Annotated in this window: 49 protein-coding genes and 4 tRNA genes (1 of these 53 running past the window's edge); 31 read left to right on the top strand and 22 right to left on the bottom strand. The window is 44.0% G+C overall.

From position 1 onward, the window contains the following. On the top strand, nucleotides 1-1,310 hold the end of the coding sequence (locus tag OA79_RS11350) for a retention module-containing protein (protein ID WP_063333357.1). The gene continues 8,968 nt to the left of window position 1, outside the view; only the last 1,310 of its 10,278 coding nucleotides appear in the window; its start codon lies off the left edge, out of view; the stop codon is at nucleotides 1,308-1,310. 110 nt (nucleotides 1,311-1,420) lie between these two features. Here the strand turns inward: OA79_RS11350 and msrA are convergent, their stop codons facing one another. Further along, a complete protein-coding gene (msrA, locus tag OA79_RS11345; protein WP_063333356.1) occupies nucleotides 1,421-2,080 on the bottom strand; it encodes a peptide-methionine (S)-S-oxide reductase MsrA in 660 nt (219 codons plus the stop codon). 188 nt (nucleotides 2,081-2,268) lie between these two features. Between msrA and OA79_RS11340 the strand changes: the two genes are divergently transcribed. The 4 genes from OA79_RS11340 to OA79_RS11325 all read left to right on the top strand — a co-directional run bounded on the left by OA79_RS11340 (nucleotide 2,269) and on the right by OA79_RS11325 (nucleotide 2,850). Next, nucleotides 2,269-2,345, top strand: a tRNA-Met gene (locus OA79_RS11340). 44 nt (nucleotides 2,346-2,389) lie between these two features. Beyond that, a tRNA-Met gene (locus tag OA79_RS11335) sits at nucleotides 2,390-2,466 on the top strand. A 148-nt stretch (nucleotides 2,467-2,614) separates the two neighbouring features. Then, nucleotides 2,615-2,691 (top strand) — tRNA-Met (locus OA79_RS11330). An 82-nt stretch (nucleotides 2,692-2,773) separates the two neighbouring features. Beyond that, nucleotides 2,774-2,850, top strand: a tRNA-Met gene (locus tag OA79_RS11325). A 296-nt stretch (nucleotides 2,851-3,146) separates the two neighbouring features. Here the strand turns inward: OA79_RS11325 and OA79_RS11320 are convergent. The 4 genes from OA79_RS11320 to pdxR form a co-directional block, all read right to left on the bottom strand. Beyond that, on the bottom strand, nucleotides 3,147-4,529 hold the full coding sequence (locus OA79_RS11320; protein WP_063333355.1) for an aminotransferase family protein: 1,383 nt from the start codon (nucleotides 4,527-4,529) through the stop codon (nucleotides 3,147-3,149). 28 nt (nucleotides 4,530-4,557) lie between these two features. After that, nucleotides 4,558-5,316, bottom strand: a complete 759-nt coding sequence (locus tag OA79_RS11315; RefSeq protein ID WP_063333354.1) for an SDR family NAD(P)-dependent oxidoreductase — start codon at nucleotides 5,314-5,316, stop codon at nucleotides 4,558-4,560. 10 nt (nucleotides 5,317-5,326) lie between these two features. After that, complete coding sequence (locus OA79_RS11310) at nucleotides 5,327-6,061, bottom strand: sulfite exporter TauE/SafE family protein (RefSeq protein WP_063333353.1); 735 nt, start codon at nucleotides 6,059-6,061, stop codon at nucleotides 5,327-5,329. Nucleotides 6,062-6,234: 173 nt separating this feature from the next. Continuing rightward, nucleotides 6,235-7,707: a MocR-like pyridoxine biosynthesis transcription factor PdxR gene (gene pdxR / locus OA79_RS11305; protein ID WP_063333352.1), complete on the bottom strand. Its 1,473-nt coding sequence runs from the start codon at nucleotides 7,705-7,707 to the stop codon at nucleotides 6,235-6,237. Between the two features lie 164 nt (nucleotides 7,708-7,871). On the opposite strand from pdxR, the gene tauA reads away from it, so the two are divergent. The 9 genes from tauA to OA79_RS11260 all read left to right on the top strand — a co-directional run bounded on the left by tauA (nucleotide 7,872) and on the right by OA79_RS11260 (nucleotide 18,878). Further along, nucleotides 7,872-8,900: a taurine ABC transporter substrate-binding protein gene (gene tauA, locus OA79_RS11300; protein WP_063333351.1), complete on the top strand. Its 1,029-nt coding sequence runs from the start codon at nucleotides 7,872-7,874 to the stop codon at nucleotides 8,898-8,900. 76 nt (nucleotides 8,901-8,976) lie between these two features. After that, nucleotides 8,977-9,825: a taurine ABC transporter ATP-binding protein gene (locus OA79_RS11295; protein WP_063333350.1), complete on the top strand. Its 849-nt coding sequence runs from the start codon at nucleotides 8,977-8,979 to the stop codon at nucleotides 9,823-9,825. Continuing rightward, on the top strand, nucleotides 9,825-10,739 hold the full coding sequence (locus OA79_RS11290; RefSeq protein WP_156486259.1) for an ABC transporter permease subunit: 915 nt from the start codon (nucleotides 9,825-9,827) through the stop codon (nucleotides 10,737-10,739). Before OA79_RS11295 ends, OA79_RS11290 begins: the two co-directional genes overlap by 1 nt. 326 nt (nucleotides 10,740-11,065) lie before the next feature. Further along, nucleotides 11,066-12,163, top strand: coding sequence for a GGDEF domain-containing protein (locus OA79_RS11285; protein ID WP_063333349.1), 1,098 nt, complete (start codon nucleotides 11,066-11,068; stop codon nucleotides 12,161-12,163). A gap of 219 nt (nucleotides 12,164-12,382) precedes the next feature. Further along, on the top strand, nucleotides 12,383-13,384 hold the full coding sequence (xylF, locus tag OA79_RS11280; RefSeq protein WP_063333348.1) for a D-xylose ABC transporter substrate-binding protein: 1,002 nt from the start codon (nucleotides 12,383-12,385) through the stop codon (nucleotides 13,382-13,384). A gap of 55 nt (nucleotides 13,385-13,439) precedes the next feature. After that, entirely contained in the window at nucleotides 13,440-14,969 is a 1,530-nt protein-coding gene (locus OA79_RS11275; protein WP_063333347.1) for a xylose ABC transporter ATP-binding protein, read from the top strand. Next, on the top strand, nucleotides 14,962-16,089 hold the full coding sequence (locus OA79_RS11270; RefSeq protein WP_063333346.1) for a sugar ABC transporter permease: 1,128 nt from the start codon (nucleotides 14,962-14,964) through the stop codon (nucleotides 16,087-16,089). Before OA79_RS11275 ends, OA79_RS11270 begins: the two co-directional genes overlap by 8 nt. Before the next feature lie 42 nt (nucleotides 16,090-16,131). Beyond that, complete coding sequence (gene xylB, locus OA79_RS11265; RefSeq protein ID WP_063333345.1) at nucleotides 16,132-17,583, top strand: xylulokinase; 1,452 nt, start codon at nucleotides 16,132-16,134, stop codon at nucleotides 17,581-17,583. A 110-nt stretch (nucleotides 17,584-17,693) separates the two neighbouring features. Further along, complete coding sequence (locus OA79_RS11260; protein WP_063333344.1) at nucleotides 17,694-18,878, top strand: XylR family transcriptional regulator; 1,185 nt, start codon at nucleotides 17,694-17,696, stop codon at nucleotides 18,876-18,878. 94 nt (nucleotides 18,879-18,972) lie between these two features. Here the strand turns inward: OA79_RS11260 and xylA are convergent, their stop codons facing one another. Next, nucleotides 18,973-20,292: a xylose isomerase gene (xylA, locus tag OA79_RS11255; protein WP_063333343.1), complete on the bottom strand. Its 1,320-nt coding sequence runs from the start codon at nucleotides 20,290-20,292 to the stop codon at nucleotides 18,973-18,975. Nucleotides 20,293-20,491: 199 nt separating this feature from the next. Between xylA and OA79_RS11250 the strand changes: the two genes are divergently transcribed. Next, nucleotides 20,492-21,868: an MATE family efflux transporter gene (locus OA79_RS11250; protein ID WP_063333342.1), complete on the top strand. Its 1,377-nt coding sequence runs from the start codon at nucleotides 20,492-20,494 to the stop codon at nucleotides 21,866-21,868. A 17-nt stretch (nucleotides 21,869-21,885) separates the two neighbouring features. Here the strand turns inward: OA79_RS11250 and OA79_RS11245 are convergent, their stop codons facing one another. Then, the gene (locus tag OA79_RS11245) at nucleotides 21,886-22,257 is read right to left on the bottom strand and encodes a glutathione S-transferase N-terminal domain-containing protein (protein ID WP_063333341.1); all 372 of its coding nucleotides are present in this window, start codon (nucleotides 22,255-22,257) and stop codon (nucleotides 21,886-21,888) included. 171 nt (nucleotides 22,258-22,428) lie between these two features. On the opposite strand from OA79_RS11245, the gene OA79_RS11240 reads away from it, so the two are divergent. The 4 genes from OA79_RS11240 to OA79_RS18230 all read left to right on the top strand — a co-directional run bounded on the left by OA79_RS11240 (nucleotide 22,429) and on the right by OA79_RS18230 (nucleotide 26,448). Continuing rightward, nucleotides 22,429-23,385, top strand: a complete 957-nt coding sequence (locus OA79_RS11240; protein ID WP_063333340.1) for a GGDEF domain-containing protein — start codon at nucleotides 22,429-22,431, stop codon at nucleotides 23,383-23,385. Nucleotides 23,386-23,464: 79 nt separating this feature from the next. Continuing rightward, entirely contained in the window at nucleotides 23,465-24,541 is a 1,077-nt protein-coding gene (locus tag OA79_RS11235) for a GGDEF domain-containing protein (RefSeq protein WP_063333339.1), read from the top strand. Between the two features lie 144 nt (nucleotides 24,542-24,685). After that, nucleotides 24,686-26,272 (top strand): L-lactate permease, encoded by a 1,587-nt coding sequence (locus OA79_RS11230; RefSeq protein ID WP_063333338.1) that lies wholly within the window; start codon nucleotides 24,686-24,688, stop codon nucleotides 26,270-26,272. Nucleotides 26,273-26,283: 11 nt separating this feature from the next. Beyond that, complete coding sequence (locus OA79_RS18230; RefSeq protein ID WP_156486258.1) at nucleotides 26,284-26,448, top strand: hypothetical protein; 165 nt, start codon at nucleotides 26,284-26,286, stop codon at nucleotides 26,446-26,448. A gap of 144 nt (nucleotides 26,449-26,592) precedes the next feature. On the opposite strand, the gene OA79_RS11225 is transcribed toward OA79_RS18230, so the two are convergent. Beyond that, nucleotides 26,593-28,107, bottom strand: a complete 1,515-nt coding sequence (locus OA79_RS11225) for an alanine/glycine:cation symporter family protein (protein WP_063333337.1) — start codon at nucleotides 28,105-28,107, stop codon at nucleotides 26,593-26,595. Nucleotides 28,108-28,341: 234 nt separating this feature from the next. Between OA79_RS11225 and OA79_RS11220 the strand changes: the two genes are divergently transcribed. Continuing rightward, nucleotides 28,342-28,728 (top strand): LysR substrate-binding domain-containing protein, encoded by a 387-nt coding sequence (locus tag OA79_RS11220; RefSeq protein ID WP_331709326.1) that lies wholly within the window; start codon nucleotides 28,342-28,344, stop codon nucleotides 28,726-28,728. A 2-nt stretch (nucleotides 28,729-28,730) separates the two neighbouring features. On the opposite strand, the gene OA79_RS11215 is transcribed toward OA79_RS11220, so the two are convergent. The 9 genes from OA79_RS11215 to OA79_RS11175 form a co-directional block, all read right to left on the bottom strand. Continuing rightward, nucleotides 28,731-29,672, bottom strand: coding sequence for a class I SAM-dependent methyltransferase (locus OA79_RS11215; protein WP_063333336.1), 942 nt, complete (start codon nucleotides 29,670-29,672; stop codon nucleotides 28,731-28,733). 111 nt (nucleotides 29,673-29,783) lie between these two features. Continuing rightward, the gene (locus tag OA79_RS11210) at nucleotides 29,784-31,157 is read right to left on the bottom strand and encodes a PepSY-associated TM helix domain-containing protein (RefSeq protein ID WP_063333335.1); all 1,374 of its coding nucleotides are present in this window, start codon (nucleotides 31,155-31,157) and stop codon (nucleotides 29,784-29,786) included. Nucleotides 31,158-31,218: 61 nt separating this feature from the next. Beyond that, the gene (locus OA79_RS11205) at nucleotides 31,219-31,716 is read right to left on the bottom strand and encodes a DUF2946 domain-containing protein (protein WP_063333334.1); all 498 of its coding nucleotides are present in this window, start codon (nucleotides 31,714-31,716) and stop codon (nucleotides 31,219-31,221) included. Between the two features lie 28 nt (nucleotides 31,717-31,744). Continuing rightward, complete coding sequence (locus tag OA79_RS11200) at nucleotides 31,745-32,113, bottom strand: DUF2750 domain-containing protein (RefSeq protein ID WP_063333333.1); 369 nt, start codon at nucleotides 32,111-32,113, stop codon at nucleotides 31,745-31,747. 100 nt (nucleotides 32,114-32,213) lie between these two features. Then, the gene (locus OA79_RS11195) at nucleotides 32,214-33,233 is read right to left on the bottom strand and encodes an adenosine deaminase (RefSeq protein WP_063333332.1); all 1,020 of its coding nucleotides are present in this window, start codon (nucleotides 33,231-33,233) and stop codon (nucleotides 32,214-32,216) included. A 149-nt stretch (nucleotides 33,234-33,382) separates the two neighbouring features. Beyond that, nucleotides 33,383-34,450, bottom strand: coding sequence for a BMP family ABC transporter substrate-binding protein (locus OA79_RS11190; RefSeq protein WP_063333331.1), 1,068 nt, complete (start codon nucleotides 34,448-34,450; stop codon nucleotides 33,383-33,385). Nucleotides 34,451-34,516: 66 nt separating this feature from the next. Then, nucleotides 34,517-35,449: an ABC transporter permease gene (locus OA79_RS11185; protein WP_063333330.1), complete on the bottom strand. Its 933-nt coding sequence runs from the start codon at nucleotides 35,447-35,449 to the stop codon at nucleotides 34,517-34,519. A gap of 9 nt (nucleotides 35,450-35,458) precedes the next feature. Continuing rightward, nucleotides 35,459-36,526, bottom strand: coding sequence for an ABC transporter permease (locus OA79_RS11180; RefSeq protein ID WP_063333329.1), 1,068 nt, complete (start codon nucleotides 36,524-36,526; stop codon nucleotides 35,459-35,461). Beyond that, complete coding sequence (locus tag OA79_RS11175) at nucleotides 36,523-38,076, bottom strand: ABC transporter ATP-binding protein (RefSeq protein WP_063333442.1); 1,554 nt, start codon at nucleotides 38,074-38,076, stop codon at nucleotides 36,523-36,525. The genes OA79_RS11180 and OA79_RS11175 overlap by 4 nt, the downstream gene beginning before the upstream one ends. Before the next feature lie 403 nt (nucleotides 38,077-38,479). Between OA79_RS11175 and OA79_RS11170 the strand changes: the two genes are divergently transcribed. The 3 genes from OA79_RS11170 to rlmM all read left to right on the top strand — a co-directional run bounded on the left by OA79_RS11170 (nucleotide 38,480) and on the right by rlmM (nucleotide 41,447). Beyond that, nucleotides 38,480-39,577: a GGDEF domain-containing protein gene (locus OA79_RS11170; protein WP_063333328.1), complete on the top strand. Its 1,098-nt coding sequence runs from the start codon at nucleotides 38,480-38,482 to the stop codon at nucleotides 39,575-39,577. A gap of 101 nt (nucleotides 39,578-39,678) precedes the next feature. Further along, nucleotides 39,679-40,353, top strand: a complete 675-nt coding sequence (locus OA79_RS11165; RefSeq protein ID WP_063333327.1) for a pseudouridine synthase — start codon at nucleotides 39,679-39,681, stop codon at nucleotides 40,351-40,353. A gap of 41 nt (nucleotides 40,354-40,394) precedes the next feature. Continuing rightward, nucleotides 40,395-41,447 carry a 23S rRNA (cytidine(2498)-2'-O)-methyltransferase RlmM gene (rlmM, locus tag OA79_RS11160; protein ID WP_063333326.1) on the top strand — a complete coding sequence of 351 codons (1,053 nt, stop codon included), beginning with the start codon at nucleotides 40,395-40,397 and terminating at the stop codon, nucleotides 41,445-41,447. Nucleotides 41,448-41,506: 59 nt separating this feature from the next. Here the strand turns inward: rlmM and OA79_RS11155 are convergent, their stop codons facing one another. Continuing rightward, complete coding sequence (locus OA79_RS11155; protein ID WP_063333325.1) at nucleotides 41,507-43,177, bottom strand: L,D-transpeptidase family protein; 1,671 nt, start codon at nucleotides 43,175-43,177, stop codon at nucleotides 41,507-41,509. Further along, on the bottom strand, nucleotides 43,174-43,458 hold the full coding sequence (locus OA79_RS18365) for a YkgJ family cysteine cluster protein (RefSeq protein ID WP_082825456.1): 285 nt from the start codon (nucleotides 43,456-43,458) through the stop codon (nucleotides 43,174-43,176). The genes OA79_RS11155 and OA79_RS18365 overlap by 4 nt, the downstream gene beginning before the upstream one ends. A 158-nt stretch (nucleotides 43,459-43,616) precedes the next feature. Here OA79_RS18365 and OA79_RS11145 point away from each other — a divergent pair, with 158 nt between their 5' ends. Continuing rightward, nucleotides 43,617-44,855 carry a GGDEF domain-containing response regulator gene (locus OA79_RS11145; protein WP_063333323.1) on the top strand — a complete coding sequence of 413 codons (1,239 nt, stop codon included), beginning with the start codon at nucleotides 43,617-43,619 and terminating at the stop codon, nucleotides 44,853-44,855. A 68-nt stretch (nucleotides 44,856-44,923) separates the two neighbouring features. Here OA79_RS11145 and gatB read toward each other — a convergent pair whose 3' ends face one another. From gatB to gatC, 3 genes are read right to left on the bottom strand one after another with little or no spacing between them, the layout of a single operon-like run. Continuing rightward, nucleotides 44,924-46,369: an Asp-tRNA(Asn)/Glu-tRNA(Gln) amidotransferase subunit GatB gene (gene gatB, locus OA79_RS11140; RefSeq protein ID WP_063333322.1), complete on the bottom strand. Its 1,446-nt coding sequence runs from the start codon at nucleotides 46,367-46,369 to the stop codon at nucleotides 44,924-44,926. A 2-nt stretch (nucleotides 46,370-46,371) separates the two neighbouring features. After that, complete coding sequence (gene gatA, locus OA79_RS11135) at nucleotides 46,372-47,832, bottom strand: Asp-tRNA(Asn)/Glu-tRNA(Gln) amidotransferase subunit GatA (protein WP_063333321.1); 1,461 nt, start codon at nucleotides 47,830-47,832, stop codon at nucleotides 46,372-46,374. A gap of 11 nt (nucleotides 47,833-47,843) precedes the next feature. Then, nucleotides 47,844-48,131 (bottom strand): Asp-tRNA(Asn)/Glu-tRNA(Gln) amidotransferase subunit GatC, encoded by a 288-nt coding sequence (gene gatC, locus OA79_RS11130; protein ID WP_063333320.1) that lies wholly within the window; start codon nucleotides 48,129-48,131, stop codon nucleotides 47,844-47,846. A 236-nt stretch (nucleotides 48,132-48,367) separates the two neighbouring features. On the opposite strand from gatC, the gene OA79_RS11125 reads away from it, so the two are divergent. From OA79_RS11125 to OA79_RS11095, 7 genes are all read left to right on the top strand, one after another. After that, the gene (locus OA79_RS11125) at nucleotides 48,368-49,411 is read left to right on the top strand and encodes a rod shape-determining protein (RefSeq protein WP_063333319.1); all 1,044 of its coding nucleotides are present in this window, start codon (nucleotides 48,368-48,370) and stop codon (nucleotides 49,409-49,411) included. A 67-nt stretch (nucleotides 49,412-49,478) separates the two neighbouring features. Further along, nucleotides 49,479-50,261 carry a rod shape-determining protein MreC gene (gene mreC, locus OA79_RS11120; RefSeq protein WP_269447834.1) on the top strand — a complete coding sequence of 261 codons (783 nt, stop codon included), beginning with the start codon at nucleotides 49,479-49,481 and terminating at the stop codon, nucleotides 50,259-50,261. After that, a complete protein-coding gene (mreD, locus tag OA79_RS11115; protein WP_063333318.1) occupies nucleotides 50,261-50,734 on the top strand; it encodes a rod shape-determining protein MreD in 474 nt (157 codons plus the stop codon). Before mreC ends, mreD begins: the two co-directional genes overlap by 1 nt. 18 nt (nucleotides 50,735-50,752) lie before the next feature. Beyond that, nucleotides 50,753-51,367 (top strand): Maf family protein, encoded by a 615-nt coding sequence (locus tag OA79_RS11110; protein WP_063333317.1) that lies wholly within the window; start codon nucleotides 50,753-50,755, stop codon nucleotides 51,365-51,367. After that, nucleotides 51,360-52,814, top strand: coding sequence for a ribonuclease G (rng, locus tag OA79_RS11105; RefSeq protein WP_063333316.1), 1,455 nt, complete (start codon nucleotides 51,360-51,362; stop codon nucleotides 52,812-52,814). The genes OA79_RS11110 and rng overlap by 8 nt, the downstream gene beginning before the upstream one ends. Before the next feature lie 17 nt (nucleotides 52,815-52,831). Further along, entirely contained in the window at nucleotides 52,832-56,680 is a 3,849-nt protein-coding gene (locus tag OA79_RS11100; RefSeq protein WP_063333315.1) for a YhdP family protein, read from the top strand. Then, nucleotides 56,680-57,510 (top strand): carbon-nitrogen hydrolase family protein, encoded by an 831-nt coding sequence (locus OA79_RS11095; protein WP_063333314.1) that lies wholly within the window; start codon nucleotides 56,680-56,682, stop codon nucleotides 57,508-57,510. Before OA79_RS11100 ends, OA79_RS11095 begins: the two co-directional genes overlap by 1 nt. Nucleotides 57,511-57,671 lie beyond the last annotated feature (161 nt).

Genomic DNA, 57,671 nt, shown 5'->3' with positions numbered 1-57,671 from the left:
AAGATACTTACTCAATAGATGTGAACGGTGATAGGGTCGACTCGTTTGACTATAACTATTCGAATCGAGGAGAGGGTTATCAATCTTCACAAAGTAATACTTACACCGTTACGTTAGATGAGTTTGGTAAAGCATCCGTTGATTTTAATGTCACGAGTACAGCGGTAGAAGAGTATGTAGATATCTCTAATATTAAAGCTGAGCTAAGCTATGACAGTGAGGTTGTCAAATACCCTCTAACGATTTCAGCCACTGAGAATGATCAAGATGGCAGCGAGACTATCTCGTATGAAATCTCATCATTGCCGGGAGGCGTATCACTATTAGATTCTAACGGTAATATTATTTCCCCAGAGGTTAGTGGAAATTATTTATTATCTGAAAATCAAATAGCGGGTTTAACCTTGTCCTTGAATGGAGAGATGGCAGGGTTTGACGTGACTGTTTATGCAAGTAGTAAAGAGAGCAATGGTTCTACCAGTGATCTTGTTTCTAGCAGTATCTCAATTGCGGGGACCCTTGAAAATGAGAACCAAACCTATTTTGAAAATGTAGCCTCAAATATAGACTCCAATATAGCTGCTTTTGAAAGCACAGGAAGTGATAAAGAAGTAAGGAGCAGTTCGTACGAAGATAATGGTGACGATACTAATATCAAGGGAACTTCTAATGATGATTCTTTGTTTGGTTATGCTGGAAATGACCATATAGAAGGCTTTAATGCCCAAGATGTTTTAGTAGGTGGGGATGGATCAGACTGGCTAGAGGGAGGAGAAGGTGTTGACACTCTATATGGCGATGATAATAACGACGTTTCTTTAGGTACGTCTTCAGACCTCTTAGATGGAGGTATGGGTGATGATACTTTATACGGAGGCGGGGGCGATGATTTTCTACTTGGTGATGGTGGTAAAGACACCTTATATGGTGGAGATGGCGACGATGTGCTAATAGGAGGACAAGGTCAAGATATTATGATCGGCGGTGATGGTCGTGATTTATTTGTATTGACAGATTCTTCTCAAGGAGTGGATACAATCGTCGACTTTAGTTCTCACGAAGATGCGTTGGATATTTCTGAATTATTAGACGTACCGAGTAGCTCTGCTGAAGCCGATATTCAGAACTATTTAAATGAGAAAGTCACTTTAACTAAAGACGAGCTTGGTTCGGGTAAACTAGAAGTAGCTGATGACTCTGGTGCGAATCATACTGTGGCTGAGTTCCAAGTAGGGTCTGATTTGGGGAGTACGGATTCTATAACGGTCATCTACAACGACCAAGAGTACAACATCAATATTGATGGTTAACCTAAAGGTCTAAACAGACGTTACTAAAAAAGGCCAAATCGTTTTGCGATTTGGCCTTTTTGTTTTTAACTTTTTCAGTTTTAAAACTAATTATTCCAATTACTTAAAACTTATACGCCCAAGCCAATGGGGCAACTTACGCCTGTGCCGTTAAGGCCACAATAACCGTTTGGATTTTTGTGAAGATACTGTTGGTGATATTCTTCTGCCAAGTAGTAGGTATCGAGTGGTTCGATTTCTGTGGTGATCATGCCGTGATTGTGTTGGATAAGCGCTTTCTGAAAAGCGGCTTTACTTTGCTCTGCAGTGGCTAAATCTGAGTCTTGAGTGGTGTATATAACAGAGCGATATTGGCTGCCAATATCATTACCTTGTCGCATGCCTTGTGTCGGGTCATGGTTTTCCCAAAAGGTTTTTAGAATGGTGTCTAAGTTGGTTTGTCTGGTGTCGAAGATCACTTGAACGACTTCGCTGTGACCTGTTTGCCCAGTACAAACTTCTTCATAGGTTGGGTTTTTCGTGTACCCGCCTGCATAACCAACGGAAGTGACAATAACGCCAGGAACATTCCATAACTTTCTTTCCGCACCCCAGAAACATCCCATGCCGAGAATGACTTCCGCTTCATGTACATTTTTTTCGCGAAGAAAATTTTCACCGTTAACCGCATGAATGCCAGTCACTTGAATAGGGGTGTCTCGACCCGGAAGCGCTTCAGCTTCACTTGGTATTGAAGACTTTTTTAATATTTGTTCAATGGGATTGGGCATGGTGAATTCCTTAAAAGCAAAATAATATGAGCGACACTTTTACAGACAGTGCATCAGTCTTCAAGTTTTTTCTTGCAACGTAAAACAGGCTAACTGTGTCAAAAAAGTGCAAAAGCCGTTTAATTTAATTTAATGGTAATATAGTGTTGACTCTGTATTTAATCTACCTATAATACGCACCTCGTTGTCGCGGGATGGAGCAGTCTGGTAGCTCGTCGGGCTCATAACCCGAAGGTCGTTGGTTCGAATCCGGCTCCCGCAACCAGCAACGAAACTGAAATTGTTAGTGATAGTAGAAAATTAATTTGTCGCGGGATGGAGCAGTCTGGTAGCTCGTCGGGCTCATAACCCGAAGGTCGTTGGTTCGAATCCGGCTCCCGCAACCATTTCGATTTTGATCGGTTTGAAATAAACCAATCGTTGGTTCGCTTTTGTTCAAGAAATTGGCTCCTGCAACCTTTAGAATTAATTTAGTCGCACAATATTGTCAGTGTTAAAAGATACAATCTAAACATGATGAAATGTTTAGCATGGCGCGGGATGGAGCAGTCTGGTAGCTCGTCGGGCTCATAACCCGAAGGTCGTAGGTTCGAATCCTGCTCCCGCAACCAATTCGTATAGTTGAGAGAATTGGTCATACAGCGCTATATTCATATCATTAAAATTCTATTCTATTTCAATAGATTAGTTTGTCGCGGGATGGAGCAGTCTGGTAGCTCGTCGGGCTCATAACCCGAAGGTCGTAGGTTCGAATCCTGCTCCCGCAACCATTTCTTATTTAATTCCTACTTATCTTTAATACTCGTTGGTTCGTTTCTTCATCCAAGAAACTGTCCCCCTCAACCAATTTGGTCACATCACGTTACCTGTTCCCTAAAGTGTTTATAACGATATTAATAGTATATTTATCCTTGGATAGAGTCGTTTGTTAGGCTCCGCTTTTTGGCACTACTACTCGAAGGTCGTCGATTCCTGTTTGCTTTGGGGAATATAAATGCTGGGAGACTAGGTACACTTACCCAGCTTATTGGCATGACATTCGCCGGGTAAGTATAGAGTGGCAGACTTAGGCTTGGGTGATATCAGTAAAAGCCTTATCTAATGTCATTAGGATTTGCTTGATTTGAGTTTCACTGACACACAGTGCAGGACTCATGTTCAAAATATTGTTGAATTCAGCAAAACTTCGATTGGTTCGGCCGATTAGCAAACCAGCTTGTTTGCATTTGGCAAAAATGCTGACAGCGACGGATTCATCAACAGGTTGTTTGCTAACTCTGTCGGTAACCAGTTCAATCCCCACCAATAACCCCTTGCCACGAACATCGCCAATTATAGCGTGTTTTGTTTTTAATATTTGTAAACCGGCCAATAATAGCTCGCCCATCTTAGCGGAGTTTTCGATTAAATTTTCCTCTTCAATGATATTCATGTTGGCTATGGCCGCTGCTGGACCAGCTAAGCAACCACCATAAGTCGAGATGTCTCTAAAATACCCTAGTTTATCTGTGTTGTCGGATTCTTGAAGCTCTTTGTAAACTGCTTCTGTTGTCACGGTGCATGAAATAGCGGCATAACCTGAAGCAACGCCTTTGGCCATGGTGACTATGTCTGGTTGGATATCATAATGCTGGTATCCGAACCATTTTCCTGTTCTGCCAAGCCCACACACAACTTCGTCTAAAATCAGAAGCACATTGTGTTTTTTACAGATCTGCTCAACGGCTTTTAGGTAGCCTTTTGGTGGGGTAATGATGCCTCCACCGGCCGTAATAGGTTCAATAATGACGGCGCCTACTGTGTCGGGACCTTCTCGTAGAATGACGTCTTCCATTAATTTTGCCGCTTTGATGCCATAGTCCGCAGTCTCTTCAAATTGACTGCGGTATTCAAAACAATGAGGGAACTCGACAAAATCTGGAACAAAAGGACCGAACTGATCTCGCCTTTGTGATTGTCCGGTCGCGCTTAAAGCCGCAATGGTGGTGCCATGATAATCTCGTTCTCTGTAGAGGATTTTGCTTTTTTTGCCCGCGTATTTTTTGTGTGAGATTTGTCTCACCATTTTGAAGGCTTTTTCGTTGGCTTCTGAACCTGAGCTTGAATAAAAAACACGATTCATGCCTGGCATTTTATCGATTAAGTGACTCGCAAATACAGCCGCAGGTTTATTGCCCATGGCGCTGGCGAAGAAATTGAGATCCAGAAGTTGTTCGCTAATGGCATCGACAATTTCTTTGCGACCATATCCCGTGTTGGTAACCCAAACGCCGCCTGCTGAGGCATCTAAGTATTGATTGCCATCTATGTCCCAAAGATCGAGACCTTGGCCTTTTATAAAAACAGGTAAGCCATTGTCGGCAGCACTCCCAGGTGTTAAATGGTGCCACACATGATTTTTATCAAAGGCTTTGATTTCATGGTTAGTGTATTCATTCATTAAAGACATATGTTGTTCCTCAGCATAAAAAAGATGATTAGTGACGGTGTACCGCAAAAGGTGACCAGCTTTGGCTTACTGGCATGATTTCTAATTGATTAATATTTAGATGAGCAGGGAGTTGAGCTATCCAAAGTAGTGTCTCAGCAATGTCATTAGGTTGTATCGCGTTGGTGCCTTTGTATAAGGCGTTATAGGCTTGTGTGTCTCCACCAGTTCTCACAAGGGTGAATTCACTTTCGGATAAGCCTGGTGCTAGGCAAGTCACTCGAACACCTGTGCCCGCAAGGTCACAGCGCAAGGCTAATGAAAATTGCTCGACGAAGGCCTTCGTTCCGCAGTAAACATTGCCACCAGGATAAGGCCATTGGCCGGCAATGGAGCCAATATTAATAATGCTGGCCGATTTACCTGTGTTGATGAGTTGCGGTAACAAGGCATGAGTAACACTGGTTAGGCCTTTGATATTGGTATCGATCATAGTGTGCCATTGCGCTAAATCGGATTCTTGAGCTGGCTCTGTGCCAAGCGCTAATCCAGCATTATTAATAAGTAAGTGAATGGCCTGAAAGTCAGGCGGCAGAGCGGTAAAGGCCGTTTTAATTTGTTCGCTATCACAGACATCGAGTGTCATCGTAAGCACTTTGGTCTGTGACGATAAAGTGGCTTCGATTTGCTTGAGTCTGTCACTTCTTCTCCCTGTTAAGATGAGATGCCATCCTGATTGAGCAAAGAGCTTGGCGGCCGCTAAGCCAAACCCAGAAGTGGCACCTGTAATAACGGCAGTTTTATTCATATCTCTCTCCTTAATACACAATGTGTAAGTTGAAATAAAGACTCAGTACAGACAGAGAAATCAGCACTGGTAGGGCGATGTGTCGAAACGATTTTGGTGGATTGCGATGGAATAACCATTGGCCGACTAGGACTCCGACAAAAGCAGGCCCCAGTAAGATGAAAGTAGGCTGCCATAGTGAAATGTTAATAAAGTGGTTTGCAGCCATAAGGGCAACAGACGCTAAATCCGTTGCGCTGAGAAATAGTACGAGCGTGGCGCGTTGCACGTGGGCAACGTAAGGGGTTAATAGTAAATAGCAAACCACAGGCAGACCACCAATAGAGGCGGCGGCGGTAAAGCCACCAGAAATAGATCCAATCATTCGTGTTAGCCATTTGTTGGGCGTTAAATGATTTGAACGGGGTTTTAATAACCAAATCGACATGGCTAACACGCTTAAACTGATACTCAATTTGAGGAGCGGATCTGGTACTTTGATTAAGATCACAAGGCCAATGGGGATGCCAATGAAGGCGCCAATACTCAATTGTTTTAGCAAATCGATATTTGCGTAACGCCAGGCTTTTCTGATTAAGCCAATTGAACAAAGTAAATCCAACATTAAGATCACTGGCACACTGACTTTGGCAGGCCAAATAAAGCTTAAGCCTGAGATGGCGATGGCGGCGAAGCCAAAACCGGTGTAACCGCGAATGACCGCGGCCATAAAGATCAATAATATAGCGAGTTCAAAATGAGGCATTCAACTTGTCTCCGTTATCACTGGCCCGAAGTGGTATGAAGTATGGGCGCAGTAATACGGTATAGGGGAATCGAGATTAGCCTATAGGTCCAGCTGAAAGGGAATATGGTGCCAGCTAGGAACGGTGCGAATCAGGCTTCTGGCCGAAGTGTCTGAATTTGTTTATGTCTTCCCTAGATAAAGTAGTCAAAGACGTTTTTCAAGGCGGCTATACCGGGCTCAATTTTATGAGATTCTATGGCTGAGAAACCTAAACGAAAGTAATTCTGTGGAGGGTTGTGTGCTGTAAAATGGACCGCACCTGGCTCCATTAGAATACTGCTTTGTGCGGCTAACCAAGCCACTTCTTCGGTATTGACATGTTCTGGTGCTTTCAACCAAACAGAAGTGGCGCCTGCACTGACATGTTTACTGGTGCGCATATCAGGAAGGTGTCGATCAATGGCATCATTGATACGTTGCAGTTTAGAAGCGTTGATGACTCTGAGTTTTCTCAGATAAGTGTCGTGATACCCCAAGGATAAAAACAGTGAAAGCTGGCGCTGAATGTTGGCAGGAGGGTGTCGATACATGAGCCGTCTCAGGGCTCGAATTTCTGTAATTAATTCCTCATCTGCCACCATGAACCCCACCCTTAAACCAGGGGAAATGGATTTTGACATGCTGCCGATGTAGATCACGCGGTTATTTTTATCGAGTGCTTTTAAAGCGGGTTGTGGGTTTTGTTTCATGTTCACTTCCGCATCGTAATCGTCTTCGATAATAATGCAATCATGTTTTGCGGACAGCGAGAGCAGTTGTTGTCTCCTGTCTTTACTGAGCTCAACGCCTGTGGGGACCTGAGTGCTTGGGGTAATATAGAGGTAGTCACACGTATTTAAGTCATCATTGACAATGAGGCCGTGTTGATCAATCGGTTGTCGGTGAATGTTGGCGTTAAAGAGAGAAAATATATTGAGTGCGTCTCTAAATCCTGGGTTCTCTAAACCGACTTTGGTGGTTTGATTACAGAGTAAATTGGCCAGCAGGTATAAAGAATTTTGAGTGCCAATGGTGATTAATATTTCACTTGATTCAACATAAATACCGCGTCTTGGTAATAAACGAGTACGAATTTGCTCGATCAGTAACGGATCATCCGAATCCACAAGGTCATTAATCCAATACTTGTTCCATTGTCCAGACATGCTCTTTCTGACGCAGTCACGCCACTGCTCTAATGGAAAGAAGTCTTTTTGTACCTGACCATAGATAAAAGGGTATTCGAATTTCTGCCAATCATAAGGTTTGACGATGTTGATTTCATTACTCGGCTGTTTTTGAAATCGAGCTGACCAGTCAGGCGAGCTGGCGTTTTCTTCTTGCACTAAATCAGTGCTCAGTGCTTCCGTGTTGTGAAAGGTGTGGTTAACAAAGAAGCCTTTTCGAGAACGCGCTTCAATGAAGCCACTGTCTACTAGGCTTTCATATATCAAGACAATGGTGTTTCTAGAGACCCCCAACATCTTGGATAGGTGACGTGAGGAGGGGAGAGGCTCATCCAGTGGTAGCCCCCCTGTTAATATCAAGTTGACGATGAATTCTCTGATTTGATCCTGCAACGTTCTTTCAGGGTCAAACTCTATGTGAAAGTACTGTTCTAACACGATGAACCTCTAAATCATCAATTTGATGCTCCAATCTAATGCAATATTTACTCCACAAACCCCATCTGGACTAATGCTTTTGGGGAACTGGATCTATCGCTTCATTATCGACAACTTTTAATGTGGGAAAGGTAGCAATCAATTCCATCCTCAGGAGAACGAAAATGAACGTGAACCAAATAACTAAATTGGCCCAAAGAAGTCTCGGTTTATCTGTATTAATGGGTAGTTTGTGTTTGTCGCAACTCGCGAATGCTGAAACGATTACGATTGGCTACCAAGGTATGATGAATCCTTGGAAGTCAGTGATTGCGGAGAAAAAACTAGAGAGCACGACCGGAATGGAAGTGGAATGGCGCCGCTTTGATTCAGGCGCTAAGGTCATTACTGCCATGGCCTCTGGTGACATTGACATTGCCACAGCCGGATCCAGCCCTATCGCCGCCGCGGTGAACCGTGGATTGGACATTGAGCTGGTGTGGATCCTTGAGAATATTAATGATGCTGAAGCACTTGTTGTTCGTGATGGTTCTGGGATTGCAGCGCCACAGGATCTAAAAGGCAAAAAAATCGGTGTGCCATTTGTCTCTACAACGCATTTTCATATGTTATTTGCTTTAGAACAATTTGGCTTAACGGATAAAGAGGTAAGCCTCATTAATATGCAGCCAAATGCTATTGCGGCAGCCTGGGAACGGGGAGACATCGATGGCGCTTTTATTTGGGACCCTGCGCTAGGACGCATTAAAGAGTCAGGTCAAGTGTTGATTAGTTCTGGAGAGCTCAGTCGTTGGGGTAAAGCAACCTTTGATGGCATGGTCATTAATAAGTCATTTGGTGAAGAAAACCCTGAGACAGTCGCTCAATTGATCAAGTTAATTGCGGATGCGGATGCAGAATATCGTGCATCTAAAGGCTCTTTGACTGCGGATTCTCTTATGGTGAAAAACATTGCCAAGATGACGGGTGGACAAGCTGAAAATGTACCTGATGTATTGGCTCTCTATGAGTTTCCGAGTTTGGCTGAGCAGACTAGCTGTGTCTGGCTTGGATGTGGTAACGAGGGTGGTGCTGCGAAGGCCTTAATGTTTACCTCCGAATTTCTTAAACAAGAAGGCAAAGTACCCGCTCTTGCAGATGACTATAGCGTTTTTGTGAACCCTTCTTTTGCTGAAGCTGCTGCAGAACTTTAATAAAAGCGCTTCCTTTTGACGATGTTAAATTCAAAAGGAAGCTGCCATCAGTGTTATATCGTTGGAGAAGAAGGCAATGAGCCGATTACAGATTCATGATGTGTCCGTTCGCTACCCTGGAATGAATGGTGGTGATACGGTCACCGCGTTATCAGGCATTAATTTTCAAATTGAGCCGGGCGAATTTGTCGTCGCACTAGGGGCGTCAGGTTGTGGTAAGACGACCTTGCTCAACTTAATGGCGGGGTTCATTCAACCGAGCGATGGTTATTTAACTCTTGGTGATAGCCAAGTGTCCGGTTTGCCTCGCGTTGCCGTCGGGGTAGAGCTAAATGATCAAATTACAGGCCCCGGCAAAGAACGTGGCGTGGTGTTTCAAAAGCATGCTTTGTTGCCCTGGCTAAATGTCTTGGAAAACACCGCTTTTGGTTTAAAACTACAAGGTGTTGGTTTAAAAGAGCGTCAGGCCAGAGCGAGTGAGTACCTTAAGTTAGTTGGATTAGAAGATTTTCATCATCATCCTGTGTATCAGTTATCTGGCGGTATGCAGCAACGTGTTGGGATTGCCAGAGCGTTAACCAATGACCCTAGAATGCTGCTATTAGACGAGCCGCTAGGGGCATTAGATGCGTTGACTCGAGAGGTGTTACAGGAATTGTTATTGGAAGTGTGGCTGCAAACTCAGAAAATGATGTTCTTCATCACTCACAGCGTAGAAGAAGCGTTATTTATGGCTTCCCGTCTCATCATTATGTCGCCTCGCCCTGGTCGAATTACTCATGATTTCTCTTTGGATTTTAATAAGGTATTTCTGGAAACAAGAGATGCTCGAAAAGTGAAGTCTATGCCTGAGTTTATTGCCATGAGAGAAAAAGTGTTAGGCATTATTCATGGTGATGAAGCCACAAATGGAGGAGCTCACTAATGACAAAATCATTTGATCCAATGGATTCTGTTGACCAGCTTAGTCGCCGTTCTAAGCAAAATGACAGGGCGAAAACGACGATGTTGCATCGTTTTGCTAATCTGTTTGCTGCAGGACCAGTGAAACCGGGTGAGTCATATGGTGCACCGGGGCAAGGAAAAAGCTTAGCAATTAGCTTATTAACGACATTTATACTGATCTTTATATGGTATATCGCGACTCAGTTACAATGGGTGAAGCCTTTATTCCTGCCTTCTCCCGTGGCCGTAGTGCAACGATTTTGGGAAGTGGCGACGCAAGGTTTTGCCAACGCGACCCTGATAGAGCATACCGGCTGGAGTATGATGCGGGTCTTTTCTGCGTTTGTTCTCGCGTTACTCACGGCCGTTCCTATTGGTATTTTTATGGGCGTAAACCGTATTGTTCGCGGATTATTTGATCCTATTATCGAGTTTTATCGTCCATTACCGCCTCTAGCCTATTTGCCATTGGTCATTATTTGGCTCGGTATTGGGGAGGTCTCAAAAGTTGTGTTGATATACTTGGCGATTTTTGCCCCTATGGCGCTGAGTGCCAGAGCCGGTGTGAAATCGGTAGCGATAGAACAAATCCATGCCGCGTATTCGATGGGAGCAACGCGTTGGCAGGTCATTCGTCATATTATTTTGATTAATGCGCTACCAGAAATTTTAACAGGGATGCGTATAGGGATTGGCTTTGGTTGGACAACTCTGGTGGCAGCAGAAATGGTCGCGGCTCAAGCGGGATTAGGCTTTATGGTACTTAACGCAGCGGAATTTCTTGTCACTGATGTGGTTATCATGGGGATTATCGTCATCGGCATTATTGCTTACTTATTCGATCTTTTTATGCGCTATTTAGAGCGTAAATTGGTGCCTTGGAAAGGGCGTTAATCATATTCGCCACCTTTTTCTGAACTCGCTAACAAGATAGTTACGCATGTAGGCTATTTTGTTAGCAATCATGCGATTGAACATAATGCACAGTCGACATATGGCGATAGAGCATAAAAAAATCAATCACATATAAAGCTGTGAGTTCTTCTCTGATCGCTTCAATATAAGCAAAACCAGTTCCCTATATGCCTTTATAAACAGAAAAAGAGAGTTAAATTTTAGAAAAAATCTAGAGAATAGAGGAAAACTACTCTATTTTTAGGGTTGGCTTTTGGCTCTCCATGTTTTGTTAATAGCCCTTAAAAAATGATAAGGCGAAGGGAATGAAGGCGTTTATTATTAAAGTGATTCGTCATTATCGTCGAGCACTATTACAGGGTTTTGGCGATAGAGAGTATTCATATCAACGTTATTTGGCGGCACTGTTTGGCTTAATTGGGTCCGTTATTGCTCTTGTGATGGGCATTAATTCCATTCTAATTGACTTATATGTTCTGGCGAGTGCTTTATTTGCTGCTAGCTTCCTATTGTTTTTATCCTTTTCGCTATTGATTTCAACTAGGTATGTTCGCTATCACAATGTAATGAAGTATGTGGCTTTGGCGGCGTTATTGTCTTTGGGCGTGTATCTTATTCATTCTGGAGGTGTCAGTAACAGTGGGCCTCTGTGGATATACATTTTTCCATCGGTGATCTTTGCATTTTGTGGTCTTAAGATTGGCATTATGATCAATTTGATTTTTTGTGTCATTTTGATGGTGATGCTTTATACCCCTGATGGGTACTTTTTAGCGACGCTTTACCCTGTGGCGTTCAAATCAAGATTGGTACTCGCTTTTTCTACAACCGTCGCATTATCGGCTTTTTATGAAGCCGCACGTCATAGTTCTTATTTGAAAATGGAACGTTTAAAAGTCAAGTTTGAGCACGAGTCTCAGATAGACGAGCTAACTCGGTTGCCCAATCGACGAGGCATGCGTAAGCGATTAAGGGAAGCCTACCATAAAGCCCTCACTTCTAATCAAGTGTTTACCCTTGCTGTATTCGACATTGATCACTTTAAGAATGTGAATGATTGCTTTGGCCACGAGATAGGTGATGATGTGCTGAAACATGTCAGCGATGTATTGAGAAATGGTCTTCGTAAACAAGATATCCTCTCTCGTTGGGGAGGAGAAGAGTTTCTACTGTTATTGCCTGACACTAATGGACGTGATGCTTTTTTATTACTGGAAGACATGCGCAAGTTGATAGCAAAATCTCATTATCACAAAGCGAATGACGTCATCAGAGTGACTTTCAGTATTGGGTATTGTGAAATGTCAGAGGCGGTGAGTTTATCTGAGATGATTCATTTGGCGGATGTCAGTTTATACAAGGCCAAGCAAACAGGTCGGAATAAAGTCTTAGCTTATGCTTAATGCTTAACGTTTGAAGCAAAGAAAGGTGGTGCAACATATTTGTAGTTTGTTGGCCTAACAGTGAAGATTGAGGCTAGCAGCAGATGAATTGCCCTTAAATTTTATAAAAAAGGCTAGGGCTAAACTAAAAAAGATAATATCCCTCAGAGTGTTATCATTTTACATTCCTTTTACTCCTTTGGAGCTCCTTCATGAATAAAAATAAAAAGGAATGCGAAGATGAAAAAAATCTTATCTGTAAGTTTACTGGCTACGGCTTGTGCTGTGGCGTCCATACCATCTTGGGCAGCGGGTGAAAAAATCGGTCTGCTCATGTCCGATTTACGTCTTGAACGTTGGCAAAAAGACCGAGACTTGTTCACGGCGGAAGCTGAAAAATTGGGCGCAAAAGTCTACACCCAATCGGCCAATGGCGATGTGAGCACACAAATTTCCCAAGTCGAAAACATGATTTCTCGCGGTGTTGATGTGTTGGTGATTGTGCCTGAAAACGGTGAAGTCCTGAGCAATGTGTTGGACGAAGCAAAAGCTGAGGGCATCAAAGTACTGGCTTACGATCGTTTGATTAAATTTGCCGATATTGATCTGTATGTGTCTTTTGACAATATTCGAGTTGGTGAAATGCAAGCCGAGGCATTATTAGAGAGAAAGCCAACAGGGCGTTACTTCTTGATGGGCGGTTCGCCAACAGACAATAATGCGAAGATGTTCCGAGAGGGACAAATGAATGTGCTTCAACCTGCTATTGATGCTAAAAAAATCCAAATCATTGGCGATCAATGGGCCATGGGTTGGTCGGCCGAAGCTGCTCTCAACATCATGGAAAATGCTTTAACGGCCAACAGTAATAAAGTGGACGCTGTTGTGGCATCAAATGATTCCACTGCTGGCGGTGCGATTCAAGCATTAGCAGCACAGGGATTGAGTGGCAATGTGATCATTTCGGGACAAGATGCTGACTTAGCGGCAGTGCGTAGAATTGTTCAGGGCTCGCAAACCATGACGGTATATAAACCGATTTCGAAATTGGCGGAAACCAGTGCCGTAATGGCCGTGAAATTAGCTCGCGGAGAACCCATTCAAGCAGACGGTTACGTGAATAACGGTAAAAAAGAGGTAGAAGCCGTCCTATTGACGCCAATTGCAGTGACCAAAGAGAACCTTGATAACACTGTTATTGCGGATGGTTTTCATAGCAAAACAGACGTTTATAACCCGTAATTTATCCAGATAATGGCGCTGTAAAGCGCCATTTGCTTTTCATAAGGTGTTTAAAATGAAGCAAAAACTTTTGGATATGCGCGGCATTGTTAAGAGTTTTTCCGGTGTACGTGCATTGAATGGTGTCGACATCAGGCTTGATGCTGGTGAAGTGCTCTCTTTATGTGGAGAAAACGGATCAGGTAAATCGACCTTGATGAAAGTGCTGAGTGGTGTTTGGCCTTATGGTAGTTATGAAGGGCGAATATTTTTTGCTGGCCAAGAAATAAAGGCCACGAGCATTCGAGATACCGAAGCACAAGGCATTGTGATTATCCATCAGGAGCTGGCTCTGGTAAAAGAGTTGACCGTGATGGAAAACATCTTTCTGGGGAATGAATTAGGCCATGCTTGGCGCATTAATGAAGAAAGCATGTATCGACAAACTCTTGCCTTATTGTCCCGCGTCAATCTTTCCATTGCGCCAGATACTTTGGTAAGTGAGCTGGGTGTTGGTCAGCAGCAACTCGTTGAAATAGCGAAAGCATTGAATAAAGACGTTAAAATGTTGATCTTGGACGAACCCACGTCTTCTCTTACTAACCAAGAAATTCAAATCCTTCTCGATATTGTTCGCAGCCTAAAAGAACAAGGTATTGCTTGTATCTACATTTCACACAAATTGGATGAAGTGCTGGCGCTCTCCGATTGGGTATGTGTTATCCGAGATGGTGATCATATCGCCACCCGTGCTGCTGCCGCGTTAACTCAAAATGACATTATTAGCATGATGGTAGGTCGTGAAATGGACCAACTGTTTCCTCGTGAAGAGCATGAAATAGGGGAGGTTATTTTAAGGGTTAACAAGGCTTTCGCACGTCTATCTGGTGCCAGTCGACCACAAGTGGATGGGGTGAATTTTGAGTTACGTAAGGGGGAGATTTTAGGCATTGCAGGCTTAATTGGCTCTGGTCGGACGGAGTTGATGCAGTGTTTATTTGGTTCGTATCCAGGAGAGTATTCAGTAGACATTGAATTGGCAGGTCAATCGCAGGTCATTCGCTCTCAGCAAGCGGCTTTAAAAGCCGGTATAGCGATGGTGCCTGAGGACCGTAAGCGGCATGGTATTGTGCCGATTATGGGAGTGGGCCGAAACATGACGTTACCCATATTAGATAAATATCAAACGTGGTTTGGTGCGATCAATGAGCAGCAGGAGCATCAAGACATTGAGCGTTATCTTGAACGATTAAAAGTCAAAACCGCCTCTGCCGATTTGGCCATTAAACATCTAAGTGGTGGCAATCAACAAAAAGCCATCATTGCCAAATGCTTATTAACGCACCCGAATATTTTGATCCTAGATGAGCCTACTCGAGGGATCGATGTGGGGGCCAAATATGAGATTTATAAGCTTATGTATGCACTGGTTAAAGACGGTGTTTCTATCATTATGGTGTCGTCTGAATTGCCAGAGGTGATTGGTATTAGTGATCGAGTGTTGGTGATGCATGAAGGCCGTTTAAAAGGTCAATTTGAACACCAAGGGTTAACTCAAGAAATGATTATGAATTGTGCGATTAAAGAAGGTGTTTCCAATGTTTAAAACAATAAAAGCGAGTCAGTTGCAATTACTTGCCATGATCGCAGCACTGTTACTGATTTTAGTGTTCTTTTCCATTGCAACGGAAGGGGCCTTTATCTCGCCACGAAATATTTCTAATTTGATTCGGCAGACCGCCATTGTTGGGATTTTGGCCATTGGCATGGTATTCGTCATCATCAGTGCTGAAATCGATTTGTCTGTCGGTTCTATGATGGGACTGCTTGGCGGCATAGCTGCGATACTCGATGTCTGGTTTCATTTTCCATTAATATTGAGCATTGTGATTACTATGTTCGCAGGCTTAGTGCTGGGTTTATTTAATGGATGGTGGATCGCCTATCAAAAAGTGCCTTCTTTTATTGTTACCTTGGCAGGCATGCTCGCGTTTCGCGGTATTTTAGTTGGTTTAACGGATGGTGTGACGGTGGCACCAACGTCCAGTTCGTTGGCAATCATTGGTCAGAGTTATTTGCCTTCTGGTTGGGGTATGAGTGTGATTGCGTTGTTATGTTTAGGATTAGTCGCACGGGTATTTTCTCGCCGTCAGGCTAGACAAAAACATGGTGTGGTGAATCATGCTGCTAAGTTTGAATATGGCAAAGCGTTAATCGCGGTAATGGCTTTATTGTCTCTATTAGCAATACTGGAAAATTACCGAGGCATTCCTACCCCCATATTTATTATGGGGGTGCTGATTTTAGTGGCGACCTACATTGCCAAACGAACGGCGTTTGGTCGGCGTGTCTATGCCATTGGTGGCAATATTGAAGCGGCTCGTATGTCAGGCGTAAAAGTTGAAAAAACTAAGATGCTGGTGTTCGGGTTCAATGGTGTAATGGTCGCTGTGGCCGCCTTAATATTAACGTCAAGGCTAGGTGCTGGTTCGCCTGCGGCGGGTAATATGGCGGAATTAGACGCCATTGCCGCCTGTGTGATCGGCGGCACCAGTCTAGCGGGTGGTATTGGTACTGTCTTAGGCGCCATCATGGGGGCGTTAATTATGGCCAGTTTGGATAACGGTATGAGCATGTTGGATGTGCCGACTTTTTGGCAATTGATTGTGAAAGGTGCCATTCTGTTATTGGCGGTTTGGCTTGATGTGAAAACCAAGAAACAATAATAAAGCGAATAATAGAAAACGATAATAAATAAAGGTTGCGTCATGTATATAGGCATTGATTTAGGGACTTCGGGCATAAAAGCTGTGCTCATGAATAAAATGGGTCAAATTGTGGCCACCAGTACCGTGCCCTTATCTGTTTCTCGGCCACACGCTCTGTGGTCAGAGCAAGACCCAGAAGATTGGTGGCAAGCGACAGATAAGGCCATGATTGAACTGGGGCAGCAGCAGGATTTGTCGAAAGTGGAAGCCTTGAGTTTTTCAGGCCAAATGCATGGGGCGACCTTATTAGATTGTCATGGGCAGGTGCTAAGACCCGCCATTCTCTGGAATGATGGCCGTTCTCAGCAAGCCTGTTTGTCTTTGCAGCATCGTTGTCCAGATATCCAAGCGATCACGGGTAATTTAGTCATGCCGGGGTTTACGGCCCCTAAACTTGTTTGGGTGCAGCAACATGAAGCGGATATTTTTCGCAAAATTGACAAAGTCTTATTACCGAAAGATTACCTTCGATACCGTATGACGGGGGATTTCGCGACCGATGTGTCAGATGCCTCAGGCACTTTATGGTTGGATATGGAGCAAAGGCAATGGAGTTCGTCTGTACTTGAGGCGTGTGGTCTGACTACCGAACAGATGCCAACCTTGTTTGAAGGTACTCAAGTAACCGGGTATTTAAAACAGACGTTGGCTGAACGCTGGTCTATTCCGACCGTGGCTGTTGTGGCGGGGGCCGGTGACAATGCCGCTGGCGCTATTGGGATGGGGATTATCCAGCCGCAACAAACCATGTTATCGCTGGGGACATCGGGCGTTATTTTTTCAGTCAGTGATGGATTTGTCGCAAATCCTGCGGTGGCACTGCACAGTTTTGGTCATGCGGTGCCAAATACATGGCACAGCATGTCGGTTATGTTAAGTGCCGCGAGTTGTTTGGATTGGGTCGCTAAATTGGCGCAATTTAAGGATGTGCCTTCGGCCTTAGCCGCGGTATCGAGCCAGGCTCATTCAAGTCCAGATAATTTACTCTTTTTGCCTTATTTAAGTGGTGAACGAACACCGCATAATGATGCGAATGCGAAAGGTGTTTTTTGGGGGATGACGCATGAGACAAGCGCGGTGGATTTGGTTCAAGCGGTATTAGAAGGCGTCTCTTTTGCTTTGCTAGATGGGCTGGATGCGGTGCGATCTGTACAAAATATTGATTCGACTATTGATGTGATCGGAGGCGGCGCGCGAAGCGAATACTGGTTACAAATGTTGGCGGATGTTTTTGCTCGATCTTTGGTTTATCGGGAGGGTGGGGAAGTTGGTCCCGCGCTTGGTGCCGCTCGTTTAGCTGCCATCGGTGTCTCGCCTGAAGAGACATTATCCGACATTTGTTGTAAGCCTAACGCCATTAAACGCTTTGACCCTAATCCAGAACATGCCGAATATTACCAGCAAAAGAGAGTGAAATTTCAAACACTGTATCACAGAGTAAAGGACCTATAATGCCCAGTACTTATGGTTGACCGTCAAATTTTGTATTTCTTGAGCAAGAAACGCCAATACCAAGTATGCTTTTGTAGCAAATAATAAAAATAAAATAAGGAATGCTTCAAATGTTTGAAAAGCGTTATCGTTTAAATTTGGTATTTAATGCCAATAAGGTCTATGACCGACAGGTTATCGAAGGCATAGGCGAGTACTTACAAGCGGCCCAATGTGATTGGGATGTGTATTTTGAAGATGATTTTCGCAGTCGCTTGGACGGGCTCAAGCACTGGAAAGGCGATGGCATCATTGCCGATTTTGATAACCCTGAAGTAGAAGAGATTTTAAAGGGGACTCAAATACCCACCGTGGCCGTTGGTGGTTCTTACCAACGGCGTGATGATTATCCTCAACTGCCTTATGTGGCGACAGACAATGCCGCTTTAGTAAAAAGTGCCTATCAACATTTAAAGCGTAAAGGTTTAACCGAATTTGGTTTTTATGGCGTGCCAGCGAATAAATATCACCGTTGGTCAAGTGAACGACAAAATGCCTTTATTGATCAAGTCAGTTCCGATGGTTATCGACCCCATGTCTATGAAGGTTATTTAACCTCCACTCAAATTTGGGAAACGGCACAGCAGGGGTTAGAAAATTGGCTGTCGGATTTGCCTAAACCAGTTGGCATTGTGGCAGTAACCGATTCACGTGCTCGTCATCTTTTACAAGTCTGCGATCACTTGAATATTATGGTGCCTGAGCAGGTTGCTATTATTGGTATCGATAATGAAAATATGGCGCGTTACTTGAATCGTACGGCCTTGTCTTCGGTAGAACAGGGTTGTAAGCAAATGGGCTATGAAGCCGCTAAAATCTTGCATCGCCTGTTACTCGGTTACCAATTGGACAAAAGCTTGGTATTGGTGGATCCCATCGGAGTGCAAGAGCGTCAGTCATCTGACTATCGAGCGTTAAAAGACCCTCATGTAATTCAAGCCATGCATTTTATCCGTCATAATGCCTGCCGTGGTGTGAAAGTCGCACAAGTGGTCGATTATATCGGCATTTCGAGAACCAACTTAGAAGCGCGTTTCATTGATGAAATGGGCTGTTCCATGCATGAGCAATTGCACATGACAAAATTTTCGCGGGCCTGCGAACTGATCATTTCAACGAACTTACCGTTTGATGAAATAGCACGTACGTGTGGTTATCCATCGGTGCAGTATATGTATACTGTGTCACGCAAAAATCTAGGCATGACGCCAGGCGAGTATCGGGTTTCCAGTCGCTTATTAAAAGAAGATGCTTAAAGCCATCGTTTTTTTGGAATTTAAAGGTAACAAAATAAAAGCGCACATGGCGCTTTTATTTTGACTTAGGTTTCTGTTGTCTTGTCTTTGCTATTTAGCGACGAATGTATGAGTTGACCAAATTTTCTAGCATTTCTTGACGACCTGATTCTGGACTAGGGTTAAGGTTGTTTATCTCAACGTACTCGGCAATTTGACTTAATGTCATGTTACCGTTCAGAATATTTTGTCCCAATGTGTCCTGCCATTTCTCATAGCGTTTTTCCACTAGGTTACTAAGTGTTTGTTCTTCAAGCATGGCGGCGGCTTTTTCTAAGGACAGAGCAAGTGTGTCCATTGCGCCAATATGACCATGAAATAAGTCTTCCAGATCAATAGATTGACGACGCAGTTTGGTATCAAACATATAGCCGCCCGTTTGGAAGCCACCCGATTTAAGAATTTCATAGGTCGCGAGCGTGTATTCTTCGACACTGGTTGGAAATTGATCGGTATCCCAGCCTAGTTGAGGGTCACCCTGATTGGCATCAATGGAACCTAAAATACCCAATGAACAAGCCGTGGCGATTTCATGGTGAAAACTGTGGCCAGCTAGGGTGGCGTGGTTGGCTTCAATATTTACCTTGATTTCATTTTCTAGGCCAAACTCTTTTAAGAAGCCGAAAACGGTCGCCGTGTCATAATCGTATTGATGTTTGGTTGGCTCAGCCGGTTTTGGTTCGATTAACAAGGCTCCTTGAAAACCAATGGCGTGTTTATGCTCGACCACCATTTGCATAAAACGACCTAACTGGTTTCGTTCGCGTTTTAAATCTGTATTCAGTAAGGTTTCATAACCTTCTCGTCCACCCCATAGGACATAGTTTTCGCCTTTTAGTCGATGTGTGGCTTGCATGGCATGACACACTTGAGTAGCGGCATAGGAGAATATTTCAGGATTTGGATTGGAAGCCGCGCCGGACATGAATCTTGGATTAGAAAACGCGTTCGCGGTGCCCCACAATAATTTTATGCCTGTGCTTGCTTGCTTAGCCTCTAACACATCGACCATTTCAGCAAAGTTGTTAATGTATTCGCGAATATTCTTGCCTTCTGGTGCGATGTCGATGTCGTGGAAACTGTAATATGAAATGCCCAGTTTGGAAAAGAATTCAAAGGCGGCATCGGCTTTGAGTTTGGCTGCCTGCATTTCAGTGTCGGCATTAAACCAAGGGCGCTGAAACGTACCAGCTCCAAAGACATCACTGCCTTGCCAACAGAAATTGTGCCAATAACATGCTGCCATTCTGAGATGTTCTGCCATGGTTTTGCCCATGATTAACTTATCGGCTTGGTAATGTTTAAAGGCGAAGGGATTGGTCGATTCAGGACCTTCGAACTGTATTGGTTGAATGGTCGGAAAAAACTCGTTCATCTTGAACTCCTAAAGCTTGTTATTTTTGTTAACGTCCTTAGGCATCTTGGTTTTTTAGCGACTTAGCTGCAATTACGAAATTTCTTGGTTCCATTATAGATTTTATGGAAGGGGGGGATTTTGAGTAAGATTTAATAATTAAAACGACGTTTCTTTTTGTGGTATGATTTTGTTCACTAGATGATTTGTTGAGACTCCTTTGAACGCCGTATCCAAAGATAATCTTATTAAAAATGTTTCCGTTGCTTGGCCGTTAGCGCTGAACGCCATTTTAGTCCAATCCATGGTGCTGGTGGATTTGATGTTAATTGCCAATTTGGGGGAAGTGTCTGTCGCTGCGTTAGGTTTAGCGTCGGCCATTTTAGCGTTTTTCGTTGGAACGCAATACGCCTTAGCCAATGGTACTCAACTGATACTGGCCAGAGCGGTAGGGGCAAATGATCGTCACGCTATGTCTAGCAGCTTGGTAATTGGTTGGCTGATCAATGGTGGTTTCACATTGATAACCAGTTCTGTTCTATTGTTCAGTTTAGAAGGGCTGTTAAATTGGTTGGTTGATGATCCTTTCGTGGCGATACAAGCCTCTCGTTATCTGCAGATCAGCGCTTTTATGTTGCTGGTTTCTTCCTTTGCACAAGTCATGATCGCCTTTTTTAATGGTTCAGGTCAGACTCGCTTGCCTCTGTATGGCTACTTGATTGAAATACCGATTAATCTCTTGGTCAGCCTGACCTTGATTTATGGTTATTTAGGTTTTCCCGAATTGGGTCTGAGAGGCGCTGCAATTGGCAGTTTGGTGGCGGTGACTATCCGTTTTGGTTATTTAGCATGGCAGCTAAGGCGACAAGAAAATGTGTCGATCATGGTGTCGATAAAAGCCTTGAATGTCGCTCACGTCATCGCGCATTTGCGTGAGATTTTCCCCATAGCGGCCAATTTCGTTACGCTGGCTTCAGGGGTAATGTTGCACCAAATGCTATTTGCTCAGCTGGATGTCTATGCTTTTGCCGCCATCACTTTGGTGATGCCTTGGATGCAAATGGGTGCTCAATTCGTCACGTCTTGGGCATTAGCGACCGCCATTAACATCAGTCAGTTCAGAGGTCGCCAGCAATCACACTTAATCGCTGATTTTATCGAGCAGTCGGTACGCATTATTTTGCTGCTTGGCGTGGCATTGTGTTTGGTGTTTGTCGCCTTTGGCGAATGGTTGCCCATGATTTATCCAAGATTAGACGAGCAAACTCAGCAAGCATTAGCCGTGATTGCACCGATTTATGTCTTGATTCCATTAGTCAGAAGCTACAACGGTTTGTGTGGTCATTCTTTAAGAGCGTTGGGACAGAGCGTTAAGGTATTGCAAATCCATTTCGTCACTCAATGGGTGATTGGCATTCCTTATCTTATTATCGTCTTGTTTTTCCAAGGTCCTTTGTGGGCAGTATTTGGTTCCATTCTGCTAGAGGAGTGTTTGAAGGTGTATGCATTTAGAAAGCATTTGAAGCGTGAGCTTACTTTACTTGTGTCATCGGAGGTTGAAAAGAATCGACAGGGAGAAAACAGGGCTCCACCATGAACCCTGCCCAAAAGCGTTTATGAAAAACGTTTTTCCAAGTATTGAATAATGTCAGAGGATTCATATAACCATTCAACGTTGCCATTTTCTTCAATGCGCAAACAGGGCACTTTGACACGGCCACCACCAACTAATAAATCTTCACGATGTGGCGATCCTTCTGATGCACTGCGCTTTTCAATAGGAAGGTTAAACTTGTAGATAGCACGACGAGTCTTAATACAAAAAGGGCAAGCAAAGAATTGATACAACGCCAAATGTTGTGTTTCTTCGTTTACCTTGGCTTGTTGTTCTGGTGAGCGTTTCAATTTACGTCCGCGGGTAACAAGGTCAATCAGGGCGATAAGGCCGCCAAGCAAGTTGCGGATACATTTGATTAATAATGTCATATAAAGAAGCAAATCTATGGTTAAGGTGGATTAATCGTATTAACGAAAGCGCGATCATTGTAGTCCTAGATGCATTTGGTTCCTACCATTGTTTTTATTGGCGCTTAACGAAATGCTGTACTAATCTCAAATTAACTAAATAAAATGCCTTAAAAAAGATAGAGTTAGAATATGGAAAAGTCCGCTGAGTTTATGCGCTTGGTGTTAAATTCGATTGAAGAACATATTGCTGTTATAGATGTCAGCGGTGTTATCTGTTTTGTGAATCAAAGTTGGTCCAATTATGGGGATCAGAATCAATGTCTAAGCAATGACAAATGGACAGCCATTAACTATCTAAATATTTGTGATCAAGCATCACTGACGGGGGATGAATTTGGTTGTCAAGCCGGTGCTGGTATACGTCAAGTGATTTCAGGCCAGACGGCAAGCTATTCATTAGAATACCCTTGTCATAGTGATGAAGAACATCGCTGGTTTATTATGCATGTTTCGCCATTTGAGTTTGATAAAGACAATTATTATGTGATTACTCATCAGGATGTAACGGAGCGAAAATTAGCCGAACTGGCGGTAGAAAAATTGGCTCGTTTGGATGGTCTAACAGACATATACAATCGTCGAGCCTTTGATGAATTTTTACAGCAAGAATGGGAGTTGTGTTCGACATTACAACAACCAATTTGCCTTGCCGTCATAGATCTAGATCATTTTAAGCAACTCAATGACCGTTATGGGCATATAACGGGAGATGAGTGTTTAAAGCAAGTGGCTCAATTGCTTCAAAAGCTTTCAGACACTCCACGACGGTGGTGTGCCCGTTACGGCGGTGAAGAGTTTGCTTTAATTCTAGGTAACCTTGATGCCGTGATGGCCAGACAAGTCTGTGAGGAATTTTTTGAACAAATCCATCATTTGAAAATTCCTAATGACGGTTCTCCCATTGCGTCATTTATGACGGCGAGCATTGGTCTCGCTGAAGCCTGGCCAACCAATAAAACAAGCGCGGTGGATCTATTAAATAAAGCAGATACTTTACTTTATACGGCGAAGAAAAACGGCCGCAATCGCGTTGAGGTGTTATCCCAATCTCCAAACTCTGAAGTGAGTCAGCTGTCTGTAATATAAAATTACAAAAAAAGCGTTCACTTAAATTTCTTATGGTTTAGATTATTTAACCTATTTTTAAGGCTAGAGGGAATTGCCAGTGAAAAATGGGTTGAAACAACGAGTTTTAGAATGGCTTTTAGGCCATCGTGAAAAACCGTATCAATACACACATCATGCCGTCTTACTCATTGGTTCTCTCGTTTACCTATATTGCGCTGTGGCAAATTATGCGTTACATCTTGCTAGCTTGGCTAATGTGTTGGTTCAGCTTGCGCTAGTGCCTATTATTCTTTTTATCTGGTATTTATCCCGCTGGCATAACTATTTCAAGAGCATGGCGGTGCTCTTTATGCTACTAGTGACCCTAGTATCCTTGCCGATTAATTGGATCGGTAATGGCGGATACAGTGGTCCGACTTACTTTTTAAACTTAGGTGTGCTCATCTATATTTCCGTTGCCTTTCGAGATTTAGGCATTTATAGGCGATTGGGGCAAGCCTTGGCGATTTTAATGCCGATTCCTTTATTGATGCTTGAACGGCGCTATCCAGACCTGATTTTTAATCACGAGACAGTTGATTTACTTCAGCTTGACCTGACCATCAGCTTTGTTGTAACGGGCTTTTTTTTAATGTTGATGATGGAAAATTACTCTCGTCGTTTTAAGCTTGAAAGAGATAAAGCCACCAACTTGAGTGCGAAACTGCAATTATTGTCTGAACAAGATCCGCTAACGGGGTTAAGTAATCGTCGTGCCTTAGAGCCATGTTTAGATCGTTGGCGTGCAGAAGGAAGAACCTTTTGCTTGGCGTTAATTGATCTTGACCACTTTAAATCGATCAATGACCAATGGGGGCATAATTACGGTGATGAGGTATTGTGTGCCTTTGCTAAGGTTTTGTATGACCTCGCTAAACAGCAGCATGGACAAGCTATTCGTCTTGGAGGAGAGGAGTTTGTGCTTTTGCTGCCGCTGAATTTACAAATGACATTTGATTGTTTAATCCATATAGCAAATGAGTTTAAAGAGACTCAGCTTGAAAATGGTGTCACCACCTTTAGCGCGGGTGTGGCTCAAATACAGACGCAAGAAGAAAACCAAGCATTACTGAAACGAGCTGATGATCTTATGTATGATGCTAAAAGAGCTGGGCGTGACTGTATTAAAGTCTAAGCTCAAGACTTAATGAACAGGCTTACCTGCTAAATCAATTCAATGCCCGCGAAAGGCTATTGCTCTTCAAATTAACTTGCCATAAAAGGTGGTTTGAGCAACTCTGGTGGTTGTCTGGATTTGCGAAAGGGAAATCACCTTGTTATGTCAATTCTCTTGTCTGCTTTGCCAATATTGCTACTGATTTGGGGGATGACCAAGCGTCATCCGGTTCCGTCTCACATCGCTTTACCCGCTACAGCATTATTGGTTGCAGTGATTCAATATGGTTATTTTGAAGCAGATGTACGTCTGATGCTAGCAAATAGTGTGGCGGGCATATTGTCTGTTCTGACGCCTATATCCATCGTCGCAGGCGCTATTTTACTGAACCGAGTGTTGTTTTATTCGGGGGCTGAAGCGGTGTTGAGTCGTTGGCTGAAAAGCGTGAGTCGTAATAAAGTGGCGCAACTAATGATCATAGGTTGGGCGTTTGCTTTTATGATCGAAGGCGCGTCTGGTTTTGGTACACCAGCTGCGATTGCGGCGCCTATATTAATTGGTTTGGGCTTTCCTATCATGCCCGTAGCCGTCCTGACGTTAACGATGAATTCCATTCCCGTGTCCTTTGGAGCCGTTGGTACGCCAATTTGGTTTGGTTTATCGGGCTTGTCCTTAACCGCTGAAAGTTTGAATAAGGTGGCTCAACACACGGCCTTACTAAATACGCTAGCGGCCTTTGTGATTCCAATAATGGCTTTGCGTTTTGTGGTTTCTTGGCAGCAAATTCGCTCTAACTTGGTGTTTATTTTATTAAGCATTCTATCCTGTACTGTCCCTTATGTTTTGGTGGCGCAGTGGAATCTCGAATTTCCAGCCTTGGTTGGTGGTGCCGTGGGCGTTATTTTGAGTGTCATCTTAGCGACTCGTGGTGTGGGTTTAGATGCATCCACAACAAATCAGAGCGGCGAAAAAGTATTGGATTCAAGAGAGATAATGAAAGCCTTATCGCCATTTATGTTGTTAATTGCGATTTTGTTGCTGACACGGCTTCCCAGTGTGGGTTTAAAACAGTGGTTAAACTCTACGGTGCCAATAGGGCAATGGACATCGTATATAGGTGAGTTTGAAGTAAGTCGATCTCTGGTGTTAGGACTACATCATATTTTAGGAACAGACATCAGTTGGCAATATAAAAGTTTATATGTGCCCGCTCTTATTCCTTTTGCCTTGGTGGTATTCGTTTGTGTTCCGTTATTTCGTATGTCGTTGCAGCAAGTCAAGTTAGCAATAAACGATACCGGAAGCCGATTGCGACGGCCTTGTGTGTCCTTGATTGGGGCGTTGGTGATGGTGAATTTGATGATGCAAGGAGAGACATCATCCCCTATGTTTTTAATTGCTCAAGGATTTTCCCAAATATTAGGCGAAAGTTGGGCTTATACGGCGGCATTGTTGGGGGCGCTGGGTTCCTTTTTTTCAGGCTCTGCGACGGTTTCCAACCTTACTTTTGGTGGCATTCAATTGGACATTGCACAATCGGTCGGCTTGCCAGTAGAGTTGATTTTAGCCTTGCAATCCGCGGGTGCGTCGATGGGGAATATGATCTGTATTAATAACATCATTGCTGTCTCTACTATTGTTGGCCTCAGTAATAAAGAGGGGGTCATCATTACGCGTACTCTGCGGCCTATGTTGGCTTATGCTTTGGTCGCTGCTTTGTACTCGTATGGATTCCTGTGGCTGCTTTAGGGAGGATAAGAGTGGCAAAGGTTTTTGTATTCGAAACGTTGAAAGAAGGCTTCCCGAATTTTAACCACAATCAAGGACGTCGTTTTCGCAGGGAGTTTGTGACTCAAAAAGCGTTTCCTTTGTATCTGGTGGGTGAAGGTTACTCTCCTTGGTTGATGAGGTTAAAATGGAATTGAAAGGCGAGTATTTGTTGGAGCAGGCGAAATTATATCGCCCTCGATAACCTGATATGTGATGGACGCTGTGATAAAAAAAGGCCAGTCGTATGACTGGCCTTGTTGTTTGTCACTGTTATTCAGCATGACAGGTATTGGAAGATATTACTTATCCGCTTCGTTTTTTGCCTGTTGCTTTTCGAAACGTTTTTCCCAGAAGTCTGCCCCTTTAATACCAAGGGACTTAGGGTCAAAAGTATAGTCTTTAACGCCATTCGCTTTCTGTTGTTCGTAATCTCTCAATGCTTTCATGGTCGGTTTCGCCATGAAGAAGATTAATAGAATCCCCACGATGTTTAACCAAGCCATCAAGCCAACACCCACGTCACCTAGGTTCCAAATGTAACCTGCAGTGTTTACCGTACCGTACGCGACCATGAACATGATTAGTAGTTTCACTAAGGTTAGTGGAATATTAATCTTTAATGCACGACGCAAGTAAGCGACGTTGGTTTCGGCAATGTAGTAATACGCGAGAATGGTTGTGAAAGCGAAGAAGAACAAAGCGATTCCAACAAAGGCGGATCCAGTATGTCCAAATACACTGGCTAGTGCCATTTGAGTAAAGGCTGGAGAGGCAATGATGGTTGAAGGATCAACGTTTTGTACGATGAATTGACCTTCTGCCAATGAACCTTGTACGTTGTACTGCTGCGTGATCAAGATCATCAACGCGGTTGCGGTACAAATAAACAGAGTATCAATGTAAACCGAGAAGGCTTGTACTAAACCTTGTTGTGCTGGGTGTTGTACTTCTGCTGCTGCCGCGGCATGTGGACCAGTACCTTGGCCAGCTTCGTTAGAGTAAACACCACGTTTTACCCCCCAACCAATGGCCGCACCGAAACCCGCTTGAGCGGTAAAGGCATCAGAGATGATCAGACCAAAAATACCAGGCACTTTATCAAGGTTTAAGAAAACGATGATCAACGCCATGATGATGTAACCAAACGCCATGAAAGGCACAATCACCTGCGTGAAGTTAGCGATACGCTTGATACCACCAAAAATGATGAAAGCCAAAACAACGAGAATAACCGCAAGAGCAACCAGTTTCGTTAAACCTACTTCACCAAAAGAACTGGTGACCATAGTGCCTTCGCCAAATACTTGAGTAACGGCATTACCTACTGAGTTGGCTTGAATGCCTGGTAAGAAAATACCACAAGCGATAATAGAAGATAGGGCAAACAACACGCCCAACCATTTCCAGCCTAGGCAGCGCTCAAAATAGTAAGCAGGGCCACCACGGTACTGACCGTTTTCACTCACTTTGTAGATCTGACCTAATGTCGACTCGGCGTAAGCCGTGCTAGCGCCCAAGAAGGCCACAACCCACATCCAGAATACCGCACCAGGACCACCGAAACCGATGGCGGCAGCAACACCGGCAATATTACCAGTACCAACGCGACCAGACAGTGATACAGCCAATGCTTGGAAAGACGAAATGCCTTTGTCAGACGGATTGCCGTTGAACAACAAAGTCCACATTTCTTTGAAATGACGAACTTGTGCAAAACGCGTCAGAATTGAGTAGAAAAGACCTGCACCAAGACAGAGATAAATTAAGGCAGGGCTCCAAATGATCCCGTTCAGGAAATCAATGAATGCTTGCATAGTGAATCCTCGAGTATAAGCTCTGTGAGCTTTTTTAATTGTTATATTCCTTGTGAAGAAACAAAGCTTGTGGCCTGTTTTCTTCGTACTGAGAATGCGCACTAAAATCCATAAGTAAGCAACTTAACATTAAGAAAAAAGTGTGCACCTTAGTGGGGCAAATCTATCATGATTCCCAGCATTAGGCTATTTAACATCGGCAAAAAATGCCCTTAATAAAAAAATCCCGACACCATAAAGGCTATCGGGACAGCAGGTGAGGATAGGGAAGACATTGCGCCTTATAAGTTAATCAGTGTTGGGCGGGCTAGTGGTAATCGAATTTTATTAGATAAATCCTTAGCCCGTGATCAAGTCAATTTAAACAGCTTTTATGAAGTGCAACATTTGTCCACTTCCCTTGGTTTGGTGGAGATGGGGTTAGGTATTTCCATTGTGCCGAAACTGGCAATGCCCTTGGGTAGCGCCTCGGTTTTAACGTCGCGACCTTTGAAAGGTCAACAAATTGACCGATCGATTGGCCTAGTAAAGCGTAGTTCAACATCGCTTTCTCCTGCCGCGGATTTGTTTATCAATATCCTGCTAGAACGCTGGTCTGTCGTGGCTAAAGAAACGCTTTAGTTTTAAGTGTTTTTACTGAAGATGAGCGCTTTTAGTCCACTTTCTACATCAATGTCGGGAAACTCTGGAGGGTTCTCTAGACGGTACTGAAAGTCTAATTCAGGGGCTTCAGTTTGCATGCTATCGATTAAGAATTGAGCGGGTAAGTTTGGGTCATTGATGCAGGCCAAAACCTGACCTTTTTCATTCAGTAAGTCTGGTAGTCGGCGTAAAATTTTCTGATAATCTGTGGTCAGAGCAAAGCTGCCTTTTTGGAAGCTAGGCGGATCAATAATGATGAGGTCATACGGCGCGTATTTTTTGATCTTCCCCCAAGATTTAAAAATATCATGAGCAAAAAAATTCACTTTATTTAGATCATGGTCATTTAAACGATGATTGTCTCGACCTCGGCTGAGAGCACCTTTAGCCATGTCCAAGTTGATCACCAGATCTGCCTGTCCTTTCATGGCGGCGACGGAAAACCCACAAGTGTATGCAAACAGATTTAAGACACGTTTGTTCTGGCTGTTTTCGGTGACCCAGCGACGGCCATAACGCATGTCCAGAAATAATCCTACGTTTTGGTTTCTTCCCAAGCTGAGTTGAAATGTTAAACCCTCTTCATCGACAATAAGGTCCTTTTCTCCTTCTCCCCAGATTGCTTGGGTTGGATGATTGGGCAGATAGCGATATTGCATAAGAATGGCTTTGACATTACTGCTTGGCCATACCTCATGCTGCGTCCAAGAGGTAAGTTCTGCGATAAGACATTGCTCATCTGTCGAAGTCATTTCCTTAAATAGGCTGACAAACAATTGCCCAGCCATAAAATCGACGGTAATTTGTTCTAAGCCTTCAAAGCATCGCCCCCGCCCATGGAAGAGCCTTCTCACTTGGTTTGGCGTTTGCGGTAATTGAGTCACAATATGCTGGGTTAAGGTGTTGAGAATAGCTGGGGTCATGGTAGCCGTTTTTTACTTTTAGAAGGGCGTATTGTACTGATTGGGGAATTCTTTACCATCATGAATTGATGAGAATAAGAAGACCGAGCCGATTGGCTCGGTCAATGACTCTTAAGCGGTTTTTTTCCAGCGCCAAGCATCAATGAGTAAGAAGAGAATCAAACTTACCCCCATAACCGGCATACTCAAGCCAAGAGCAAGTGCTACGCCAAACGTAATGACTTTTTGAACGTTTGTCAGCTTGCTCCATGCTTGTAGTAAGGGTTTGGACGTCGAACCTGCACTAGGACGTCGAATCCACCACATTTTGTAACCCCAAACGATCATTACACAAACAGACAATCCAAACAGGGTTAACAAAATTTGATTGGGAATACCAAACAAGACTCCCATATGGGCATCGATGCCCCAGCGGATTAACTTAGCGACCAGAGGGAAGGTGTCGAAGTCGGCACGACTGGTTACTGTCATGGTACTAGTGTCTACTGCTACGCTGTCTACTTGCGTTGGCCAAGAGCGGTCAATTTCACGAACAAACCAAGCTTTTTGGCCTGTTCGGTCGGGTTTGATTTCGATTTTGTTCGCATCAATGCCAGCCTCACGAGCCGTTTTTAGAACCCCATCAAACAGCAAATCAGAATGATGAGTCGCGGCGTTTGGTGCTGCCATTTGCGAAGAGTCGTGATGAGCATGGTCGGCGTGTTCATCGTTTTGTTGAGTGGTCTGCTGTGATGACAGACTAAGATCAACGGATGGCGTAACCCAACCTATGGACGCCCTTAAACTACCGATATTGCTACCGGCCCATTTTGACCAAGTCAAACCTGTTACAGAGACAAAAATGAGTCCCACAAAGATCCATAAGCCAAGTTGATAATGACGACGGCGTTGACGTAAGTGTTTTGTTTTTTCGGCGACTTCCGCACGATTTTTTTTGCCACCTTTGTACCATAAGAATAGACCACCGAGTGCCGCAATCCATAACCAAGAGGCCGCTAGCTCACTGTAATAACGCCCCACTTCACCAAGTAATAACTGACGATGAAAAAAGTCAATGGTGGTGCGAATTGGCAGTACGCCACTGGTGCCATAAACAGGTAAGTTACCTTTCAAATCGAGTGTGACAGGATCAATAAATAATGCCCTTGCCCCCGTTAAACGAGCTGTTGAGTCTAAAAACATAACACGTGTGTTATCCCCGACTTCTGGCGCTGGACGCACAGCGAACAAGGTTAAGTCACGGTTTAGATGAGACCGAGCGGCCGCAATTTGATTGGCTAACGGTTGATAATCACCACGACTTTGAGTGGTTAACGCGTCTTTATAGACAGCGTGCTCAATCTGTGGTGATAGTATGTATAAAGTGCCGGTTAAGGCCGCGATAAAGATAAATGGACCAACAAACAAGCCGACATAAAAATGCAGGCGTGTGATCAGAAGCAACAACGCATTGGATGAGGCTTCGTTTTTTATTTGACTAGACATAGTTTCTCTCAGTTTACTTGGCACAAATGTGCCCCTGAACATCATGTTCACTATTGTTTTTTTAACGGATGGTAAAACGAGAATGTTGTGGTGGTGCTCGAGGGTTAAGAGGGGTGAATATGGCTAGGTATTTACGGACCAAGGTCGCATAAATAATACTGGGATACGTTTCTTTATCTAATGGGACAATGGTAAAGCTTCGTGCATCTAGCCAACTTAAATGAAAGAGCAGAGAGCAGTATCCACATGCCTCTAGTAGGTTAGTGCTGCCTTCAATTTGGGTATGATGCCCATGATGCCCCATGGTATTTGAACTGGCTGGTTGAGGAGAGTGGGGAAGTGGATGATCTGTTGCGTGGTGTGTAGAGCCATGATGTTGCTGGGCCGAATGCGAGTGCTCTGCAGCCATTGGTGTGCTCACGCTGTCTTGCAGTGTTTTGGCTAATTGAGAGTAGAGTGGACCGAAATAGATTAAAAACACGCAAAACAAAGCCAAAAAAACACCAACGTGTGTTTTGGCTTTGTGGATGGAGAGTCGGGGCGTGAAGACAGTCAGCATGCTTTCTTGATGATAGAAAGGTAAACCGCTAGGCCGTTTTTATGTCGTGGCCATGCTCTTCAGCAGAAGAAACAATGCATTCTCCAGCCATATTGGGTGCCGCACCAACGGAATACTTATCTTCAGTCATACCTGGTAGCCACTTTTCTAACCAGTCTACAGCCGAGATTTCTAATCCTTTAAAATCAGGGTAGTCTTTTGCGGCCCAATGTAAAGCCATGGCTTCGTCTGGCCAAACTGGAAGCACTTGGTCTGCGTTAAGGGGAATCACCAAACAACCCTGTTCGTCCGCCAAGGTCCAAATAGAATGTCCTTGGTGGATTCTTTCGACCATCTTGCTATAACGATCGTTGCTGGTTAAACGGAAAAAAGTGTCGTCGAATTGTGTGTCAGACATGAAATACAACCTGATATGTAAAATTGTCGGCGATCATAGCACATTGCTTTGGGCTTGATAAAAGTTTTCGCCTTCCATGGCGACTGAATCGAATCACGGTTTATGGATTAAAAAGGGTGTCGATTTTCTGCAAATGCTTTTGCTGATCGTCGGAGGGCATCCAACTGCCTTCGATGCCATTACGAGCCAATTGATAAAGCTCTTGTTTGCTAATCTGTGTCCGCTCAATCAGTACTCGGTAGTTGTCATTCATGTAGCCTCCAAAGTAGGCGGGGTCGTCTGAATTAACGGTGGCTTTTAGACCCAGTTTTAACATGGTGCGTATCGGATGTTCTGCCATGTCATCCACCACACAAAGTTTGAGGTTAGACAATGGACAAACTGTCAAAGTCAGTTTTTGCTTGGCAATTTCAGCGACTAGATCATCGTCCTCAAGGGCGCGATTACCATGATCAATTCGCTGTACTTTGATCAAATCCAAGGCCTGCCATACATACTCTGGTGGCCCTTCTTCACCTGCGTGAGCGGTAATCTTTAGCCCTAAATCTCGGCATGCAGTAAAAACATTGGCGAACTTTTCTGGCGGGTGTCCCACTTCCGAGCTGTCTAAACCAACGCCGTCAATCCAATTTAGGAAAGGCTTGGCTTCTTCAAGGGTTTGAAAAGCACTGTCTTCACTTAAGTGACGTAAGAAAGACATGATGAGTTGGTAGGTCATGCCCCATTGTTTTCTCGCATCCTCAAGGGCACGACGAATCCCCGTAATTTGAACCTCAAACGGAATGCCTCGCTCTGTATGACCTTGTGGGTCAAAGAATATTTCGACATGTACCACATTTTCACTGTGCACTTTTTCCAAATACGCCATCGTCAGGTCGTAGAAATCGGCTTCCTGAAGAAGTACGGACATACCTTGATAGTACAGGTCCAAAAAGTCTTGTAAGTTGGTAAATTGGTAGGCCTCTTTAAGCGCGTCAACCGTGTCATATTTGAGAGCAATTTGGTTGCGTTGAGCAATGGCAAACATCTGCTCAGGCTCAAAGGTACCTTCAATATGAAGATGTAATTCGGTTTTGGGCATGGCTTGGGATAGAGCTACCAATGACGCTGTATTATCCATGATATTACCTTTCAAACTTGGTGGTTGCGATTCATACAATAAACTATAACGAATAACGCAACACTTTACGCGGCATCTGTCGCGTAGTGAGATGATGAATTTAAAAAGAGGGGGAATATACAGCCAGCAGGGCTGGCTGTATAGGGATTTTAGCGAGGAATTTCGTCTGTAATACCTTCCACATACCAATTCACTTGAGCAAGCTCTTCGTCAGTAAGTGAGTGGCCTTCAGGTACAACAATATTACCTTTATTATCTTTGATGGGTCCGGTAAACGGTTTCAGTTCACCTGATTTGATTGCGGCATAGGTTTCTTTAATTTTAGCTTTAACGTCCGCAGGTAAGTTTGGATTGATGGATTCAATCGTTAGCATGTCTTCCTTGAAACCGCCCCAATAATCGCTAGGCTTCCAAGTGTTGTTCATTACCGCTTCAGCAACGCCAACATAATAAGGTGTCCAGTTATCTCGAACTGAGAACATATGCGCTTCAGGTGCGAATTTACTCATGTTTGACGCTTGGCCAATGGATCGCATACCGCGTTTTTCTGCGGCAATTTGTGGGGCTGGGCTGTCAGTATGTTGAATCAAAATATCGACACCTTGGTCCATTAGGGCATTGGCCGCATCGGTTTCTTTACCTGGATCGTACCAAGAATTCACCCAAACGATTTTAATTTTAACGTCAGGATTGACCTTTTTCGCTGCCATGTAAACCGTATCAATATCACGAATTACTTCTGGAATCGGGAAGGAAGCAATGTAACCAATCGTGTTGGTTTTTGTCATCATACCAGCGGCCACACCAGAGACATATCGACCTTCGTAAGTACGTAATACATACGTACCTACGTTACGAGCACGTTTGTAGCCAGTGGCGTGTTCGAAGGTGACTTTTGGAAAACGCTTAGCCACTTTCACGGTAGGGTTCATGAAGCCAAAAGAGGTCGTGAAGATCAAATCATTCCCTGCTTTTGCCAATTGCGTAATCACACGCTCTGCATCTGCCCCTTCCGGTACGTTTTCAACATAGGTCGTTTCGACCTTGTCACCAAAGTGCTCTTCAAGACCGATACGGCCCAGATCATGTTCATAACTCCAGCCTAGATCTCCGACTGGGCCAACGTATACAAAGCCGACTTTTAATGGGTCTTCGGCTTGAACGGCACTGGCTCCCGCCAGAAGTCCCAAGCTAAGCAGTAACGATTTCATTTTCATGTTGTGCTCCTATTGTGTGCCCTAAGGGCTTATTGCTCTTCGTAGTTGAAGTGGTTAATTATGAGCTTACGCCATGTTTCTAGGGTCAAATGGTTTCCCTAGAGACCGAGGTGCAAGCAGTTTTTCTTTAAAGTGGTCAGCACTGATGATCACCATAACAATGACGGTGGCCACGTAAGGCAACATGGCCAATAGGTTCGGCGATATAGACCAGCCCAATCCTTGTAAAACTAAATGCATAATGCTGGCCAATCCGAATAAATATGCTCCGAGCATGATTCGACCAATGCGCCAAGAAGCGAATACCACTAAAGCCAGGGCGATCCAACCGCGACCAGAGGTCATGTTTTCTACCCACATAGGAGTGTAAACAAGTGACATGTAAGCGCCGGCAATACCTGCCATAGCACCACCAAACATGATGGCTAAGTAACGAACTTGTAGGACTTTAATGCCAATGGCATTCGCGGCATTGGGATTTTCTCCGACGGCTTTTAGTGTTAGACCAATACGGGTTTTGTTGACCACAAAATAGAGGGCAATGGTGATAGCAAATGACAGATAGACTAGAATGTCATGCTTGAATAAAATCTCACCGAGATATGGGATCTCGGACAGCAAAGGAATGTCAATTGGTGCAAAGCCTTGAATGGTTTGTCCCACCACACCCGAACCAACAAAGGCACTTAAACCTGTGCCGAATATGGTTAACGCTAAACCAGTGGCGACTTGATTGGCACCGAGCTGAAGGACCAGAACGGCAAAGATTAAACTCATTAAGGAGCCCATTATCATTGCTGCGAGAACACCAAGCCCCATACTTCCAGTCGTATAGGCGGCTAAGAATCCGACCACAGCGCCCATTAGCATCATGCCTTCTTGTCCCAAGTTTAGGATGCCGGATTTTTCACAAATGACTTCTCCTAAAGCAATAAATAATAATGGGGTGCCTGTTTTAATGGCGGCGAACAAAATTTGAGTGATTAGATCTGCGTCCACAATGAGCTCCTAGTTCGTCGCTTGGTTAGAAAGCGTAAGACGGTTATTAATGAAGAAATCGCAAGCCAACAAGAAGAACAGCAGTACCCCTTGGAACATGCTGACAACGGCGACAGGGATACCCATTTCAATTTGTGCTAAATCGCCTCCCATATAGAGAATGGCCATAAAGACGGCGGCTAATATCGCCCCAATGGGATGTAAGCGACCTAGATAGGCAACGATGATGGCGGAATAACCGTAACCGGGTGATACGTTGGGTACCAACTGTCCAATCGGGCCGGTGGTTTCACTTACGCCCGCTAAGCCTGCCAGTGCGCCTGCGAACAGCATGACAAACCAACTGAGCTTTTTGCTGTTAAAACCAGCATATTTTGCAGCCGGTTCGTCAGCGCCTAATACTCTTATTTGGAACCCCAAATGGGTTTTAGACAGAATGAACCAGCCAATGAAGCCGGCTAAGACGGCAAACACAATACCAAGGTGAATGCGACTGAACTCAAATAAAGTCGGTAGTAGGGTGGCATCAGAGAATAAGGCTGACTCAGGAAAGCCAAATCCTTGTGGGTCTCGCAATGGCCCGTGAACGGCCCAAATTAGTAGATATAAGGCAATGTAGTTGAACATGATGGTGGTTAATATCAGGTTAGAATTAAAGCGCAGCTTTAAAAAAGTGGGGATAGCAGACCACAACATGCCAGATACGATGCCGGCTAATAAGGTAATGGGAAGGGCCATGACAGATTCTGAATCGATGAAATAAAGTGCCATGGCGGAGCCGCCTAAGGCGCCAGCTAGTAATTGTCCTTCTGCACCAATGTTCCACATATTAGCGCGATAGCATATGGCGAGGCCAACGGCGCAAAGTAACAGCGGTCCCATTTTGACGAACATTTCGCCAATGTTGTAACTGTCTGATAACGGCGCTATTAGTAATACGTGTAATGCTTGGATCGGATCTTTGCCGATGGCTGAAAATAAGAGACAGCCAAATAATAGCGTGAGGGCAATCGCGATGATGGGGGAAGCGAATTTCATTAATGTACTTGGCTCTGTGCGAGCTTGAATGCGGATCATGATTGTGTCTCTTGTGTTAATTCGCGTTGCGTGTCAATAAATGTCCCTGCCATCCATTGACCAATTTGATCAATGTTAGTGTCTTGAGTTTTGACTTGAGGCGATAGATGACCGTCACAAATAGCTGACATGCGATCCGCGAGGAGAAAAAGCTCGTCGATGTCTTCTGAAATTAACAGAATGGCGGCGCCTTGATCTCGTAGGTCTAATAACGCTTGATGAATCGCGAGGGCGGCACCAACATCAACGCCCCATGTTGGGTGTGCGCAAATGAGGAGCTTTGGGTTTTGACCGATTTCTCGTCCCATGATGAACTTTTGTAAGTTGCCTCCGCTTAGGCTTTTGGCTTCTGAAAATTCACCATGACACTTCACGTTGTATTTTTTGATTAAACGACTGGCATACTCTTTTGCCTCTTGCCATTGTACTAAACCGTTTTTGATAAAGCCTGTGCTATGAGTTAACAAGGTGTTTTCAGTCAAGCTCATATCTGGTACCGCACCACGCCCCAGTCGTTCTTCTGGTACATAAGCCATACCAAGTTTGCGTCTGTCTCCCGCAGATAAGTGACCAATGTACATCTGATCGAGGCTCAAACTGGTTTTATTCGCACGATGGTCTTCGCCACTGATAATGGCCATGAGTTCGTCTTGGCCATTCCCCGCTACACCGGCAATGCCAAGAATTTCACCCGCTTTAAGTTCAAACTGAATGTTTTTTAAGCTGGTGCCAAAAGGTTGTTTTGAGGGAAGAGACAGCTTGTTGGCGCTGAATAGGGTATGAGTGCCTTCCTTTTTAGTGTACTGGGTTTCTTGCTCTGCTAGATCTCCGACCATCATTTTGGCGATCGAAGCAGGGGTTTCTTCACTTGGTACACAGGTATCAACGACTTTACCACCACGTAAAATGGTGGCTTGATGGCAAATTTCAGTAACTTCATGCAATTTATGACTGATAAATAGAATGCTACAACCTTCTTTAGAGAGGGTTCTAAGTACATCAAATAAGCCGGAGACTTCTTGCGGCGTCAGTACCGAGGTTGGTTCATCTAGAATAAGAAGCTTCACAGACTGAACTAGGCAACGCATGATTTCAACACGTTGTCGTTCGCCAATGGAAAGGGAATGAACGTATTTGTGTGGATCAACATTTAACCCATACTCTTCGGAGAGTTGGCGTATTTTCGAGGCTAAATCCCCAATGTTATCAAGATGTTTTTGACTTAAACAAAGTTCGATATTTTGGCTGACGGTTAAGGTTTCAAACAAAGAGAAATGCTGAAACACCATGCCAATGCCTAAATCTCTAGCGGTAGAAGGGGATTTAATCGTCACTTCTTTACCATCCCAAAGGATGTCGCCTTTGTCTGGCGCAACAACGCCATAGATGGTTTTTACTAGGGTGCTTTTACCGGCACCATTTTCGCCTAGTAAAGCATGAATTTCCCCAGGTTGTAGACATAAATTGATGCTGTCGTTAGCAAGACAGCCAGGGTATTGCTTAGTGATGTCGATTAACTCTAAGCGTGAAGCGGTTTGTTGTTTATTCAAGGTACTGGCACCATTTTGTCTAAGCCGTTCATCGGCTTGCAAGAGCAACTTCTAGTGTAGTGCATACTTATGAAGCTGTTTTGGTGTCTCGCACCATTTTGGAGCTCTGTATGTACGTTACTTGTGCGCTTACAAGGCGAAATGTTATTTTTTGACCGATTAGTTAAACTTTGTTGCTTTCTAGGTTATTCCATATCAATATTCGTGCCAAAATAAGAAATAAATGTGGGTGACTTAATGAGATTCAGAACTCCTTGTCTTAGCTCATATTAATAAATGAACAAGAGTCAACTGACAGTAGGAAAAAGCTTATGCATTCGGTAGAATGTTTTAATTGATTATTAATAGAAGTCGACCATTACGCTTCTCTAATGATTCAGAACCGCTTTAGATTGGGAATTCCGTGTTTTCTTCGCTTAAAAAAATAATACATACGATTTTGCACTTTGGCTTTAAAGACGATTATGCCAATGATGTAAACCAGAAGCATGTGGTGAATTTCTCCTACCTGATTTTTTGCTTTGCCAGTGTCTTTTTGATTGTTATGTTTTCACAGCCGTTTTCCCCTCTGGTTGTGATTGTATCCATCTTGAGTCTTCTATTTGCCTGTTTGGGATTACGTTATAATTATCGCGGGCAGTTTTCTCGCGCCCAGATTCTAATGCCGATTTTAAAAATGTCTCAGGTCACTATTTTAACCCTGTTTTATTTCGGCTCAGAAAGTGGCTTTCATTTTCTTCTGGTGCATGTGATTGCGTATTCTTTTATTGTTTTCCGTGCTGACCAAAGGTTTGTTAAAGGTCTTATCGTGGCCATTACTGCCTTATTGTTTTTGATGTGTGAATACTTGAGTTTAAAAGGCTTATATCTGACAGAATCTAAGCAAAGCTTTATGCTGGTCTCGGTATTCTTTTTTATTGCGTTGTATTTTTCCATCGTTATCAATTTAGTGATGAGCCGTTTGAAATCCGTCAATCAACATTTAAGAGTGTTGGCTGAAAAAGACGAATTAACTGGATTATCCAATCGACGTAAAGTGCTAGCCGATGCCGTTAATATTTTTGCCGATTGTGTGATTAATCATGATACCTGTGTTTTTGCGATTGTGGACTTGGATCACTTTAAAAAAATTAACGATACGTATGGTCATGAGGCAGGTGATTTTGTTTTGGCCAAAGTGTCTGCGAAAATGCAATCCGTTATTCGGACAACGGATAAAATCGGGCGTTACGGTGGAGAAGAGTTTATTATATTGATGCCAAAGACCAAACTGGCGCAAGCTGAATTGGTGATGGAGCATTTGCGCCAAACGATAGCGGGTTTAACCATTGAAACTGAAAAAGGAATTATCATTCCTGTGACGATCAGCATTGGTTTAGCTCCGATCACGTCTGAGGTTACTCGTTACGAAGAGATTCTAGCGTCTGCTGATAGAGGTTTGTATGCAGCGAAACGAAGTGGTCGTAACCGAGTTTCTGTCTCCCCTGATTTTCAAGATTGAAATTGTTCGTTTTCTATTGACATATGAGTTGTCCACTTTCTCTGTGGATAAGCTTGTTGGCTAAATTCTTAATTCCCTATGAATACTGAGAGAGGTCTTTCTTGCTCAAAATAATACATACTTGTGTGGATTACTGGGTAATCGAAAAACCCGCTGGAATGAGTTTTCATGCTGAGTCTGATTCGATGGGGGTTATGGAGTCCTTGCATAAAGATTATCCAGAATGTGATTTTTATCCCGTGCATCGATTGGATAAAATGACGTCAGGAATCTTGCTGGTGGCTTGTACCAAAGCCGCGGCGACTTTATTTGGTGAGTTATTCAGCCAACATAAAATGGAAAAACGTTATCTAGCCTTATCGCTACGCAAACCAAATAAAAAACAAGGTACAATTACGGGCGGGATGCAGGTCAGTCGAAGAGGTCAGTGGAAACTGACAAAAGATAAAGATAATCTGGCCGTGACACAATTTTTTTCCAGCTATATAGACGGCAAAAGACTGTTTTGGCTAAGACCCTTGACGGGCAAGACGCATCAGATTCGTGTGGCATTAAAAAGTGTGGCGGCGCCTATTTTGGGTGACGAACGATATGGTGGTGGCGCGTCGGATCGAGGGTATTTACATGCCTACTCAATCGCGTTTGAATGGCGTGGTGAGCCTGTTTGTTATCAGGTTTCGCCTTCTTTAGGGGAGCATTTTAGTCCGCTTTTATTGGATCATGTGGTGAATCACTTTGATGAAGCTAAACTTAAGTGGCCACAACTCAAACACTAATTAAGACTTGGTTAGTCGCATCTAATCAAGAAGGAAATTGAATGAAAAATATTATTGCCTATTGCCGATCTGGTTTTGAAAAAGATTGTGCTGCTGAGTTGTCTGATCTGGCGGCCAGTAAGGGCTTTTATGGTTACGCTAAATTAGAAGCAAATTCGGGTTATGTGGTATTTTGCTTTGAACAGGAAGACGCTGGTGAAAATTTGATTCAGCAGTTGAACTTTAATCGTATTATATTTGCTCGCCAGATCATTGCGGCAAATGATCTCTTATCTTTGGAGCAAGGTGGTCGAGTTCAGTCCTTACTAGAAGCGGCCAGGGAATTGCCCTTGGCTGAGGATATTTGCATTGAAACCGCTGATACGAATGAAGCCAAATCGCTGTCCGGCTTGATCAAAAAATTAGACAAGCCTTTGCGAGAAGGTTGGAAGCGCTCAGGCGTTCTAAGAAACAAAGCCGTTGGTGTTCGTCATCATGTATTTATGTTGGATGGGCAATCGGCTTACCTTGGTGTGTCGTATGCGGCTTGTCGTAGCGAATTTCCGATGGGAATTAGACGCTTACGTTTTCCGGCGGCAGGGCCGAGTCGTTCAACGCTCAAACTGGAAGAGGCTTTTCTTCAATTTGTGCCTCAGCAAACACTTGAAGATGACCTAATTGAAGGTATGACAGCGGTTGACCTTGGGGCTGCTCCAGGCGGTTGGACTTATCAGTTTGTGAAGCGTGGTATTCATGTGATTGCCGTTGATAATGGGCCGATGCAGAAAGAGCTGATGTCGACGGGATTGGTGCAACACGAGAAAGCCGATGGTTTTAAATTTGAGCCGCCGCAAACGGTCGATTGGCTGGTGTGTGATATGGTGGAAAGGCCGGTTAAAGTAGCCGATTTGATGGCTAATTGGTTGGCGAAAGGCTTTACTCGTCGAGCGGTTTTCAATTTAAAATTACCCATGAAAAAACGTTACCAAGAAGTCAGTTTGTGCTTAGCAAATATGGAGTCTTTACTGAAAAAAGCCAAGGTTAGATATGAATATCAAGTTAAGCATTTATATCATGATCGCGAAGAAGTGACGGTTTGCATCATGGTGAAGTAATACTCTACAGAATAAGAAGAGCGCGAGTAAGGTTTGCACTTTACTCGCGTTTTTTTTGACTAGATGGATTCGCTTGATCGAAAAGCAATGTAGCCCATGGCTTCTTCCATAAGCTCGTCACGCTGATACACGTCGTTGCGGAATTCCGGCATGCCGTTAGCGTTTGGTACAACGGTAAAGTACACCAGATAAACCGGAATGTAGCTTGGTAATGACACCACACTGTTTGAGTTGTTTTTTAGTTTGTTTAGCATGTCATTATAAGACTTGGAGCCTTTGGTGATTTGCTTGGCAAACTCATGTGGGTCTTCTAGACGAACACAACCTGAGCTAAAGGCTCTGTTTCTTTCTCTGAACAAGTGTTTTGCTGGCGTGTCATGCAGGTAAATTTCGTTTTTATTCGGAAACATAAACTTGAATTGGCCTAGTGCATTCCCTTCATCGGGTTCTTGTTCAAAGCGGTACGCGAGTTTTTCTGGGCTGATGTTTTTCCAATCGATTTTGGTTGAATCCAATTCTTTTGCACCAATGCTCCAACTTGAATACAGCTTATAGCCATGCTTTATCAAATAATTTGGATCTGACTGTAATTTAGGCAGTAAGTTTTCTCTGGCAATTCGATGGGGAACTCGCCATGTTGGATTGGTGACCATATAGGTCATTAAGCCTTTAAACACTGGGGTTTTTCGTTCTGCTTTGCCAATGACCACCTTCATCGATGTCAGTTCACCATTGAGGTGCATATCAACCGTGTAGTTGGTTAAATCTACCCAGATTCGATTGGCTTCTAGTTCGCTTGGTAGCCAACGCCACCTTTCCAGGTTGTAGGCAATCTGCTTGGCTCGAGTGGCCAGTGGCACATTAAGCATTTCAATGGTTTTTGAACCGGCGGCACCATCTGCGATAAGGTGGTGACGGCGTTGGAAGTTCTGTAAGGCTTTTTTCAGCCGAGAATCGAACCTATCTTCTTGTATCTTACGGGTGGAGAAGCGAATATCGCCGAGTTGAACGAGTCTGGCTCTAAGTTGGGCAACGCGTGGTCCTTCGTCGCCAAGTGAGAGCGGCACGCCTGCTTCAATTAAGATGTCTTTTTCTTTGGCAGCAAGATCTTGGTAATAAACTAACCATTTCTGTAACACTTGATATTGTGGACTGCGCGGTGCAAGCAAGGGTAAAGAATTGACCATGCTGGCAGCAGAATCAAGATACAGTAGATCTTTCCAGTTATTGTTGGGCGCGTCTAGTTGCCAGTTTGGGTCAATCAATAGGGGTTCGTAACGGCCGTTACTTAAATCGTGAGCATAGCTGGTGAGGGCAATGGTCGCAATGACGTCCATTTCCGCGAGTTGCTGAGAACTTGGCTGCTTTAATTCAAGATAGTTTTTGATAATGTCAGTATGGTAATGAATTGGATTTAAACCATGTGTGTGAGCTTCTTGCAAGATATCGACAAGCTTATAAATAGACATGTCGATGGTCTTATCTTTAATCCAAACAGGCTCATAGCCTCTTGCTTTATAGGCTGCTAATACGGTGTTATTGGGTAACGCTTGACCGGCGACAGGTGTAAAGGCGTTGAGCGTTAAAGAGACTTGTTCTTTGACGCTGGTGGCGATTTGCGCTTCACTGGGTGGGTCTATCACGAATTGTGGTTTGTTGCTTTGCGAGGAGCAAGCACTTAAAAATAAGCCTAGGCAGAAAACAGGAACAAACTGCTTTAGGGATTTCATATGGTTTTCCTTGACGGTGAACTTTTTAAGAAAGCGGTGTCATTTTCTAAAATAGAGATAATGGTTAACGCTTCTTCTCTTGAGCTGCCACAAATGTCTTCATCGGGCATAAAACTAGCGCAAACCTTTGGTCTGGCTGGATCATTAAAAATGGCGCAGCGGAAATCCTCTAGGAGTTGGACGCAGGGTTCACCTGCCGCTTTGCCATTTGGCATGCCAAGTATAGCGGAGCTAATAGAGGGGGCGGTGCAGCAAGCACCACAACCAGACCGACATTGCATGTTTCATTACCTGTATTGTAACTGGATACTGTAAAGATATAGGAGTCTTTACAAAATGATACTCTGTGCCGCCATTTTAGAGTATCGGATTGATGGGTCATAGGGGATAATTCAAAAATTACGTGAAAATTTGTGTGTCGATTGGAGTAGGTAGATTGATGGTGTCAGATGAGCTCAAGGTGTTGGTGGTAGAAGATAGCCCCGTTGTCTTAAAGGTACTAAATCATTTGTTGTCTCAAAACCCTAATTTTATACCTGTCTTATGCTCAAACTATAAAGAAGCGCAGACAAAAATTGAAACCTCGAAAGGCGAATTTTTTGCGGCCATTGTCGATTTAAATTTGCCAGATGCTGAAAATGGCGAAATTGTCGATTTGGTTCTGTCTCATCACATTCCTTGTGTTGTGTTGACTGGCAACTTTGATGATGATCAAAGGCTGAGTTTGCTGAATAAAGGCGTGCTGGATTACATCACCAAAGACAGCCGATATTCGTTTAATCATGTTATCAAGGTGGTTGAGCGACTAAGAAAAAACCGAGACGTAAAAGTCTTGGTGGCGGAAGACTCTTCGACCAGTCGATTGTTTATCAAGATATTGCTAGAGCAATACCGATTTAATGTCATAGAGGCCGAGGATGGTCAAGAAGCGCTGGCGAAGCTAGAATCAGACGACACTATTCGCATGCTCATAACAGATCATAATATGCCGCATATTAACGGCTACGATTTGGTTCGTATGCTTCGCCATAATGCGCGTTTTCAAGACCTTGTGATTATTGGTTTGTCGGCAGAAGGCGATAATTCATTGTCTGCTAAGTTTATTAAAGCTGGTGCGAATGATTTTTTGAAGAAGCCTTTTTATCATGAAGAGTTTCATTGTCGTGTGGTGCATAACCTGGAAGCTCAGGAGATGTTGGAGACCATTCGAGAACTGGCTAATATCGACCCTTTAACCAAGTTAAAAAACCGCCGTTATCTGTTTGATGATGGTGAGAGAATGTTCCGTAAGTCCATTCCAAATGCCTCTTTAGCGATGTTGGACTTAGATCATTTTAAACAGGTAAATGATACTTATGGTCATGTCGTGGGAGACGATCTATTACAGGCCGTTGGTCAGGAAGTCATGATGCATTTCCCTGGGTTGCTTGCTTGTCGTTTTGGTGGCGAAGAGTTCTGTGTGGCCGCTAATGAGTCGGTGGATGAATTAATGCCTAAGTTAGAGGCTTTTTTGCAGGATATTCGGGAAAAAGAGTTTACTGAAGCTAAGATTAAAGTGACGTGCAGTATTGGTGTGTGTGGGAAAGAATTTGATTCCTTAGAGAAGGCGATCAAAATTGCCGATGATAATCTGTATGAGGCGAAACGCCTCGGTCGTGATCAAATTGTCGCAGATTAATGTTTAATGTTAGTTAAAAAAACGCCGCTCATTATGAGCGGCGTTTTTGATTTTCACCGTGTGAAACATTACCCTTTTAGCATTTTTGCCAAGATAGGGTTGACGATCCCAGGGTTGGCTTTGCCTTGAGAGGCTTTCATGACTTGGCCAACAAAGAAGCCAATCATTTTCTTTTGCTTGTCTTCATCTGCCGCACGATATTGCTCCACTTGTGCTTGGTTGGCATCCAGAATGGTTTGAATCATGCTTTCAATCGCGCCCGTGTCGGTTACCTGTTTTAGGCCTTTGGCATCAATGATCTGATCCGCAGAGCCTTCGCCTAGCCACATGGCCTGAAATACGTCTTTGGCTGTTTTGCCATTGATTGTATTGTCTTTGATGCGAATTAACAGCTCGCCAAATGCTTCCGCTGAAACAGTGGATTGTGCAATTTCAAGTTGCTCTTGATTAAGGGTTTTGCTGAGCTCACCCATAACCCAGTTGGCCGTCAATTTAGCATCTTTAACTTGCTTGTTGGCGGTTTCAAAATAGTCTGCCATGGCGCGAGAAGAGGACAGAACATGGGCATCGTACTCGCTCAATTTGTATTCGCTTTGGAAGCGAGCAGCTTTCTGAGAAGGTAGCTCTGGTAGAGTCTGTCGAATCTCTTCAACGTATGCTTCTGTCAATTCAATCGGCAGCAAGTCTGGGCAAGGGAAGTAGCGGTAGTCGTTAGCATCTTCTTTTGAACGCATGCTGCGAGTTTCATTTTTTTCTGGATCGTACAAACGTGTTTCTTGAACAATCTTGCCGCCATCTTCTAGGATGTCTGATTGACGTTCGATCTCAGTATAAATGGCTTTTTCGATAAAGCGGAAAGAGTTTACGTTCTTGATTTCTGTTCGGGTTCCGTACTCTTTTTGGCCTTTAGGGCGCAGCGATAAGTTGATGTCACAGCGCATTGAGCCTTCCGCCATGTTGCCATCGCAAATGCCTAGGTAGGTGACGATAGAGTGAATCATTTTGACGTAAGCCACGGCTTCTTTGGCAGAGCGAATGTCTGGCTCAGAAACGATCTCCAGCAGCGGTGTGCTGGAGCGGTTTAAGTCGATTCCTGTCATGCCATGGAAGTCTTCGTGCAAAGACTTGCCCGCATCTTCTTCCAAGTGCGCGCGAGTAATGCCTACGCGTGACGTCGTACCGTCATCAAGGGTAACGTCTAGGTAGCCTTTGCCAACGATGGGGTGATCCATTTGGCTGGTCTGGTAACCTTTAGGAAGGTCAGGGTAAAAGTAATTTTTACGAGCAAAAACGGACGTCATACCAATTTCTGCATTAATCGCATGACCAAACATAACCGCCATGCGCAATGCTTCTTTGTTAAACACTGGTAGCGCGCCTGGCATGCCGAGATCAACTAGCGTGGTTTGGGTGTTTGGTTCTGCACCAAAGCCAACAGCAGCACCAGAAAACAGTTTTGATTTGGTTGAGAGCTGGGTATGAATCTCAAGGCCAATAACAACTTCCCAATTCATCTTTATGCTCCTTTTGCCATGTCAGGTGTTTGTCGATGCCAGTCAGTGTTCTGCTGGTATTGATGGGCTACGTTCAGAAGCTTAGCTTCAGCAAAGTAGTTGCCCATGATTTGTAAGCCAACGGGCATTTTGTTTGCAAAGCCTGCTGGTATGGACATGGCAGGAATGCCTGCTAGGTTGACTGACAAGGTGTAGATGTCTTCTAAGTACATGGCGACAGGGTCGTTCGTTTTACTGCCAAGGCCGAAGGCTGTGGTAGGTGCAACAGGCCCCATAATCACATCGACTTCCTGTAGGGCATTGGTAAAATCTTGTTTGATTAAGCGACGAATCTTTTGTGCTTTTAAATAGTAGGCATCGTAATAGCCTTCCGATAAAGCATAGGTACCAACCATAATACGTTTTTGAACTTCTTGACCAAAGCCTTCCGCTCTCGAACGCATGTACATATCAAGCAAGTCTTTAGGGTCTTCACAGCGATGGCCGAAACGGACACCATCAAAACGTGACAGGTTGGAAGAGGCCTCCGATGGCGCGATCACATAGTAAGACGGAATGCTCAGGTTAAGGTTTGGAAGAGAGATTTCTTTGACTTCGGCGCCAAGGTTTTCAAATTCTTTCACGGCCGCCATGATGACATCTGCCACACCAGCATCTAATCCTTCGCCGAAATATTCTTTCGGTAGGCCAATTTTTAAGCCACTTAGCGGGGCATTCAAGTTGCTTAGATAATCATCGTTTGGCGTTTCAGATGAGGTCGAGTCTTTATCATCGAATCCGGCCATAGCCTGCATAAGATGTGCGCAGTCTTCAGCGCTTTTAGCCATTGGGCCAGCTTGATCAAGGCTTGAAGCGTAAGCAATCATGCCGAAGCGTGACACACGACCATAGGTTGGTTTTAAACCTGTGATACCACAAAATGACGCCGGTTGGCGAATGGATCCGCCGGTGTCGGTGCCCGTGGCGGCAATCGCCAAACCAGCCGCTACAGCCGCCGCAGAACCACCAGAAGAACCACCAGGAACTGTGTCTAAGTTCCAAGGGTTTTTAACCGCACCGTAATAGCTGTTTTCATTTGAAGAGCCCATGGCAAATTCGTCCATGTTGGTTTTGCCCAACATGACGGCTCCTGCGTTTTGTAGTCGGCTAGTAACCGTTGATTCATAGGGCGGAACGAAGTTGTTAAGCATTTTTGAACCGCACGTTGTCAATGTGCCTGCGGTGCAAAATAGATCTTTGTGAGCAATCGGAATGCCAGTTAGTAGACTAGCATTGCCATTTTGAATCTGCGTATCCGCATGAGCGGCTTGTTTAAGTGCGACGTCTTCACTGAGAGTGATGTAGCTATTAAGCTGAGGATCAAGCTTAGTAATTCGGTCTAAAAAGTAGCGAGTTAATTCAACGCTGGAAATGTCTTTATTGCGCAACTGCGCGGCTAACGTCGAGATGCTTTGGTCAAACATGCTTGTCTCTCTTAATCAATCACTTTAGGTACAAGGAATAAGCCCGCTTCGGTTTGCGGTGCATTCACTAAGAAATCGTCACGACGATTGTCTTCTGTTACCACGTCGTCACGTAAACGCTGCGTCATTTCAAGGGGATTGGACAAGGGTTCGATACCATCTGTATTGACAGATTGCATCTGTTCAACAAGAGATAAAACGCTGGAAAGTGATTGCTGATATTGTTCGGCATCTGCCTCCGTTAAGGCAAGGCGAGCCAAGTGTGCAATTTTCTGCACGTCTTGTTTGTCTATGGACATGTTCCACCTGATTCTTTCGATTGTCGTAAATGCCTTGATTGTATCCTTTAGTTGCATGCCTATAAAGCTAACTCAGTGAAAAACCGAGTTTTATTTGAAAACACGGGCCGATAAACCTGTTTTAGATTGATTCATCAGAAGAATTTTATTATTTGACTGGAATTGCTTGCCCATTGGTCGAGTGATTGTTACATTTTGTAGCTGTTCGTATCGTATTTATTAGGGTGTAATAATTCATGTTTAAGAAAATCAGGGGAATGTTTTCAAGCGATTTGTCTATTGACCTAGGAACGGCAAATACCCTTATTTACGTTCGTGATCGCGGAATTGTTCTGGATGAGCCTTCTGTGGTTGCTATTCGTCATAACGGAAACCAAAAGACAGTTGCTTCTGTGGGAACGGATGCTAAGCGCATGTTAGGTCGTACGCCTGGTAACATTACTGCGATTCGACCAATGAAAGATGGTGTCATTGCAGATTTCCATGTGACAGAAAAAATGTTGCAGTACTTTATTTCGAAAGTACACGAAAATAGTTTTTTGAAGCCAAGCCCGCGTGTGTTGGTTTGTGTGCCTTGTAAATCTACTCAAGTAGAACGACGTGCCATTAAAGAGTCAGCGTTAGGTGCTGGTGCCCGCGAAGTTTATATTATTGAAGAGCCAATGGCGGCAGCAATTGGTGCTGGCCTTCCTGTTGCGGAAGCGTCAGGTTCTATGGTTATTGACATCGGTGGTGGTACTACTGAAATCGCCATTATTTCCCTAAACGGTATCGTAACATCAGAATCTATTCGTGTTGGTGGCGACCGCTTTGATGAGGCGATTACGACTTATGTACGTCGTCAGTATGGCAGTCTGATTGGTGATGCTACCGCTGAACGAATCAAGAAAGAAATCGGCATGGCTTACGCGACAGGTGAAGAGTTGCAGATTGACGTGCGTGGTCGAAACCTTGCGGAAGGTATTCCTCGTTCATTTGTTCTAAATAGCAATGAAATTTTGGAAGCGTTGCAAGAGCCATTGGCGCAAATCGTTCAAGCGGTGAAAGGTGTGTTAGAACAATCTCCACCTGAATTGGCTGCAGACATTGGTGAAACCGGTTTGGTGTTAACTGGTGGTGGTGCTTTGCTTCGCGAGCTAGATCGTCTGATTAGTGAAGAAACGGGTTTGCCTGTGATTATTGCTGATGATCCGTTGACTTGTGTTGCCCGCGGTGGCGGTATGGCAATGGAATTAATGGATAAGCATGCCTCTGAACTATTTACTGCTGATAACGAGTAAAGGTTAGGAGCTTCACATTAATAATTCGCTTCTTTTTGGCGGTAAGATATCAAGCGCTCGATTTGTAGTGCTTGTTATTTTGTCTATTATCATGATCGTTGCTGATGTCCGCTATGCTGTATTCTCACAAGTGAGACCGTATTTGAGTCTCATTGTGACGCCAATACAGGAAGTGGTGAATGCGCCAAAGAAACTTTTTTACTGGGCTGGCGAACATTTAGAAAGCCGCGAAGGTTTGGTAAAAGAGAATCAAGCGTTACTGTCTGAGATTTTGGTGTTGCGCAGTAAACAGCAGCGACTGGAGTCATTACAGGCTGAAAACGTACGTTTGCGAGAGCTGCTGGACGCGTCGCAACGGGTTGATGAAAAGATTGTCATGGCTGAGGTAATTGGTTTCGATCAGAATGCCTACAGCCACCGAATTATGATTGATAAGGGTTTTTCGTCTGGAGCCTATATTGGTCAGCCAGTGTTGGATGCCACTGGTGTGCTTGGTCAAGTCATTGAAACAGCCGCTTACAGCAGTCGTGTGTTGCTGATTGCGGATGCCAGTCATTTTGTTCCTGTACAGCTTGCTCGAACAGGCTTTCGCGGCATTCTCAAAGGAACAGGGGACTTGAAACGCATGGAGCTGTTAAGTGTGCCCCGCTCGATTGATATTAAGAAAGGTGATGTATTAACCACGTCAGGATTGGATAAACGCTTTCCTCGTGGTTACCCTGTTGGTGTCGTAAAAAGCGTCAAATTATTATCTGGTCAATCCTACGCTAGTGTTGATGTTGTTCCTTTGGCTCAGTTAGGCCGGAGTCGACATGTCATGTTAATTGAAAAATCTGGGGCAGGGCGATAATGAAACCATTAGTAGTCTTTATGATTACCTTGTTGACCGCTTTGATGTTAGAGGCGATTCCTTTCCCTGAAGAGTTTTTGTGGTTTCGTCCAGAATGGGCGCTGCTGGTAATCTTGTATTGGGTAATCGCTTTACCTTTCCGAGTCGGTGTTGGCTTAGCTTGGGTTCTGGGGTTAATGGTAGACTTACTGCAAGGCGGTATTATTGGCCAACACTCATTAACTTACGTCATTATTTCCTACACTTGCGCTTTGTTTTATCAACGACTGAGAATGTACCACCGTTGGCAGCAAGGGGTTTTTGTTGCTGTTTTAGTGAGCGTAAATCAGCTAGTCGATTTTTGGATTGACCACTATTTAGGCTATGCTGAACCTACTTTGCTTATTTTTATGCCTGCTGTTGTCACTGGCCTTCTATGGCCATGGTCTTTTATTATTCTACGCAGTGTACGGCGCATTTACTCGATTAGATAATTTTAATAGGACATTTTTATGCTTGTATTGGCCTCGGCCTCCCCCAGAAGAAAAGAGCTGTTAAGTCTCTTAGTGAGAGAGTTTGAGGTCCTGCCGGCAGACATAAACGAAACACCGCGGACTCAGGAAATACCGCAAGACTATGTATTAAGAATGGCGGAAGAAAAAGCCATTGCTGCAGCCGCTAAATTCCCTTCTGCTTTTCATACTCCTACTTCATCCCCTGTTATTTTCGTTGCATCAGACACTAGTGTGGTGGTCGATCAGAAAATTTTAGGTAAGCCTGCTAATCTAGAGGAAGCAAAGCAGATGCTGCGTTTGCTGTCTGGACGAAATCATCAAGTCATGACGTCTTTGTGCCTTATGAATTTATCTGGTGACCATAAGGTGTCAACTTGTGTGAATACAGAGGTGAGATTTCGTGCTATTTCGGACCTTGAAATTGAGCACTACTGGCGTAGTGGCGAACCACAGGATAAAGCTGGCTCTTATGCGATTCAAGGGCTCGGCGCTGTGTTTGTTGAGTCCATGCAAGGCTCTTATTCGGCGGTTGTTGGCTTGCCTTTGTTTGAATGCGCGCAGCTGTTATCACAATTTGGAATTCATTCTTTAGAGGAGGTGTCTCATGAGTGAAGACGTACTCATTAATGTCACTCCCATGGAAATTCGAGTTGCCCTCGTTGAAAATGGGGTATTGCAAGAAGTTTACATTGAACGTTCTAGCCGTAAGGGCATTGTTGGTAATATTTATCAGGGCAAAGTTGTTCGTGTTTTGCCTGGAATGCAGGCGGCTTTTGTTGATATTGGTTTGGAGCGAGCGGCTTTTATTCATGTTTCTGAAGTGGCCGATCGAGATGCGGTGAACCCGAGTGATCAAATTGGTGACTACCTTCGTGAGGGTCAGTCATTGGTCGTGCAAGTGACAAAAGATCCTATTAGCAGCAAGGGTGCGCGCTTAACGACTCATCTTTCTATACCGTCTCGTTACTTAGTTTATATGCCAGATCAATCTCACGTTGGTGTGAGTCAACGGATTGAAGATGAACAAGAACGTGATCGTCTTAAGCTGTTGGTCTCGGAAGCTTTGACGGATGCGGATGAAAACAGTGGTTATATTTTACGGACTGCGGCTGAAAGGGCTGGCGAAGAAGAAATTCTGGCGGATATCAAGTTCCTTACGCGTCTTTGGCAATCCGTAAAGCGTCGTATGAAAAATGCCAAAGCCCCCTCTGTCATATACGAAGATCTACCTTTGCATCTTCGTACCATGCGAGATTTGGTTAGCCTCACAACTGAAAAAATACGTATAGACTCAAAAGAGAATTATGCCAAATTGCGTTCGTTTGCGGATGACTTCATTCCTGAGTTGGTCGGACGGATTGAGTATTATCCTGGTGAGCGTCCTATTTTCGACTTATACAGTGTCGAAGATGAAATTCATAAAGCGTTAGATCGAAAAGTCCAGCTTAAGTCTGGTGGTTATTTATTGGTTGAGCAAACTGAGTCGATGACCACCATCGATGTGAACACGGGTGCGTTTGTTGGTAGCCGAAATCTTGAAGAAACCATCTATAAGACAAATTTGGAAGCCGCAACGGCCATTGGACGCCAATTACGACTTAGAAACCTTGGTGGCATCATCATTATCGACTTCATTGATATGGAAGACGAAGAGCATAAGCGCCAGGTGTTACGCATGCTTGAAAAGGTACTAGATACCGATCATGCGAAAACGAAGATTACTGGTGTCTCTGAACTTGGTTTAGTCGAGATGACGCGTAAGCGAACTCGTGAAAGCCTTGGTCAGACTTTGTGTGAACCTTGTCGTGCCTGTCGTGGCAGTGGCTTGGTGAAAACACCTGAAACGGTTTGCTACGAAGTGTTTCGTGAAATTCTACGGGCTGATCGTGCTTATGACTCGCAAACTTATACTGTCTTGGCATCCACTTCTGTGGTTGAGCGGTTTTTAGACGAAGAAAGTGCGGCTGTTGCCGAATTGGAAGCCTTCATTGGTAAAACCATTCGCTTTCAGGTTGACTCTGTCTATACGCAAGATCAATATGATGTTGTGCTTCGCTAATTGAATGGCTTTTTAACATGAGTTGGATATTCCGCAAGCTAACCCTGTTTTGTTTTTGGGGGCTTGTCACATTTTCCATCATACTGGCTGTGTTTGCGTCCAGTGTTGGTTATTTGCTGCCGTATTTGGACAATTATCGTCCTCAAATCGAGCGCAATCTGACGCAAATAACGGGTTATCCTGTCAGTTTAGGTCCGGTAGATGGTGCCTTAGAGGGTGTCGATCCGATTTTTTCGGTGTCTGACTTTCGATTGACGGCAAATGGCACGCCAGCGATTGATATCGATGAAGTGCGAGTGCGCATTGATACCATCCATTCTTTGCTTACGTTGCAGCCTCAGTTTACCTATATTCGTTTTGTTAGCCCCGTCATTTCCTTGCAAGAGACGGATGGACAATGGCGTTTAAATGGCGCTGAGGCAAAACAACAAGTCAATGATGAGATTGGTCTAGAAAGGGTATTGGGCTATTTATCCGCCCAGAAAAACTTTTCTATTCAAGAAGCCCGCTTACAATTGCACAGTGAGCGCCTAGGTTTCCATCGCATTGCCTTTCCTGAAATTTATCTCTTTCAAAAACAATTCGAGTCACTGTTAACTTCTACATTTTATTTGGACGATGGCAAAGAGCCTTTTCAAGTCAATGCAAGGATCGAAGAGCCATTAGGGTTTTTAGGGCATTACCGAGTAAATGCTGAGATAACAATGCCAGTGGTTGATTTGCCGGTTTCGGCGCTGCTGTCAGATAAGATTCCTGCGCTCAAAACAGCTCGTTTTGGTGGTAATGTTTGGTTGAATGCTTTAGTTGGCAAAGAAATCTCCGCTCAATTGGCGTCAACGAAGTTGCAGTTAGGTTTTCAAAATGGTGAGGAATACCGAGTGTCTGCAGCAGCCAATTTGCAGCTTAAATTGGACAAGCCGAGTGTCAAATTAGAGGTTCAAGATCTTACGTTTGCTGAGACGGATGGGACCTCTTATGCCGCTAGCAATTTGGCACTTAATTGGTCTGACTTAACCCGTCGAGCTACTTTATCTTTCGATCAACTTAATCTTGAGTTGATGAATGGGCTGGCGAGACAAGTATTACCAGAGGAGGCTCGAGCGTATAAAATTTTGTCGGGGTTAGCGCCACGAGGTACCGCTAAAAACGGGCGTTTAACGTTAGATTTTAATGATGATGAGCCTCATTTTGAGTTGGTAACCAATTTAGCATCGGCTTCTGTTGAAGGGCATAATGGCATACCGAGAGCCAATAATATTGATGCAGTGTTTGGCTTATCGGACACCAGTGGTTACATCGACTTTATTGGTCATGATAGTCAATTGGCGTTTGATGAACTTTATGATGATACTTGGTTAACTCAGTCTGTATCGGGTTATGTTCGTTGGCAAAAGCAGCAAGATATTTATTTGGTGGCTGGGCAAGATTTAATGATCGAGCGAAATGGGGCGAATGTTCAAGGTGGTTTTCGCCTTGAGGTTCGTCAGGATCTGCCTGACTGGATTGCCCTGGATTTGCATGGTGACAATCTGCCAGTGATGGATCGTCTGACCTATGTGCCACCCAAGGTACTTAATAAAGATCTTGATCAATGGTTAGAAGGGTCTTTTGCAAATGCCGGTCAAGTGGACAGTTTTGATCTGCTAATACACAGTAATTTGTCGGATAACTATGATTCCCATGTTCGACTTCAGATGGACGTGAGTGATTTATCCTTAACCTTTGACAAAAATTGGCCGACCGCAAATAAGGTGAATGGTCATTTTGAGTTGGATAAATCCGGCGTTCTTGTTCAAGTTGATTCCGCTATGATGCAAAGCTTGCCAATCTCAAACCTAGCTATTTCTGTCCCCGTTGTGAACGGTAAAGCGGATTGGTTAAACATTAAGGGAGAGATGATAGAAGATTCGAAAAATGTGCTTTCTATGTTGTCTGCAAGCCCGTTGGCTGACTCCGTATTGAAGCCTTTTGAGAATTGGCAATTAGCGGGTGAGATAAACGGACGATTCGATATATCAATACCATTTAGTGAGCAGCTTACGCCTAAAGTCGATTTGCAGGTCGATTTTGCTCAGAATCCATTGACCATTGGGGATATTGGTTTGAGTCTAGAGATTGATCAAGGTCAGCTCAAATACGACTCAGAAAACGGTTTACTAGGGTCTGAGTTTGATGCCACGTTATTTGGTGGTCAGTCCCATCTCACTTTATCTTCCACGCAATCTGAACAAGGCATATCTGTCTTAGGAGACCTCTCTGGTGAGGTGCAGCCGCAACGAATTGCTCAATGGCATAAATTTCCTGAGGCTGTTATTAGCCAAATATCTGGCACAACTCTCTATCGAGGTAAATTAGCGGTCAATCAATCACAAGATGGCCAGGTGGATCTTAATATTAAAAGTGATCTGCAGGGAGTCGCGTTGTCATTGCCTGCGCCTGTTGGGAAAGTGTCTGACGAAAGTAAATCACTGGAAGTTAAGCTAATGCAGCATGAGCAAGACCTAGTGGTGGACATTAATTATGATGGGCTTTCTCAGGGGCGCTTCTTAATGCAAAGCAACGGGTTCACGGGAGGGGAGTTATTGTTAAATACAACAAAAACGATGCCCTTTGCCAAGACCATTCCAAAAGGGTTGGTCATTCGTGGTGAGCTGGAGCATCTATCTGTTTCCGCTTGGCAGGATATTATGCTTGGTCTACATCAAGAGTTAGAGGCTTCTAAAGCGCCAGAAACCGGACCACCTGCTTTGCTTTCCAGAATCGATTTAATCATTGATCAGCTTGATATAAACACCAACAATCAATGGAATAACCTCAAAATTCGTTACGATGGGTCGCAAAATAAAACCTTACTGGTGAATGCTGACGAAGTGGATTTTGCGCTACGAGATATTAATGGTCAGCCAGATTTGCATTTTGGTTTTCTCAGTTGGCGCTTTGCAAAAGAAGATGAACTTTCTGCTGGTGACGATCTCAATAGTAAGCCGGATGTGAACTCGAATGGGGCGGATCGGGCACCGATTGCAGCGCAAGATGTGCCGAATATGACTCTGTCAGTGGATGAGTTGTATTTAAACGAAAAACCATATGGTGATTGGCAGTTGAAGGTTGCTCAACAAGGCGATACTTTAAGGATAGAGCCTATCTCAACCAAACTGAAAACCGGCCATTTCAATGCTAGCTTGTTTTGGCAGGATACAGGTTTAAGTTCGAATGTTGAGTTTAACATTAACACAAAAGGCAAGGATCTGGCCGAGTTGACGGGTAAATTCTCAGATGAAGCCTTTGTGTCATCGGACTCGTTCAATATTGATGTGGCGTTAAGCTGGCATGGTCATCCATTCCATTTTGATCGAGAGACGGTCACTGGTCACATTAAATTCTCAGCCGAAGATGGAAATTTCAGCCAAGTGGATGAACTGCCTGCCTTTTTGAAAGCATTGGGCATTTTTAATATTGGCGCATTGAGTCGTCGTTTAACATTGGATTTTTCTGATATTTATGAACCTGGTTTAACTTATGATGAGTTTAATGGAGAAATGCAGCTGAAGGACGGTGTATTAACCACCAAAAAGCCGGTTTCTATTATTTCTCCAACGGCGGAATTGTATTTATCCGGTACGGCAAATATTGTGGATGAAACCCTGGACGAAACGTTGACGGCGACTTTCCCTATTTCGGGTACTTTGCCTCTGGCGGGTTTGATCTGGGGAACGCCACAATTGGCAGGTCTATTATTCATTACGGATAAGCTGATTGGCGATCAAATTTCAAAAGTAACCAGTGTCCAATATAAGGTGAAAGGGTCATTTAGTGATCCAGAGATCACGCCAGTTCGCTATAAGCCAAAACAAGGGAAAAATTAATGGAAAGCTTATCTGTTGCCGCCATTCAATTGACCAGTAGTAATGTGTGGCATGAAAATCTTTTAGAAGTAAAACGCTTGGTGACGGCGGCCGCTAAAGAGGGTGCCCGTCTAGTGGTGTTGCCAGAAAATGTGTTTTTGTTTGATGGCAAAGGCATGCGGCGTCTCGCTGAGTCAGATGTTCAGCAGCAAATACTGACAGAAGTCTCCGAGCTGGCGAAAGGTTTGGGTATTTATTTGGTAATTGGTTCTCATCCATCCATTCAAACGGAATCGGGTCAACCTGTATCCTCTGGACGAGTTCGTCAAACTTTGTGGGTGATTGGGCCGGACGGAGAGTTAATAGAAAGGTACGATAAAATTCATTTGTTTGATGTCACCGTCGATGATAAAGCGGGATCTTATTTAGAGTCTGAGGTGATTGAACCGGGTGATTTATTGCCCAAAGTCGTCGATATTGATGGCTTTAAGGTGGGGCTAAGTATTTGCTATGATCTACGGTTTCCTGAGCTTTACCGCCAGCTTTCAGGACAGGGTGCGGAATTATTATTGGTGCCTGCGGCCTTTACTTATGTCACAGGGAAGGCTCATTGGTCGACCTTGTTGGCAGCTCGTGCAATAGAAAATCAATGCTTTGTGTTGGGGGTGAATCAGTGTGGTTGGCATAATGAAAAACGTCAAACATATGGTCACAGCTGCTTATATTCGCCTTTCGGAGAAAAACAATTATCTTTGTCTGAAGAGTCGGGTTATTTTGTGCAAAGAATCCACAAATCAGAGTTAGTTAAATGCCGGGATAAAATGCCTTGTTTGTCCCATCGACGTTTGTAATGACGATGACGTAAAAAAGCCCGTTTTGATGCAATGAACTGACCCCCAATAGTTGGACATTCCAATTACTGGGGGTCTTTTTATGTCCAAATATCACAGAGCATTTAAACTGTCTTTAGCCAAGTTATCTCAACACCAAGGCTCAAGATCCATTGCCCGAA

The sequence above is a fragment of the Marinomonas sp. TW1 genome (assembly GCF_001625355.1).
In the GTDB taxonomy this organism is placed as follows: domain Bacteria; phylum Pseudomonadota; class Gammaproteobacteria; order Pseudomonadales; family Marinomonadaceae; genus Marinomonas.
Note: the sequence above shows the minus strand (reverse complement) of the source record. Positions and strands in the feature narration are given on the sequence as shown.

What these genes read in the sequence shown, in the direction of transcription:
- OA79_RS11200 (WP_063333333.1), bottom strand. Translation starts at nt 32,113, where the DNA reads ATGTCTGACACACAATTCGACGACACTTTTTTCCGTTTAACCAGCAAC.
- OA79_RS11245 (WP_063333341.1), bottom strand. Translation starts at nt 22,257, where the DNA reads ATGACATTATTAATCAAATGTATCCGCAACTTGCTTGGCGGCCTTATC.
- OA79_RS11285 (WP_063333349.1), top strand. Translation starts at nt 11,066, where the DNA reads ATGAAGGCGTTTATTATTAAAGTGATTCGTCATTATCGTCGAGCACTA.
- gatB (WP_063333322.1), bottom strand. Translation starts at nt 46,369, where the DNA reads ATGAATTGGGAAGTTGTTATTGGCCTTGAGATTCATACCCAGCTCTCA.
- rng (WP_063333316.1), top strand. Translation starts at nt 51,360, where the DNA reads ATGAGTGAAGACGTACTCATTAATGTCACTCCCATGGAAATTCGAGTT.
- OA79_RS11145 (WP_063333323.1), top strand. Translation starts at nt 43,617, where the DNA reads ATGGTGTCAGATGAGCTCAAGGTGTTGGTGGTAGAAGATAGCCCCGTT.
- OA79_RS11320 (WP_063333355.1), bottom strand. Translation starts at nt 4,529, where the DNA reads ATGTCTTTAATGAATGAATACACTAACCATGAAATCAAAGCCTTTGAT.
- OA79_RS11315 (WP_063333354.1), bottom strand. Translation starts at nt 5,316, where the DNA reads ATGAATAAAACTGCCGTTATTACAGGTGCCACTTCTGGGTTTGGCTTA.
- OA79_RS11095 (WP_063333314.1), top strand. Translation starts at nt 56,680, where the DNA reads ATGGAAAGCTTATCTGTTGCCGCCATTCAATTGACCAGTAGTAATGTG.
- OA79_RS11275 (WP_063333347.1), top strand. Translation starts at nt 13,440, where the DNA reads ATGAAGCAAAAACTTTTGGATATGCGCGGCATTGTTAAGAGTTTTTCC.
- OA79_RS11110 (WP_063333317.1), top strand. Translation starts at nt 50,753, where the DNA reads ATGCTTGTATTGGCCTCGGCCTCCCCCAGAAGAAAAGAGCTGTTAAGT.
- OA79_RS11215 (WP_063333336.1), bottom strand. Translation starts at nt 29,672, where the DNA reads ATGACCCCAGCTATTCTCAACACCTTAACCCAGCATATTGTGACTCAA.
- xylA (WP_063333343.1), bottom strand. Translation starts at nt 20,292, where the DNA reads ATGAACGAGTTTTTTCCGACCATTCAACCAATACAGTTCGAAGGTCCT.
- OA79_RS11260 (WP_063333344.1), top strand. Translation starts at nt 17,694, where the DNA reads ATGTTTGAAAAGCGTTATCGTTTAAATTTGGTATTTAATGCCAATAAG.
- OA79_RS11195 (WP_063333332.1), bottom strand. Translation starts at nt 33,233, where the DNA reads ATGGATAATACAGCGTCATTGGTAGCTCTATCCCAAGCCATGCCCAAA.
- OA79_RS11295 (WP_063333350.1), top strand. Translation starts at nt 8,977, where the DNA reads ATGAGCCGATTACAGATTCATGATGTGTCCGTTCGCTACCCTGGAATG.
- msrA (WP_063333356.1), bottom strand. Translation starts at nt 2,080, where the DNA reads ATGCCCAATCCCATTGAACAAATATTAAAAAAGTCTTCAATACCAAGT.
- OA79_RS11290 (WP_156486259.1), top strand. Translation starts at nt 9,825, where the DNA reads ATGACAAAATCATTTGATCCAATGGATTCTGTTGACCAGCTTAGTCGC.
- xylF (WP_063333348.1), top strand. Translation starts at nt 12,383, where the DNA reads ATGAAAAAAATCTTATCTGTAAGTTTACTGGCTACGGCTTGTGCTGTG.
- OA79_RS11205 (WP_063333334.1), bottom strand. Translation starts at nt 31,716, where the DNA reads ATGCTGACTGTCTTCACGCCCCGACTCTCCATCCACAAAGCCAAAACA.
- mreD (WP_063333318.1), top strand. Translation starts at nt 50,261, where the DNA reads ATGAAACCATTAGTAGTCTTTATGATTACCTTGTTGACCGCTTTGATG.
- rlmM (WP_063333326.1), top strand. Translation starts at nt 40,395, where the DNA reads ATGAAAAATATTATTGCCTATTGCCGATCTGGTTTTGAAAAAGATTGT.
- OA79_RS11210 (WP_063333335.1), bottom strand. Translation starts at nt 31,157, where the DNA reads ATGTCTAGTCAAATAAAAAACGAAGCCTCATCCAATGCGTTGTTGCTT.
- OA79_RS11125 (WP_063333319.1), top strand. Translation starts at nt 48,368, where the DNA reads ATGTTTAAGAAAATCAGGGGAATGTTTTCAAGCGATTTGTCTATTGAC.
- OA79_RS11180 (WP_063333329.1), bottom strand. Translation starts at nt 36,526, where the DNA reads ATGATCCGCATTCAAGCTCGCACAGAGCCAAGTACATTAATGAAATTC.
- gatA (WP_063333321.1), bottom strand. Translation starts at nt 47,832, where the DNA reads ATGTTTGACCAAAGCATCTCGACGTTAGCCGCGCAGTTGCGCAATAAA.
- OA79_RS11190 (WP_063333331.1), bottom strand. Translation starts at nt 34,450, where the DNA reads ATGAAAATGAAATCGTTACTGCTTAGCTTGGGACTTCTGGCGGGAGCC.
- OA79_RS11100 (WP_063333315.1), top strand. Translation starts at nt 52,832, where the DNA reads ATGAGTTGGATATTCCGCAAGCTAACCCTGTTTTGTTTTTGGGGGCTT.
- OA79_RS18365 (WP_082825456.1), bottom strand. Translation starts at nt 43,458, where the DNA reads ATGCAATGTCGGTCTGGTTGTGGTGCTTGCTGCACCGCCCCCTCTATT.
- OA79_RS11155 (WP_063333325.1), bottom strand. Translation starts at nt 43,177, where the DNA reads ATGAAATCCCTAAAGCAGTTTGTTCCTGTTTTCTGCCTAGGCTTATTT.
- OA79_RS11230 (WP_063333338.1), top strand. Translation starts at nt 24,686, where the DNA reads ATGTCAATTCTCTTGTCTGCTTTGCCAATATTGCTACTGATTTGGGGG.
- xylB (WP_063333345.1), top strand. Translation starts at nt 16,132, where the DNA reads ATGTATATAGGCATTGATTTAGGGACTTCGGGCATAAAAGCTGTGCTC.
- OA79_RS11225 (WP_063333337.1), bottom strand. Translation starts at nt 28,107, where the DNA reads ATGCAAGCATTCATTGATTTCCTGAACGGGATCATTTGGAGCCCTGCC.
- OA79_RS11240 (WP_063333340.1), top strand. Translation starts at nt 22,429, where the DNA reads ATGGAAAAGTCCGCTGAGTTTATGCGCTTGGTGTTAAATTCGATTGAA.
- OA79_RS11310 (WP_063333353.1), bottom strand. Translation starts at nt 6,061, where the DNA reads ATGCCTCATTTTGAACTCGCTATATTATTGATCTTTATGGCCGCGGTC.
- OA79_RS11270 (WP_063333346.1), top strand. Translation starts at nt 14,962, where the DNA reads ATGTTTAAAACAATAAAAGCGAGTCAGTTGCAATTACTTGCCATGATC.
- gatC (WP_063333320.1), bottom strand. Translation starts at nt 48,131, where the DNA reads ATGTCCATAGACAAACAAGACGTGCAGAAAATTGCACACTTGGCTCGC.
- tauA (WP_063333351.1), top strand. Translation starts at nt 7,872, where the DNA reads ATGAACGTGAACCAAATAACTAAATTGGCCCAAAGAAGTCTCGGTTTA.